The sequence below is a fragment of the Megasphaera indica genome (genome assembly GCF_046614755.1).
Classification (GTDB): domain Bacteria; phylum Bacillota; class Negativicutes; order Veillonellales; family Megasphaeraceae; genus Megasphaera; species Megasphaera intestinihominis.
The window spans coordinates 57,672-113,463 of record NZ_JBKKJR010000002.1; the positions used below are offsets into that span (position 1 = coordinate 57,672).

62 protein-coding genes and 1 riboswitch (2 of these 63 only partly in view) are annotated in these 55,792 nt (G+C 52.4%); of the genes, 24 read left to right on the forward strand and 38 right to left on the reverse strand.

Annotated elements, in window-relative coordinates; genetic code table 11:
• Positions 1-199: the end of a TerC family protein gene (locus ACFCTO_RS01765; RefSeq protein WP_294024056.1), read on the forward strand. The gene continues 482 nt to the left of window position 1, outside the view; only the last 199 of its 681 coding nucleotides appear in the window; its start codon lies off the left edge, out of view; it ends in the stop codon at positions 197-199.
• Positions 200-770: 571 nt separating this feature from the next.
• Positions 771-1,955: a thiamine pyridinylase gene (bcmE, locus tag ACFCTO_RS01770; RefSeq protein WP_499876276.1), complete on the forward strand. Its 1,185-nt coding sequence runs from the start codon at positions 771-773 to the stop codon at positions 1,953-1,955.
• A gap of 64 nt (positions 1,956-2,019) precedes the next feature.
• On the opposite strand, the gene ACFCTO_RS01775 is transcribed toward bcmE, so the two are convergent.
• On the reverse strand, positions 2,020-2,631 hold the full coding sequence (locus ACFCTO_RS01775; RefSeq protein WP_499876277.1) for a LysE/ArgO family amino acid transporter: 612 nt from the start codon (positions 2,629-2,631) through the stop codon (positions 2,020-2,022).
• A 131-nt stretch (positions 2,632-2,762) separates the two neighbouring features.
• On the opposite strand from ACFCTO_RS01775, the gene pdxR reads away from it, so the two are divergent.
• From pdxR to yfcE, 3 genes are all read left to right on the forward strand, one after another.
• The gene (pdxR, locus tag ACFCTO_RS01780; RefSeq protein ID WP_499876278.1) at positions 2,763-4,235 is read left to right on the forward strand and encodes a MocR-like pyridoxine biosynthesis transcription factor PdxR; all 1,473 of its coding nucleotides are present in this window, start codon (positions 2,763-2,765) and stop codon (positions 4,233-4,235) included.
• 135 nt (positions 4,236-4,370) lie between these two features.
• Positions 4,371-5,480 carry an NADH:flavin oxidoreductase gene (locus ACFCTO_RS01785; RefSeq protein WP_499876279.1) on the forward strand — a complete coding sequence of 370 codons (1,110 nt, stop codon included), beginning with the start codon at positions 4,371-4,373 and terminating at the stop codon, positions 5,478-5,480.
• Entirely contained in the window at positions 5,481-6,026 is a 546-nt protein-coding gene (gene yfcE, locus ACFCTO_RS01790; RefSeq protein WP_499876280.1) for a phosphodiesterase, read from the forward strand.
• Here the strand turns inward: yfcE and ACFCTO_RS01795 are convergent.
• From ACFCTO_RS01795 to ACFCTO_RS01810, 4 genes are all read right to left on the reverse strand, one after another.
• On the reverse strand, positions 5,977-6,564 hold the full coding sequence (locus tag ACFCTO_RS01795) for an aminotransferase class IV (RefSeq protein WP_499876281.1): 588 nt from the start codon (positions 6,562-6,564) through the stop codon (positions 5,977-5,979). The two genes, yfcE and ACFCTO_RS01795, sit on opposite strands and share 50 nt — an antisense overlap.
• A 106-nt stretch (positions 6,565-6,670) precedes the next feature.
• Entirely contained in the window at positions 6,671-7,927 is a 1,257-nt protein-coding gene (locus ACFCTO_RS01800; protein WP_499876282.1) for an RNA-guided endonuclease InsQ/TnpB family protein, read from the reverse strand.
• Positions 7,928-8,050: 123 nt separating this feature from the next.
• A complete protein-coding gene (locus ACFCTO_RS01805) occupies positions 8,051-8,191 on the reverse strand; it encodes a chorismate-binding protein (protein ID WP_499876283.1) in 141 nt (46 codons plus the stop codon).
• Positions 8,191-8,550: an anthranilate synthase component II gene (locus ACFCTO_RS01810; RefSeq protein ID WP_499876284.1), complete on the reverse strand. Its 360-nt coding sequence runs from the start codon at positions 8,548-8,550 to the stop codon at positions 8,191-8,193. The genes ACFCTO_RS01805 and ACFCTO_RS01810 overlap by 1 nt, the downstream gene beginning before the upstream one ends.
• A 155-nt stretch (positions 8,551-8,705) precedes the next feature.
• Here ACFCTO_RS01810 and ACFCTO_RS01815 point away from each other — a divergent pair, with 155 nt between their 5' ends.
• Entirely contained in the window at positions 8,706-8,996 is a 291-nt protein-coding gene (locus ACFCTO_RS01815; RefSeq protein ID WP_292301516.1) for a nitrilase-related carbon-nitrogen hydrolase, read from the forward strand.
• 48 nt (positions 8,997-9,044) lie between these two features.
• Here the strand turns inward: ACFCTO_RS01815 and ACFCTO_RS01820 are convergent, their stop codons facing one another.
• Entirely contained in the window at positions 9,045-9,710 is a 666-nt protein-coding gene (locus ACFCTO_RS01820; protein ID WP_020311145.1) for an HD domain-containing protein, read from the reverse strand.
• Positions 9,711-9,971: 261 nt separating this feature from the next.
• On the opposite strand from ACFCTO_RS01820, the gene ACFCTO_RS01825 reads away from it, so the two are divergent.
• From ACFCTO_RS01825 to ACFCTO_RS01840, 4 genes are all read left to right on the forward strand, one after another.
• On the forward strand, positions 9,972-10,025 hold the full coding sequence (locus tag ACFCTO_RS01825) for a hypothetical protein (protein WP_363317077.1): 54 nt from the start codon (positions 9,972-9,974) through the stop codon (positions 10,023-10,025).
• A gap of 361 nt (positions 10,026-10,386) precedes the next feature.
• A complete protein-coding gene (locus ACFCTO_RS01830; protein ID WP_492001299.1) occupies positions 10,387-11,502 on the forward strand; it encodes a tyrosine-type recombinase/integrase in 1,116 nt (371 codons plus the stop codon).
• A gap of 130 nt (positions 11,503-11,632) precedes the next feature.
• Complete coding sequence (locus ACFCTO_RS01835; RefSeq protein WP_499876285.1) at positions 11,633-12,184, forward strand: HD domain-containing protein; 552 nt, start codon at positions 11,633-11,635, stop codon at positions 12,182-12,184.
• Positions 12,175-12,936: an SDR family NAD(P)-dependent oxidoreductase gene (locus ACFCTO_RS01840; RefSeq protein WP_499876286.1), complete on the forward strand. Its 762-nt coding sequence runs from the start codon at positions 12,175-12,177 to the stop codon at positions 12,934-12,936. Before ACFCTO_RS01835 ends, ACFCTO_RS01840 begins: the two co-directional genes overlap by 10 nt.
• A 2-nt stretch (positions 12,937-12,938) precedes the next feature.
• Here the strand turns inward: ACFCTO_RS01840 and ACFCTO_RS01845 are convergent, their stop codons facing one another.
• Both ACFCTO_RS01845 and ACFCTO_RS01850 read right to left on the reverse strand, forming a co-directional pair.
• A complete protein-coding gene (locus ACFCTO_RS01845; protein ID WP_292302289.1) occupies positions 12,939-13,226 on the reverse strand; it encodes a PLP-dependent transferase in 288 nt (95 codons plus the stop codon).
• Positions 13,208-13,597 carry a PLP-dependent transferase gene (locus tag ACFCTO_RS01850; protein ID WP_499876287.1) on the reverse strand — a complete coding sequence of 130 codons (390 nt, stop codon included), beginning with the start codon at positions 13,595-13,597 and terminating at the stop codon, positions 13,208-13,210. Before ACFCTO_RS01850 ends, ACFCTO_RS01845 begins: the two co-directional genes overlap by 19 nt.
• A 184-nt stretch (positions 13,598-13,781) precedes the next feature.
• On the opposite strand from ACFCTO_RS01850, the gene ACFCTO_RS01855 reads away from it, so the two are divergent.
• The 3 genes from ACFCTO_RS01855 (at position 13,782) to ACFCTO_RS01865 (ending at position 16,176) form a co-directional block, all read left to right on the forward strand.
• Complete coding sequence (locus ACFCTO_RS01855) at positions 13,782-15,203, forward strand: radical SAM/SPASM domain-containing protein (RefSeq protein WP_302484917.1); 1,422 nt, start codon at positions 13,782-13,784, stop codon at positions 15,201-15,203.
• A 10-nt stretch (positions 15,204-15,213) separates the two neighbouring features.
• Positions 15,214-15,555 (forward strand): arsenate reductase family protein, encoded by a 342-nt coding sequence (locus ACFCTO_RS01860; RefSeq protein ID WP_292261317.1) that lies wholly within the window; start codon positions 15,214-15,216, stop codon positions 15,553-15,555.
• A gap of 87 nt (positions 15,556-15,642) precedes the next feature.
• Entirely contained in the window at positions 15,643-16,176 is a 534-nt protein-coding gene (locus ACFCTO_RS01865) for a hypothetical protein (RefSeq protein WP_499876288.1), read from the forward strand.
• A gap of 117 nt (positions 16,177-16,293) precedes the next feature.
• On the opposite strand, the gene ACFCTO_RS01870 is transcribed toward ACFCTO_RS01865, so the two are convergent.
• The 6 genes from ACFCTO_RS01870 to ACFCTO_RS01895 form a co-directional block, all read right to left on the reverse strand.
• On the reverse strand, positions 16,294-17,652 hold the full coding sequence (locus ACFCTO_RS01870) for an MFS transporter (protein WP_499876289.1): 1,359 nt from the start codon (positions 17,650-17,652) through the stop codon (positions 16,294-16,296).
• Positions 17,653-19,066: 1,414 nt separating this feature from the next.
• Positions 19,067-19,528, reverse strand: a complete 462-nt coding sequence (locus ACFCTO_RS01875; RefSeq protein WP_292301265.1) for a hypothetical protein — start codon at positions 19,526-19,528, stop codon at positions 19,067-19,069.
• Positions 19,529-19,867: 339 nt separating this feature from the next.
• Positions 19,868-20,356: a cyclase family protein gene (locus ACFCTO_RS01880; RefSeq protein ID WP_499876290.1), complete on the reverse strand. Its 489-nt coding sequence runs from the start codon at positions 20,354-20,356 to the stop codon at positions 19,868-19,870.
• The gene (locus tag ACFCTO_RS01885) at positions 20,341-20,631 is read right to left on the reverse strand and encodes a cyclase family protein (protein WP_499876291.1); all 291 of its coding nucleotides are present in this window, start codon (positions 20,629-20,631) and stop codon (positions 20,341-20,343) included. Before ACFCTO_RS01885 ends, ACFCTO_RS01880 begins: the two co-directional genes overlap by 16 nt.
• 21 nt (positions 20,632-20,652) lie before the next feature.
• Entirely contained in the window at positions 20,653-21,744 is a 1,092-nt protein-coding gene (locus ACFCTO_RS01890; protein ID WP_499876292.1) for a DapH/DapD/GlmU-related protein, read from the reverse strand.
• Between the two features lie 32 nt (positions 21,745-21,776).
• On the reverse strand, positions 21,777-22,211 hold the full coding sequence (locus ACFCTO_RS01895; RefSeq protein WP_481324862.1) for a hypothetical protein: 435 nt from the start codon (positions 22,209-22,211) through the stop codon (positions 21,777-21,779).
• 228 nt (positions 22,212-22,439) lie between these two features.
• Here ACFCTO_RS01895 and ACFCTO_RS01900 point away from each other — a divergent pair, with 228 nt between their 5' ends.
• Together ACFCTO_RS01900 and ACFCTO_RS01905 are read left to right on the forward strand one after the other, a co-directional pair.
• Positions 22,440-23,225 carry a basic amino acid ABC transporter substrate-binding protein gene (locus ACFCTO_RS01900; RefSeq protein ID WP_499876293.1) on the forward strand — a complete coding sequence of 262 codons (786 nt, stop codon included), beginning with the start codon at positions 22,440-22,442 and terminating at the stop codon, positions 23,223-23,225.
• A 27-nt stretch (positions 23,226-23,252) separates the two neighbouring features.
• The gene (locus tag ACFCTO_RS01905; RefSeq protein ID WP_499876294.1) at positions 23,253-23,543 is read left to right on the forward strand and encodes a PIN domain-containing protein; all 291 of its coding nucleotides are present in this window, start codon (positions 23,253-23,255) and stop codon (positions 23,541-23,543) included.
• Positions 23,544-23,545: 2 nt separating this feature from the next.
• Here ACFCTO_RS01905 and ACFCTO_RS01910 read toward each other — a convergent pair whose 3' ends face one another.
• Positions 23,546-24,352 (reverse strand): TIGR00730 family Rossman fold protein, encoded by an 807-nt coding sequence (locus ACFCTO_RS01910; protein ID WP_499876295.1) that lies wholly within the window; start codon positions 24,350-24,352, stop codon positions 23,546-23,548.
• Positions 24,353-24,880: 528 nt separating this feature from the next.
• Here ACFCTO_RS01910 and ACFCTO_RS01915 point away from each other — a divergent pair.
• From ACFCTO_RS01915 to ACFCTO_RS01935, 5 genes are all read left to right on the forward strand, one after another.
• A complete protein-coding gene (locus ACFCTO_RS01915; protein ID WP_302485474.1) occupies positions 24,881-25,288 on the forward strand; it encodes a helix-turn-helix domain-containing protein in 408 nt (135 codons plus the stop codon).
• Positions 25,289-25,427: 139 nt separating this feature from the next.
• Positions 25,428-26,060 carry a LexA family protein gene (locus tag ACFCTO_RS01920; RefSeq protein WP_292302516.1) on the forward strand — a complete coding sequence of 211 codons (633 nt, stop codon included), beginning with the start codon at positions 25,428-25,430 and terminating at the stop codon, positions 26,058-26,060.
• A 553-nt stretch (positions 26,061-26,613) separates the two neighbouring features.
• Positions 26,614-26,997: a helix-turn-helix domain-containing protein gene (locus ACFCTO_RS01925; protein ID WP_292301526.1), complete on the forward strand. Its 384-nt coding sequence runs from the start codon at positions 26,614-26,616 to the stop codon at positions 26,995-26,997.
• Between the two features lie 66 nt (positions 26,998-27,063).
• Complete coding sequence (locus tag ACFCTO_RS01930; protein WP_292301527.1) at positions 27,064-27,438, forward strand: helix-turn-helix domain-containing protein; 375 nt, start codon at positions 27,064-27,066, stop codon at positions 27,436-27,438.
• Positions 27,439-27,468: 30 nt separating this feature from the next.
• A complete protein-coding gene (locus ACFCTO_RS01935) occupies positions 27,469-28,230 on the forward strand; it encodes a sulfite exporter TauE/SafE family protein (protein ID WP_292301529.1) in 762 nt (253 codons plus the stop codon).
• On the opposite strand, the gene ACFCTO_RS01940 is transcribed toward ACFCTO_RS01935, so the two are convergent.
• Complete coding sequence (locus tag ACFCTO_RS01940) at positions 28,227-28,904, reverse strand: TVP38/TMEM64 family protein (RefSeq protein WP_020310963.1); 678 nt, start codon at positions 28,902-28,904, stop codon at positions 28,227-28,229. The genes ACFCTO_RS01935 and ACFCTO_RS01940 overlap by 4 nt on opposite strands.
• A 98-nt stretch (positions 28,905-29,002) precedes the next feature.
• On the opposite strand from ACFCTO_RS01940, the gene ACFCTO_RS01945 reads away from it, so the two are divergent.
• Positions 29,003-30,004, forward strand: coding sequence for a site-specific integrase (locus ACFCTO_RS01945; RefSeq protein WP_020310962.1), 1,002 nt, complete (start codon positions 29,003-29,005; stop codon positions 30,002-30,004).
• Here ACFCTO_RS01945 and ACFCTO_RS01950 read toward each other — a convergent pair.
• Positions 30,001-30,300 (reverse strand): LysM peptidoglycan-binding domain-containing protein, encoded by a 300-nt coding sequence (locus ACFCTO_RS01950; protein WP_020310961.1) that lies wholly within the window; start codon positions 30,298-30,300, stop codon positions 30,001-30,003. The genes ACFCTO_RS01945 and ACFCTO_RS01950 overlap by 4 nt on opposite strands.
• Positions 30,301-30,504: 204 nt before the next feature.
• Here ACFCTO_RS01950 and lexA point away from each other — a divergent pair, with 204 nt between their 5' ends.
• Both lexA and ACFCTO_RS01960 read left to right on the forward strand, forming a co-directional pair.
• The gene (gene lexA / locus ACFCTO_RS01955) at positions 30,505-31,122 is read left to right on the forward strand and encodes a transcriptional repressor LexA (RefSeq protein WP_302485476.1); all 618 of its coding nucleotides are present in this window, start codon (positions 30,505-30,507) and stop codon (positions 31,120-31,122) included.
• Positions 31,123-31,134: 12 nt separating this feature from the next.
• A complete protein-coding gene (locus tag ACFCTO_RS01960; RefSeq protein ID WP_499876296.1) occupies positions 31,135-31,797 on the forward strand; it encodes a Crp/Fnr family transcriptional regulator in 663 nt (220 codons plus the stop codon).
• Between the two features lie 465 nt (positions 31,798-32,262).
• On the opposite strand, the gene ACFCTO_RS01965 is transcribed toward ACFCTO_RS01960, so the two are convergent.
• The 17 genes from ACFCTO_RS01965 to ACFCTO_RS02045 all read right to left on the reverse strand — a co-directional run bounded on the left by ACFCTO_RS01965 (position 32,263) and on the right by ACFCTO_RS02045 (position 49,571).
• On the reverse strand, positions 32,263-33,024 hold the full coding sequence (locus ACFCTO_RS01965; RefSeq protein WP_292300911.1) for a formate/nitrite transporter family protein: 762 nt from the start codon (positions 33,022-33,024) through the stop codon (positions 32,263-32,265).
• A gap of 10 nt (positions 33,025-33,034) precedes the next feature.
• Positions 33,035-34,084 (reverse strand): sulfite reductase subunit C, encoded by a 1,050-nt coding sequence (gene asrC, locus ACFCTO_RS01970; protein ID WP_020310957.1) that lies wholly within the window; start codon positions 34,082-34,084, stop codon positions 33,035-33,037.
• A gap of 14 nt (positions 34,085-34,098) precedes the next feature.
• Complete coding sequence (gene asrB / locus ACFCTO_RS01975; protein WP_294025519.1) at positions 34,099-34,911, reverse strand: anaerobic sulfite reductase subunit AsrB; 813 nt, start codon at positions 34,909-34,911, stop codon at positions 34,099-34,101.
• Entirely contained in the window at positions 34,904-35,923 is a 1,020-nt protein-coding gene (asrA, locus tag ACFCTO_RS01980; RefSeq protein WP_292261167.1) for an anaerobic sulfite reductase subunit AsrA, read from the reverse strand. The genes asrB and asrA overlap by 8 nt, the downstream gene beginning before the upstream one ends.
• A gap of 363 nt (positions 35,924-36,286) precedes the next feature.
• On the reverse strand, positions 36,287-37,981 hold the full coding sequence (locus tag ACFCTO_RS01985) for a sulfate adenylyltransferase subunit 1 (RefSeq protein ID WP_298674926.1): 1,695 nt from the start codon (positions 37,979-37,981) through the stop codon (positions 36,287-36,289).
• Between the two features lies 1 nt (position 37,982).
• Positions 37,983-38,882, reverse strand: a complete 900-nt coding sequence (gene cysD / locus ACFCTO_RS01990) for a sulfate adenylyltransferase subunit CysD (protein WP_499876297.1) — start codon at positions 38,880-38,882, stop codon at positions 37,983-37,985.
• A 107-nt stretch (positions 38,883-38,989) separates the two neighbouring features.
• The gene (locus tag ACFCTO_RS01995) at positions 38,990-39,304 is read right to left on the reverse strand and encodes a 4Fe-4S dicluster domain-containing protein (protein ID WP_020310954.1); all 315 of its coding nucleotides are present in this window, start codon (positions 39,302-39,304) and stop codon (positions 38,990-38,992) included.
• Positions 39,288-40,985 carry an adenylyl-sulfate reductase subunit alpha gene (locus ACFCTO_RS02000; protein ID WP_292301780.1) on the reverse strand — a complete coding sequence of 566 codons (1,698 nt, stop codon included), beginning with the start codon at positions 40,983-40,985 and terminating at the stop codon, positions 39,288-39,290. The genes ACFCTO_RS01995 and ACFCTO_RS02000 overlap by 17 nt, the downstream gene beginning before the upstream one ends.
• A 16-nt stretch (positions 40,986-41,001) precedes the next feature.
• Positions 41,002-42,063 carry a sulfate/molybdate ABC transporter ATP-binding protein gene (locus ACFCTO_RS02005; protein WP_020310952.1) on the reverse strand — a complete coding sequence of 354 codons (1,062 nt, stop codon included), beginning with the start codon at positions 42,061-42,063 and terminating at the stop codon, positions 41,002-41,004.
• Positions 42,064-42,077: 14 nt separating this feature from the next.
• The gene (locus ACFCTO_RS02010) at positions 42,078-42,908 is read right to left on the reverse strand and encodes a sulfate ABC transporter permease (RefSeq protein ID WP_499876298.1); all 831 of its coding nucleotides are present in this window, start codon (positions 42,906-42,908) and stop codon (positions 42,078-42,080) included.
• A 15-nt stretch (positions 42,909-42,923) separates the two neighbouring features.
• The gene (gene cysT / locus ACFCTO_RS02015) at positions 42,924-43,769 is read right to left on the reverse strand and encodes a sulfate ABC transporter permease subunit CysT (RefSeq protein ID WP_020310950.1); all 846 of its coding nucleotides are present in this window, start codon (positions 43,767-43,769) and stop codon (positions 42,924-42,926) included.
• Positions 43,770-43,781: 12 nt separating this feature from the next.
• Positions 43,782-44,828, reverse strand: a complete 1,047-nt coding sequence (locus tag ACFCTO_RS02020) for a sulfate ABC transporter substrate-binding protein (RefSeq protein WP_499876299.1) — start codon at positions 44,826-44,828, stop codon at positions 43,782-43,784.
• 32 nt (positions 44,829-44,860) lie between these two features.
• Positions 44,861-45,793, reverse strand: coding sequence for a cysteine synthase A (cysK, locus tag ACFCTO_RS02025; RefSeq protein ID WP_292261151.1), 933 nt, complete (start codon positions 45,791-45,793; stop codon positions 44,861-44,863).
• Positions 45,794-45,871: 78 nt separating this feature from the next.
• Positions 45,872-45,970, reverse strand: a riboswitch (SAM riboswitch).
• 470 nt (positions 45,971-46,440) lie between these two features.
• The gene (locus ACFCTO_RS02030) at positions 46,441-48,138 is read right to left on the reverse strand and encodes a carbon starvation CstA family protein (RefSeq protein ID WP_444310783.1); all 1,698 of its coding nucleotides are present in this window, start codon (positions 48,136-48,138) and stop codon (positions 46,441-46,443) included.
• 293 nt (positions 48,139-48,431) lie between these two features.
• On the reverse strand, positions 48,432-48,680 hold the full coding sequence (locus ACFCTO_RS02035; RefSeq protein ID WP_292302397.1) for a hypothetical protein: 249 nt from the start codon (positions 48,678-48,680) through the stop codon (positions 48,432-48,434).
• 182 nt (positions 48,681-48,862) lie between these two features.
• Positions 48,863-49,348 carry a GNAT family N-acetyltransferase gene (locus ACFCTO_RS02040; RefSeq protein WP_294025535.1) on the reverse strand — a complete coding sequence of 162 codons (486 nt, stop codon included), beginning with the start codon at positions 49,346-49,348 and terminating at the stop codon, positions 48,863-48,865.
• A gap of 73 nt (positions 49,349-49,421) precedes the next feature.
• Entirely contained in the window at positions 49,422-49,571 is a 150-nt protein-coding gene (locus tag ACFCTO_RS02045) for a response regulator transcription factor (protein WP_499876300.1), read from the reverse strand.
• A 91-nt stretch (positions 49,572-49,662) separates the two neighbouring features.
• Here ACFCTO_RS02045 and ACFCTO_RS02050 point away from each other — a divergent pair, with 91 nt between their 5' ends.
• Entirely contained in the window at positions 49,663-50,823 is a 1,161-nt protein-coding gene (locus tag ACFCTO_RS02050; protein WP_481324872.1) for a hypothetical protein, read from the forward strand.
• Here the strand turns inward: ACFCTO_RS02050 and ACFCTO_RS02055 are convergent.
• The 4 genes from ACFCTO_RS02055 to ACFCTO_RS02070 all read right to left on the reverse strand — a co-directional run.
• Positions 50,814-51,437 (reverse strand): response regulator transcription factor, encoded by a 624-nt coding sequence (locus ACFCTO_RS02055; protein ID WP_294025542.1) that lies wholly within the window; start codon positions 51,435-51,437, stop codon positions 50,814-50,816. The two genes, ACFCTO_RS02050 and ACFCTO_RS02055, sit on opposite strands and share 10 nt — an antisense overlap.
• Positions 51,394-52,833: a histidine kinase gene (locus ACFCTO_RS02060; protein ID WP_499876301.1), complete on the reverse strand. Its 1,440-nt coding sequence runs from the start codon at positions 52,831-52,833 to the stop codon at positions 51,394-51,396. The genes ACFCTO_RS02055 and ACFCTO_RS02060 overlap by 44 nt, the downstream gene beginning before the upstream one ends.
• Positions 52,826-55,105, reverse strand: coding sequence for a hypothetical protein (locus ACFCTO_RS02065; RefSeq protein WP_499876302.1), 2,280 nt, complete (start codon positions 55,103-55,105; stop codon positions 52,826-52,828). Before ACFCTO_RS02065 ends, ACFCTO_RS02060 begins: the two co-directional genes overlap by 8 nt.
• Positions 55,106-55,331: 226 nt before the next feature.
• Positions 55,332-55,792: the 3' portion of an S-layer homology domain-containing protein gene (locus ACFCTO_RS02070; RefSeq protein WP_292262474.1), read on the reverse strand. 76 nt of this gene lie beyond the right edge of the window; 461 of the gene's 537 nt are visible here — the last part of the coding sequence; the start codon falls outside the window, past its right edge; it ends in the stop codon at positions 55,332-55,334.

Consider the following 55,792-nt stretch of genomic DNA (forward strand, 5'->3'; position numbering starts at 1 on the left):
CTTCCCGGTCATCCTCTATGCCGGCGCCGGGTTGCTGGGCTGGACAGCCGGTTCCATGATTGGCCACGATAAAATCTTGGGGACCCTGATGCAGCAAATGGCCGGTGCCTGGGCACCCATGACCCTTCAGGCCGTACTAGCTGGCGGCGTCATCGCCATCGGCCTGTGGATGAGCCGGAAACGAGCTATGCAGTATTGAACCTCTCCTACTTGTAGAAGTAGGAGATTCTTGAGAAGGTTGCTGTTTAAGTTTCCTCCTGGAATCAGGATAGCCTTATTCTCAAAGGGCTGTCCAAAAGCCCCTTACACAGTTCCTCAAAATCGAAGTTCTGCTTACTTTGATAGATACATTTTGCACTTCTTTTCTACCCGTCGCGATTCGCCTATGGCGTCGTGCTGCGGCAAGGGGGAGTGCTCCTCCGAAAACGGCTCAAAGGCCGTTGATTGAAAATACTTTTTTGTTCACGCAGAAGTCTAACTGCTACTGATATTATATCACAGAATCGCCATTCATCTCCAACCTAAGAGGAAGGAGTCTTCTGACGAAACTGCGATAAAAAGGCACTGTCGTATGAAGACAGTGCTTTTTTAGCAGTCAGCGGTTAGCAGTTAGCGAATGGTTTTAAATTTAAAAGATTTCTCTGTAAACTACAAACTCTGTGATACTAACTATAAAGTAAAAGTGACTACGCATGATGACATATGCTACAATGTAAATTAGCTGGCAGGGCTTTGCCTGCTGGCTAATTTATGTTGAAGGGGATAAGCATATGAGACAACGATTATTTCGTATCATTTTAAGCCTGGCCTTTTCCATGATGACTGTGGTGACAGGGATGGCCAGTGAACCGGGACAGGGAACGGAGACAGACAAAAAGGTGCTGACTGTAGGATTGTTCCGCTATGTTCCTGATATTAAGGCCTTTGAAACGGCTTTGACTGCGCAATGGAAGAATATTGACCCCGATGTGACATTGCGTTTCGTCGATTGGGATTGCTATTTTGAAGAACCGAAAAGTGATGTTTTTGTCTTCGATGGCCTTTATGCGCCGCAATATATAGAAAAAGGGCTGCTTTATCCCTTAGGAGAAACCATTCCAGCCCGCTCTGCCTATCCAGACTGGACGTTAGAACAGGGGTACTCTCAGGGGACGTATTACGGCATCCCGCAGATGGTCTGCATGGATACGCTGTTTTACCACAAAGAGGATCATGCCGTATCCCGTGTCCAGACGATGCAACAGCTTTATGAAGCCATCGGTCCACGGAAGACCCAGGCATTACTTCCCGGACGGGACGAAGGTGTCATCGCTGATTTCAGCTTAAATAATGAAATGAAGTACTATAATATTCTTCAGGACCATACAGGAAAGGTCGTTCCGGTACAGGCCATGGGAGACGTTCAAGCGGATGCCATGCAGTATTTGAAAGAATTGTACGCGATGACGGGCACCGCAACGGGCCGTTATGACGATGGCAATGAATTTACGCGGGCTGAATGGTTTGCTCAGGGCCATGGCCGGGCGTTGTATGCCTATCCGGAAGCGATGAGCGCCATCGTCCGCTTCGGACAGGGGGATGATACAGACGTCAAGGCCATTTCCAGCTGTGAACATCCCGATGTAGCGACGGCCTATGTTGATTACGTCAGCATCTCTTCCCAGATTCCAGTGAATAAGGTAGAACCGGCTCAAAAATTAGTGGCCTTATTGACTTCTAAGCCTTTCATGATGGCAGCCCTGAAACCGGCTTCGAAAGAAGGTGTACCGCAGTATCTCTTAGCGGCTCGTCGGGACGTCATGCAGGAATTGGCTGCGTCGGACCCGAATTATCAGAAGTTGTACCGGCATTTATATCGTGCTAAATCGTGGCATGTCATGACGGGAACAAAAGATTTTGCCGCATGGGCAGCTAAAGTCGGGCCCGTTATCGAAAAAGGGTTGAAAAATCAGTAAAGTTTGGTAATCAAGGTATGGCTCATACCGATGCAGAAATCCTCCGTATCATGGAGAATCCGTCTCAGATTTGAAAGAACTGCACGAAGGTATAGCCTAAATGGAGGCCGTACAGCATGAGGACCGTGCCGCAGAGGACGTTGATGGCGCGCAGGATGCGGGGGGGCATGGCGTGGCGGAAGGCGGCGACGCAGCCCGTGAGCGAGAGGAACCACAGGCCCGATGCCAGGAGGACGCCGGTCAGGAAGGTCGTGGCTTCGGCGGCAGGCAGGGTGATGCGGAAGGCGCCGAGGAGCATCGTGCCGTCTAAAATGGCCTGAGGATTCATCCAGGTGACGATACAGGCTTTGGAAACGGTCTGGCCCAGAGAGGCCGGCTGACCTTTAAGGGCCAGCGCATCCGGGACCTGGCGGATCATGCCATAGGCCATGTAGAGGATGAGCAGCGTACCTGCGCCCAGGATGACCGCTTTGAGCCAGGGAAGATGATCCAGCAGGCTGCCGATGCCGTAAAAACAGCTCAGCGACAGACTGATGTCGAAGAACAAGACGATGAGTGCTGTCACGACGGCGCGGCGCAGGGAATGGGATAACGCCGAATGGATGACGAAGAGATTCTGCATGCCAATGGGAGCGACGTAAGCCAGTCCCATGGTCAGTCCTTGGAAAAAGAACATAAAAAAAGCCTCCTTCTTTTCCAACCAAAGAAAGTTGGTTCGTGTGGTATAATCACAGTATAACAGAGCTATGCCGGATTCCAACCCGCCAAAGCGATGTGAATTATACCAACCAAAAAGGAGACGATGTGATGAAGCGGCATATTCCCGTACAAATCGAATGGCATCCCGACCCGGCGCAGGCCGTGCCCGTATACCGGCAAATCCTCGAATGGATGTATGGAAAAATGGAAAGCGGTGAATGGCCGGCCGGGACGCGCCTGCCGTCTCAGCGCGAGATGGCCCGGCATTTCCATGTGAACCGGAGTACTCTGAACCAGGCTCTGAAGCCGCTATTGGAAGCGGGCGTACTCCAGGGCCGGGGCAGCCAGGGGACGGTCGTAGCCAGTACGGCCTGGTCCCTGCGCCTGCCGGTTCAGCCGGATTGGAACCATTACATGACGGCTGGCTATTTCCGGGCCAATCAGGAAGTCGTCCAGGCCATCAATACCCTGGAGTTCGATGACCGTCTGGTCCGTCTCGGTACGGGCGAACTGGATCCCAGGCTGTTCCCGCAGGATGCCTTCCGCCAGACGATGCGGGACGTGGCCGACAATATTACGTCTTTGGGCTATGTCGAGCCGTTAGGAATGCCCACCCTGCGTCAGGCCCTGGCAGACTATGCCCGGAAGCGGGGGCTGATCGTGGCGCCGTCGTCCATCTTGATTACGTCTGGCGCCCTGCAGGGACTCCAGCTCATATCGGCTGGCCTTCTTCGCGGCGGGGCGACGGTTTACGTTGAAGACCCGACGTATGTCAAGTCGCTCCAGGTCTTTCAGTCTGCCCATCTTCGCCTCTGCGGCCTGCCCATGGACGACCAGGGCCTGTCTCTGGAAGCCCTGGAAAAGCACTTGCGCCAGTCTTCAGATAGGGGGAACAGTGTCCTCTATACCATCCCGACGAACCACAATCCGACAGGCCGGACCCTAAGCCGTCGGCGCCGCATCCAGCTTCTGGAATTATGCAACCGCTATGATCTGCCCATCATTGAAGATGGGGCGTATGAAGAACTGACCTTTGACGGAACGCCGCCGCCATCTCTGAAAAGCCTGGACCCTGGCGGCCGGGTCCTCTATCTGGGAAGTGTTTCCAAATCTTTGGCGCCAGGGCTGCGCATCGGCTGGATGATTGCGCCGGAACCGGTCGTACAGCGCCTGGGCGACGTCAAGATGCAGATCGACTATGGCGCCAGCTCCCTGTCTCAACAGGTATTGGCCCGGTTCTTGACCAGCGGCCGTTATGAACAGTATCTGGATGGGCTGCGCTGTGAATTGCAGCGGCGCTGCCAGGCAGCCTGTCAGTCCTTGTCCGAAGTCTTTGCGGACATGGCAGACTGGCAGGTGCCGCAGGGCGGTTTCTATATTTGGCTTACCTTCCGCAGCAGACTTCCCATGGAACTGCTCTTCCGCAAAGCCGTATCGGCTGGCGTCCTCATCAATCCCGGCGATATCTATTCCAGCCGCCACACCCAGTCTCTGCGCCTGTCCTATGCCTATACGACGCCGGAAGAATTCCGCCGGGCTGTCAGTCAGCTGGCTGTGGTTGTCCGTTCGCTGGAAGGATGAAAGATACCGTGAAGCCTTCAGCCTTGCAGTTTCAGCAAAAAATTCGTATACTGGATTAGTGGCTAGTGGCTAGTGGCTAGTGGCTAGTGGCTAGTGGCTAGTGGCTAACTAATTGATAAAAAAGGGGGATTATATATGAAATTATTGGAACATGCCGTCATCGCCGGGATGCCCGTGCGCAATCGCATCCTCCGCAGTGCGACGTGGGAAGCCTTGGCCGATGCCAAGGGATATATGTCGGAAAAACAGTATCGCATCTATGACCAGCTGGCCAAGAACGAAGTGGGCCTGATCTGTACGGGCTATGCCCGCGTCGATGGGGAAGACCGGCCCAATGCCGGCATGATGGGCATTTACGACGATGCCTTTATCCCGCAGTATCAGGAGTTAACCCGGCGCGTCCATGCCTATGGGGCGAAGATCATGATGCAGATCGCCTATGGCGGGACCAAGACGACCTTTGAGCGGGAAGGGCGGACTATCTTTTCGCCGTCAGCCGTGCCGGAACGAAAGACCGGGACTGTCGGCGTCGCCATGAGTCCGGCCGATATCCAGCACCTCATCGGCGAATATGCCCAGGCGGCCAAGCGCGTCCGCGACAGCGGATTCGATGCTGTCGAAATCCACGGCGGCCATTCGTACCTGCTCAATCAGTTCCTCAGTCCCTATTACAACCGGCGCAGCGATGCCTATGGCGGTTCGCCGGCCAATCGCTACCGTATCGTCGGCGATATCATCGCGGCTATCCGTCAGGCAGCAGGCCCGCATTTCCCCATCTGGATCAAGATTACCTGTTCCGATTTCTTTGAAGGCGGCCTGACCTTTGAAGATTCGCTGGATATCTGCCGGCGCCTGCAGCAGTCTGGCATCGACGCCATCGAAGTGAGCGGCAATATCCACGGCAAGGCCCAGCAGGAAATCGGCCTAGAATGGGATGGCCACGTCATCCGCGACGGCGGATATTTCCTCGATTATGCCAAAGACATAGCCGACGCCGTACGCGTCTCTGTCTATGTAACGGGCGGCTTCAAGGACCCGCGGCAGATGGAAACGGCCTTGAAGACATCGAAACTGGCCGGTATCGGCCTGAGCCGGCCCTTATTATCGGAACCGGATTTGGTCCGCCGCTGGAACCAGGGCGATTTGCGGCCGGCCCGCTGTGTCCACTGCTCGAAATGCCGGACGCCGGAAGGCAACTACTGTACGGTCTTTGCCGCCATCGATGCCAAGAAAGGGGCGAAATAAATGAAATTCTTCATTGCTTCAGATATCCACGGCTCTGCTTATTACTGCCGCCGTATGCTCGACGCCTGGAAGCGGGAAGGGGCTGACCGCCTGGTCCTGCTCGGCGATATCCTCTATCACGGACCGCGCAACGACCTGCCCAAGGACTATGCGCCGAAGGAAGTCTTTGCCATGCTCAACGCAGTCAAAGAGGCCATCCTCTGTGTCCGCGGGAACTGTGATGCCGACGTGGATCAGATGGTCCTGGAATTCCCCATCATGGCCACCTATGCCATCCTGACCCAGGGCAGCCGCCTCGTCTATGCGACTCATGGCGACCGCTACAACCTGGAATCCCTGCCGCCCATGCAGCCTGGCGACATCCTGCTCCACGGCCATACGCACGTCCCGGTCTGGCAGCCCTTCGGCCAGGATAACTATTACTTGAATCCCGGCTCGACGTCGCTTCCTAAAGAAAACAGCCCGCACAGCTATCTCCTCTGGGACGGGGACACCGTCACCTGGAAAGACATGGACGGCCAGGTCTTTCACCAGCTCGTCTTATAGAGAGCGGGAAGGGCAGGCTTTTGTCTGCTTCATAACGGCGGAATAAGGCAGCCGTCTGCGTCTCAGGGGATACGAGAAACGCGACGGTGCCAAAGCGGCGGACCGGCATGAGTCCCATGAGGGAGTTCGTCAGGAAACATTCGTCGAAAGTTCGGATATCTTCCGGATACAAGGGCTTTTCGATGACATCATAACATTGACAGAGATAAGACCGGATGATGCCTGGCAATAATCCGGCTTCGACGGGCGGCGTATAGAGCCGCCCGTTTTTGATGAAAAAGAGATTGCTGACAGCGCCTTCTGTCAATTGGCCCTGCATATTGCAGAAAATCGGTTCGTCAATACCTTCGGGCCGGGCCTGCCGTTTGGCTAAGATCGAGTCGCCATAATTAAAGGTCTTATGCCGTACCAGTGGGGACGTTTCATTGCGGCGGATGGACGACAGGGCGATGACATAACCTGGACGGTCGGCCATAGATGCATAAGGATTGGCGCGGGATGTAAAATTTATATTTTTATCGGAAGCGAGTATTTTCAATACCCAATCCTCCTTATCCATACTATCCACATACTCCCTTGAACCTCTCCCGCTTATAGAAGCGGGAGATTCTTGAGAAGGTTGCTGTCTAAGTTTCCTCCTGAAATCAGGATAGCCTTATTCTCAAAGGGCTGTCCAAAAGCCCCTTACACAGTCCCTCGAAATCGAAGTTCTGCTTACTTTTACGAAGTATATTGGCGGCGCCGTTGATGTCGGCATTGGCCGTCCTGCCGTTGGCGAAGCGGTACAGGCCGCGCCGAACTCGTTTCCCGCTGAACATTCCTGTATAGGGTGTATCCGGCTGGTATACGGGAATAGCATCTAAATCCAGGCAGCTGGCCTGAGAGGTATAGGACTCTTCCTGTTCCAGATAGGTTATCCCGTAGCGTTCACACAGATGTTTCAAGGTACTACGCAGATAGCTCAGGCTGATTTGGGTGAAATGTTGATTCGTCACTTTGCCCAGTTTTAGTCCTCGTTTGAAATCTCGATTATAACCACAAACAATGGTCCCTATCTGATGGTCAATGCAGAAATTAACAATGTAACGGGCTGTCTTGCGAAGGATGTCCTGCATCCGGAAATTGCGTTTCTTCGCTAACTGACAGAGCTGGTTCGTCGTCTTCTGGCCCTGCTTGGCAGCAATGCTTTGGAGTCTGGCTTTGCGTTTGTTCCAATACTGGTTGATAGATTTGAGTTTACGACCGTCCATAAGGAACGACGTCCCTGTATTGGTAACGCAGGCGGCCAGATTGTCCAGGCCCAAGTCAATAGCCAGGACACGGTCTGGCGAGGTTTTCACCGGTTCTGGGTCCTGTAAGTAGCAATACTGAATCTTGAAATACCGTCCGCCATACATGGGACAGATGCGGACTTCCTGAATTGTCTTATCCTTCAGCCTGTCGGGAACAGGAATCCGAATCCGATGCCCGTTATGGCGTTTCATATATTCACGGCTCATCGGCACCGTTAGGAAGCCATTTTTAATGTTGATGGCGTTCGTGGACAAGATGAGACTGAAGAGGCCCTCTTTTTCACGATAGTATAGCAGGCGAACAGCCTTTGAACTATAGTCACCGGACTTGACTTTCTGAAAAAGCCCGAAAAAAGAACGAAAACTGCGATCGGCCATCTTCAATATCTGCTGAGCAACACCGGCCTGCAACAAGCCATAGTTTTCATTTCCCTTGCAAATGGGGTAATTTTCTTCGTACCGCAAGAATTGCTGGGTGTCGAAGTAATGCTGCCGAATCGTATAGACTGTTACATTATACAGATTATTGCTGTATTGGCACATTTCCCGGAGCATCGTATACTCTTGTTTTGACAAGCCGCGGATGACATTCGATTGCGTCAAGTACATCTAGGATTCACCTCCTCTGTTATCTACCATTATACCGTAGACGAAGTGAAAAGGCTAAGATGGAAAAGACATAGGGTGGATTTCGCAGGCATCGAACCTGCGAAATCCATCGCTATTCATCCCCTATCTAAGAGGAAGGAGTCTTCTGGCGAAACTGTGATAAAGCTGGCGCCGGCTGAATTCTAATTCATCGATTTCATCGATGATTTCCATAGCCCGCCGCTTCGGTGCACCCGTAATGGAGCCGCCTGGAAAGAGGGCCATCAAGGCATCGATGGCTGTCTGCCCCGGCCATGATGGTGAATCGCCGTGACTTTCCCGTGCATAGGGCGCTTCCCACGGGTGACGGCAGCCCCGGCGGCATAGGCCAGGACCTGCATGCCCAGACAGACGCCCAGGATAGGCAGGGTACGGCAGAAAGCACGGACGATGGACAGGGAATGGACGGCGTCTTCCGGCCGTTTCGGCCCAGGCGAAATAATCAGTCCCTGCGGTTTCAAAGCGGCAATCTCATTCCGCTCAATCTGGTCGCAGCGGCAGACCTGTACGTCGCGTCCCGTTTCCGCCACTAAATCGGCCAAATTATACGTAAAAGAATCGTAATTATCGATGAGCAAATACATAGGCCCTCCTTTATCATACAAAAAAGGATAACGACGGCAGCCTGAAAACTGCACAGTCGTTATCCTTATCGGTCCGTAAACTGTGGACTGAATCAGTATAGCACATTTTTTAAAATTACGATATACTAAGAAAAAAGAAATGAGGGGGATTCGCTATGCGAAATTTAGAAAAGAAACTACGCGCCGCTATCGTGCAGGCTGCGCCTGTATTCTTCGATAAACAGGCGACGCTGCAGAAAGTCGTCCATCAAATCGAGGAGGCCGGCCGGAATGGGGCACAGCTCATCGTCTTTCCCGAATCGCTGGTTCCATGCTATCCTTATGGCCTGACCTTCGGCTTTACCGTCGGCAGCCGTTCCGAAGCCGAACGGGCCGACTGGAAGCGCTATTATGACCAGGCCGTCGTCGTCCGGGCCTTGTCGACATGCGATTCTTCTTTTCGATAAGCTGCTAAATATGTATTTTTTATAGCAATTATATGTAGTTAGAAGCTGTCATGCAATTTTATTGCCATTGGCTACAAGTTTGAAGCGCAGGCCCAGGACTTCGGCTGCCCGCTTGCACATGAGCATGCGCTGGGAAAAGATTTCAAAATAATCAATCATGGAGCAAATCGACTCATCGAGCTCGATGTTCAAGGTAATGACTTTCTTGTGCGTATCGACGTGGAGCTTCGACGACAGGGCGGCATAATTGACGCGGTCGTGCTTGTCGAAGGTTTCCGGCACGGTGTTGCGGACGCGGTCCCGGCGGACATCGCTCTTGTCGGCCAGGATAAGGGCGGCAGACAGGGGGTCAAAAGCGATGCCGCTCCGTTCATCGTGCTGGCCGATGGCCGAGATGATGGCGGCAATATCTTCCGGCGGTGCGCCCCAGTCGCGCAGGAAATGGAACGCCATGAGGGCCCCCGTATGGGCATGGTCTACGCGGTTGATACTGTTTCCCAAATCGTGCATATAACCGGCAATGCGCACGAGTTCCACCATGTGGGCGTCATAGCCGAGCTTCTTCAGAATTTTGCCGGCCGTGACGGCCACTTTAGCCGTATGCTTTTGCGAATGGTCCGTATACCCCAGGGCATCGAGGACCCGGTTTCCCTGTTCTAAATAAACATTCAGCTCTTTGGCATGGGCAATATTTTCATAAGTCAGTTTCTTCATGATATCATTCCTTTTCTGTGTTAGTCTTTTCAGTATAACAAAGGAATGTATAAACAGCGTAAATATTTCATAAAAATTGTGCTTTGCTTCTACCGAATACAACAGTTTGCTAATGTTGATTCTATCATCGGCTTGGAAATTTACATCTTGAAGTTCATATAAAAAAATGATAAACTTATTTTTATGAGATAGTTCGATGTATTCGGTTTTCCTCGCGAAAGCGGGGTGATCGGCATGAGTGTATACGAAGCATTATCATTAATGATAGCTTTTGCTACGCTTATTGTGCTGGTTATTTCAGCTAATAAGAAATAAATTTATGAACTGAAAAAAACCGCATACCTTGCAGTACACGGCCTTCTTCAAACACAAACATAGAGGAGAGCCGATGTGTCGCCATCGGACTATCTCTGTTTTTATTGTACCATATCGGCCAAATAAAGCAAATAGAAACTATGTTCGCTGAAGGGATAATCGTTTCGTCGAACATAGTTTCTTTCTTTGCGAAAAATTCGCCTGATTTTCATAAATGGCCTTATGAGGCGTTTTTTATCATCTTATGAGTAATTACATGGGGAACTTGTTTTATTTCCTTTAAATCGGCAAATTCAGCAGGAACGTTTGTTGCATCTTGTCTTTTCTCATAGTACAATAGTAAACAAAGGAGGTGCCGCATATGTATTTACGAAAACGAGGCAAGAAATGGTATTATACGATTGAAGTCCCGACGGAAGATGGTCAGGGAAGGCAGCGGGTGGAACGCGTCGGCGGTACTTCGTATGCCCAGGCGGCGAAAGCCTATCGCCAGGCCATGAAAGCCCTGGATGAAGACGGGGAGCTGCCGGAAAAGCCGGAAGTCAAAGTCATGGCTTTTTTGCGGGACTGGCTGGAAAAGGATGTGCGCATCAATTTAGGCCCTAATACGTATGATTCTTATTCCGGCATCATTAAATGGCATATTGGTGCCCGTTTTGGCAATTATGCCCTGGAAGCGCTGACGACGGCAGAAATCCAGGACTGGATCAACAGCCTGAAAGAAGACGGCTATTCCCGGTCAACGGTCAAATCTATTTTCACGGTCTTCAACGACGCCATGCGCTGGGCCGTCTCCAACCGCCAGTATATCGAAATCAATCCCATGGCCAATGTCAAGATGCCGAAATTCGATATTCCCCGGAAAAAGCCGGTCATCTTTTCACATCAGCAAATACAGATTATTTTCCATGCCTTCCCGGTAGGGCATAAATATTATGCGCCGTGCATGATTGCCTATTGTACGGGCCTGCGTGTCGGCGAATGCCTGGCCCTGCAATGGTCCCATATCGACATGGAGAACCGCACGCTTTCCGTGGTCAGTACCTTGTATGACAAAAAGGGTGTGCCCGTCTGCAAGGCCACGCCAAAGACGAAGTCGTCGGTCCGGACTATTCCTTTTAATGAAACCTTATACAAGGCTCTGCTCCGCCATAAGGCCCAGCAGGCCAAGAACCATCGTCTTTACGGCGACGACTACGTCGAAAGCGATTTCGTCTGTACCCGTGAAGACGGACGTCCCATGAACAGTAATGACATGCGGTACTTCAATATGTGGTGCAAAAAGGAATTCGGTGGCGGCAGTTTCCATTCCTTCCGCCACACCCATGCGACGATGATGCTGGAAAACAACATCGAGCTCGACTACGTTTCCAAGCGGCTGGGCCATTCTACCATTGCCACGACGGCGAACATTTACGATACGATTACGGATAAACGCAATCGGGAAGCCATGAAGAAGCTCGATTTGATTTTGTGAAATCATGGCGGCAAACGCGGCGGCAAGATGCCGTAAATATAGCATAAAACCTTAATATTCCGATAAGTAACACTTATCGGAATAATATAACAAAACTCAAAAATACAAAGAAGGAAGAACCCCTTATATCATGTCTCCTCAAATCACTACCTACAGCGGAAAGTTTTTCGATATCACCCATCCCGACCCGGCAAGCATCTGCATCGAAGATATTGCCCACGCCTTGTCCCTCATCTGTCGGGGCAACGGCCATGTGACGACTTTTTATTCCGTCGGCCAGCATTGTCTGCAATGCGCCAAAGAAGCGATGGCCCGCCAGCTGCCGTCCCGGCTGGTCCTGGCCGCCTTACTACACGATGCGACGGAGTGTTATATGTCCGACGTGCCCCGGCCGATGAAGCAGCTCATACCGATATACCGGCAGACGGAAGCCAAATTGCTGGCTATCATTTATGAGAAATTCTTAGGCCAGCCCTTGACGGAAGGGGAAACACGCCTCCTCAAAGGGATTGACGATGATTTCCTCTGGTATGACCTGACCTATCTCTTGCACGACCAGCCTCAGGGCGAGCCGCCACAGGTCCATTGTATCCCCGATTACCGGCCGCGTCCCTTTGCCGACGTCGAAGCCGAATACTTGCAGTGCTATCGTTCTTGTCAGGAGGGAGTCTTATGGAAATAGCCATCGTCACCGGCGCTTCGTCCGGGCTGGGCCGGGAATATGCGAAATTGCTGGACCAAGAAGGATTGGATGAAATCTGGCTCGTCGCCCGGCGCCGGCCCCAGTTGGAAACCCTGGCTGGAGAACTGACGACGAAAAGCCGTATCTACGCCCTGGACCTGACGGACAGGGCTTCTTTGCTGACGCTGCAGCAAGCCTTAGCGGCCTGCCAGGTCACGGTCCGTTATTTGATCCACGCCGCCGGCTTTGGCAAGATGGGGCCTGTGGCGGCCGTTCCGGCAGGCGTCCTGGAAAACATGATCGACCTCAACGACCGGGCCGCTGTCAGCCTGGTCCAGGCTGTACTGCCTTATTGTCATGCCGGCAGTCATCTGGTCCAGATTTGTTCCTGCGCAGCCTTCCTGCCCATTCCGGAACTAGCTGTCTACGCGGCGACGAAAGCCTTTCTCCTACGCTACAGCCGGGCACTGGCCGTGGAACTGGCACCGCAGGGTATCCTCGTATCTGCCGTTTGTCCGTATTGGGTGAAAGATACAGGATTCATCGCGACGGCCAGCCAGACCGATGAAGGCCGGCGGTTCCGCCATTTTCCCCTGGCCGGGACGAAGGAAGCCGTTGCCCGCCGCTCCTTCCAGGCCGTGAAAAAAGGCCGAGTCGTCATCACGCCGGATGTCGTCTCGACCTTGCTCCGTTTTCTGTCGGGGTGGATTCCCCAATCGATTCTCTTGTACGGCAGCCGCTGGTTCCGCTGACTTTATAAGCCGATGGCTTTCAGTGCCTGGTCCAGGTCACCGATGATGTCGTCCGGGTCTTCCAGGCCGATGCTGAAACGGATGAAGCCCTTGCGGAATTTTTCTGGGTAGAGATTGATGCGTTCATCGTAGCTGGGCTGCGGGAAAATCAGGCTTTCGTCATGGCCGAGGGATACGGCGAAGGTGACGACTTTCAAAGCTGCGCAGAAGCGTTCGACGGCCTTGTCGTCGGCTGCGATGCCAAAGGAAATGACGCCGCCAAAGCCGTGCTTCATCTGTTTCTTGGCCAATTCATGACCGGGATGTAGACTGCCATATAACTGACTTTCGGATAGACGACGCGGTCGCCCGTCTTGAGCAGGGTCCAGAACAAGGCGTGAAGGGTGGCGACGCCGCTTCCCAGGACGATGGCGTCATCGGCACCATGAAGGGCCGCTACTTTTTCTTCCAGCCAATGCTGATTCGGGTTGCCGTTACGGGCATACATCAGCAAATCCGTCGATGAATAATTGACCTTCGACAGATCATCGGGCAGCTTGTAGCTGTTGGCCATGTGCAATGGCCGGCGGACAGCGCCCGTTTCTGCGTCATAACCGACACCAGTGTGTACAGCCTGTGTCGAAATGTCATACCCCTTGAACTTATTTTCTTTCTTAGCCATAAAAAATCCCCCTTTATGGTGTAAATAAATACTATACAAGTATATTATCAAAAAAGTAAAAGCCTTTTGTTCTCCAATTTATATTGACTTTTTGACTTTTTCTAAAATAAGCGTATAATAGAACTATACAAAGAAATAGAAACAGCGCCGTTTCAATTGTTTAATTTTGTAGGAGATGATTGGTATGAGCAAGTTAACCCATCGTATCGAAAAGAAGGCTGTCGAAATCCTGGTCGACCGCATCATGGCCGAACGGAATCCGGCAGACCGTCAAAAAACATTGAAACGCTTATCTTATGTCATGCAGCATCTGTTTGGCGACCTCTTTGAAAAGGAATCCTTTGACGATGCACGCAGGCTCATCGATGAAGGGGGCAAATGGTTCCGCTTCCTCAATACGGCTCTGGATACCTTGAACCCGCATGTCGTCAAGACGGCCGTCATGGACCTGGGCTTTGAAGCTGGATTTTACGGTCTGCGTACGCGCGACGCCGCCAAGGCGAAATATCACTGCAATATTCCCTGGGCCATCCTCTTCGACCCGACCAGCGCCTGCAACCTGCATTGCATCGGCTGCTGGGCTGCTGAATACGGTCATACGCTGAACTTGTCGTTCGACGTCATGGATAAAATCGTCCGCGAAGGCAAGGCCCTGGGCTGTCATTTCTACCTGCTCACGGGCGGCGAACCACTCATGCGCAAGAAAGATATCCTGCGTCTGTGCCGGAAACACCCGGACTGTGAATTCCACGCTTTTACCAATGGTACGCTCATTGATGATGCTTTTTGCGACGAAGTCACGGACGTAGGCAATCTCAGCTTCTCCCTCAGTATCGAAGGATTCCGTGAAGTCAATGACAGCCGCCGCGGCGAAGGCGATTTCGACAAGGTCATGCACGCCATGGACCTCCTGCGCAAGCACGGCATCGTCTTTGGGACGTCCATCTGTTATACCCGGAAAAACATCGACACCGTCACGTCTGACGAATTCCTGGACCTGCTTATCAAGAAGGGCGTCTGGTTTACGTGGTACTTCCATTATATGCCCGTCGGCAACGACGCCTCGCTGGACCTGCTGCCGACAGAAGAACAGCGGGCCTATATGGTACGCCGGGTCCGCGAAATCCGCAGCGTAAAGGGGGGCAAGCCGATTTTCGCCATCGATTTCCAGAACGATGGCCAGTTCATCGACGGCTGTGTCGCTGGCGGCCGCAATTACTGCCATATCAACCCCAATGGCGACGTCGAACCGTGCGTCTTCATCCATTATTCCAGCGCCAATATCAACAATCAGAGCCTGCTCTCATGCTTGCAGCAGCCGCTCTTCAAAGAATATGCCAAAGGCCAGCCCTTCAACCACAACCATCTGCGCCCGTGTCCGATGCTTGAAAATCCGCAGTATTTAGCCGCCATGGTCAAACGCAGCGGTGCCAAATCGACGGACCTGCAGTCGCCGGAATCGGCAGAACACTTATATAATAAATGCAAGGCTTATGCCGTACAGTGGAAACCGACAGCCGACAAGTTGTGGGCTGAAATCGAAGCTAATAAAGAAAAAGAAGCCGCGGAAAAGAAGGTCCACAGCCCTCAGTCCGCTGCTCATTAGGAGGAATCCCATGAATATCCAGATTTTCGGCACGAAAAAGTGCTTTGATACCAAGAAAGCCATCCGCTATTTCAAAGAACGGAACATCAAGGCCCAGTTCATCGACTTGAAAGAAAAAGGCCTGAGTAAAGGCGAATACACCAAGGTCAAGCAGGCCGTCGGCGGCCTCGATGCCATGCTCAATCCGAAATGCAAGGATCAGGATACGCTGGCCCGCATCCAATATGCCGTCGATGACGAAAAAGATGCCAATGTGCTGGCGAACCAGCAAGTCTTAAAGACGCCCATCGTCCGCAATGGTGCCAAGGCGACCGTCGGCTACGTGCCAGAAGTCTGGAAAACGTGGGAATAGTTTTTAGTTTGACAGAAATTAAACGTTTGGGTATACTCATAGTTACTTAAACGTTTAATTTTTTTTATGGTGAACGAGGTGTAGAAAATGAAATATACTGTAAAAAGAACCGCTGTATTAGCCTGTGCGGCCTTGATGATCGGCAGCGTTTCCCTGGCTGCCAGCACGCCGAAGGTCCAGGCCATGGGCATGCCCAATCCCATCGTAACTTATGATACTTATGAAAGTGTCGTCAAAGACGCCGGCTTTACGCCCTTATATTTGACCCGCGACGCAGGCTTCAGCTGCTACTATCTTTCTTTGATCGGCAAAAACACGGCAGATATCGGCTTCCAGCGCTTAGGACAGCCGGAAACGACGGTCCGCGTCCGCACGATGCCGCAGAAAGCCGATAAATCCATAAAAGACATTTCTGGCATCTATAGCGTAACCTGGAAAGACCAGGTCATCGACGGCGTCACCGTCAGCATAGCAAAAATCAGTGACACGTCCTATGCGGCTCATTGGAAAGTCGGGGACTATCAGTTCTCCGCTCAGGCAGCGGGCATGAGCGCCCCGGAATTCAAGGCCCTCCTGGAAAACAGTCTCGTCGACGACTCGGCTCATTATTTTGTAAAATAAAAAACATAGCTTATAACTTTTAACTTCAAACTCAAAAAAGCGGCTGTCGCATTATGCATTTCTTGCTTAATGCGACAGCCGCTTTTTTGCGAACCACGAACCACGAATTACTAATCACTACTTACTCCGTGCAGCTGAAGGGACGATGCCGATGGCACAGAGAATCGTAAAGACGATGAAGGCCTGCTGGATGTGCTGGGCCAGCCAATCCGAGGCAGCCGAGGCCCCGCCTTGCGACAGGATCAGGGTGATGATAGCCACGCTGAGGACCTGACCGATGAGGCGGACCGTACTGACGACAGACGAGGCAACGCCGTAATATTTTGGCGTCACAGACCCCATGATAGCATTGTTATTCGGTGCCGTGAACAGGGCAAAGCCGATGCCGATGATGACCAGGGCCAGGGCGATGAGCCAGAAAAAAGGGTAAGAGACATCCACCGCTAAGAGACAGAGGCCAAAGGTAATCAAAATCATGCCGGAAGAAGCCAGGACGGCTGGATTGATACGGTCCGACAGGGCCCCGGTGACAGGGGATAAGAGGGCCATCAGTACGGGCTGAATTAGTAAGACCAGCCCCGTATCGCGGGCATTGAGGCCGGTAATGCGCTGCAAGTAAATGGATAAGAGGAAACTGATGCCGAAGGTCGCGCAGTAATTGAGCATGGCCGCCAGGCTGGAACAAGAGAAGACGCGGTTTCCTGCAAAAATACGGACTGGCAGGACCGGGCTTTTCCGGCGCCATTCACCGTATAAGAATGCCAGGAACAAGAGGAAGCCGGCAGCTAAGAGGTATTTGGCGTATGCCAGAGTCATTACTTCCGATAAGCCAACCATAATGGCAATCATGGCCAGGGCATACAACAGACTGCCAGGCAAATCGAGACTGCCTTTCGCGTTGACGATCCATTCTTCCTTCGTCATGCTGCGGGCTGCAATCAGCCAGGCCAGGGCACAGATGAAGGCGATGAAATAAAAAATCGTCTTCCAGCCTAAGTAATAAGAAAAGAAGCCGCCCAGGACAGGCCCAAAGGACAGGCCGCAATATACAGCGGCAATCGTAAAGCCCATGGCCCGGCCGCGGCGCTGTGGCGGCGTGACCAGGGATACGATGGCCATGCTGGTCGCGAAAATACTGGCACTGCCCAGCCCCTGCAGGATGCGCAGCAAGAACAGACCGTACAAGGAGTTCACAAAATAAACGGCCAGCGAAGAAACACAGAACAAGGAGACGCCGAATAAAAAGATATGACGCTTGCCAATCCGGTCGGCAATCTTGCTGATTGGCATGATGGTCACGGTCGAAGAAATCAAGAACAACTCAATGACCCAACTGAGCTGAGCATCAGTCGCACCATAAGCCGTACCGATGCCAGGCAGGGCTGTCGTCAGGGCGCTGCTGGTAAAAGGATTGATGAAAGACACCATCATGACGACGGCTAAAATCGTATTTTCATAAGACAAAAATCGCTGCATCGCGAATAACCCTCCGTAAAAATAAATTGATAGATAAATGTAATTATACTGCCAGAGAAAATCATTCGCAAGAAATAATTTCAAGAAATAATTTTTTGAACTATTTTTACGAGAAAAGGCGGCTTTTGCAAAAAAAGTTGATTAGCTCCACTATTAGAACACACTGTATAGAAAAGGCCCATATCCATAGATAATATAACACATCAGCCTGTACTAAATCATGCGATAATACGACAATATCGCGGACTATATAGAGATTCGCACAATCCAGGCGTCGACTCCGCTTAGTGTATCCAAAAATACCACGGATCCTATATCCGATTCCAACCAGCCTGCATAAGCCTAACAATATATATATCTGCAAACAGATACATATATATATTTAAAACACAGAAAAACTTTTCATCAAAAAATAATAGCATATCAGCAGGGAGAATCACAAATAGCCAAGATAAAATAAATGAATTCAATCAATGACTGCGAAGAACTCGATACAGCGATTTTGCAGTCATTTTGAGCATGGGGTAGAAATAGCCCCTCAATTACTTCCGATAACGTTAAATTATCGTAAGTTATTTTAAATGAGAATTCAGGCACATATTGTAACACTTTCTATCCGCATAACCAAGCCATTTATCCAACAAGTAACACCATCTTCACTTTTTCTCAATAACTGTCAAATTTCCTCGTTTTTCATATCAAAGTCGGCAAAATATCGGCAAAAAAGCCCTCGAAAAAGCAATTTTTGGAGGCATAAAAATTCAAGTACTGATGTCGCTTGGCCTTGTTTTGCTCATTTCCTTAGAATCTCTTTCTTGACCTTTCGATTCATGGTGACTATAATGAGCATGTGTTTTATGAGCTTTTGGCTGCTCATAGCTCACTTTCATTGTCCAATCACTTCATCAGTTACTTCCATCATTAACCAGAATGGCCAGCTGTATTTGCAGTTGGTCATTCTGGTTTTATTTGTTTCCATGTTTTTACAGACTCCAGCCACAGTACATTTCTTCTTTATTATCAATGCAATTTTTTTACACCATGCCTCTATCCTTCAGGCATGAAAATCTGCTATACTTTTTATGTTGCTCCCTCCAATCTGGCAACAGAAAGGAGGTGTTTCTACTTTGGAGATACTCACTAACTTTTTCCTCTCCGTTATGGCAGGTGTAATTAGCTACTACATCTGCAAATGGCTGAACGGCAGATGACGAGCAACCAGCCTAAGAGGCAGCTCTCTATAAAAAGCAAAACCCCCACGGTGTCCAGACCGTGGGGGTTTATTGTTCCTACTTGGAACTCACTAACTTTTTCAGCTACGTTAAGTATAACATGTCTGCAAATCCGATTCAAGCTTTATATAGCATATTCGCTTATTTTTTATGCCACCGAAATTAGGTGAGAAATTTCAAATTTACACAACATAATCAAACAACTTAATTTCTGTAATCTTTCCGTTATGAGTTGCAAATACCAGCCATTTTCCTTCTTCATGATAAGAAATATACCCGCGGTCATTTTTCCAGGGTTCTCCGTAGGCTTGTTCAATAGCGTCAGCATCCATGCCTACTGTTAGTCCAACCGGTGTAGTCAAGCCGTTATTGGCCGTTGAAAAGATACCGGTCACGACATTGGTATTGGCATCAAAAAAGATGTAAAACGATGCCCCGTAGGCATAGCTATAACTGTATCCGCCCTCAGCATTGGGTACTTTATCCGAAATGTGTGTCGGTTCTCCGTAAATAGATTGTACATAGTCCGCCGATGAACCAATAGTGACACCGCCAATCGCAAATTCTGAATCAGGAATGGCAGCAAAGACGGTAGAAATTGATACAATCAATAATGAGAATATGCTAAGAATAAGGCGTTTCATGTTACCACATCCTTTCTATTTTATGATATCCTTTGATATCCTTTCTATTTTATGATATTTTGATCTTTACTTAGCCGTATAGTACATCTATAATATAGAAGAAGCAATTGCTGGTATTGGCTGCGGAGGCGTCACCTCATTAGAGCGTGAATCCGTAGAGGTACTGCCACAGTTGTTCCTATAGAATCAGTTGTCGATGATATTGGCCCAAGATATCCCGTTTCTATTGAAGCGCTCTTTTGGGAAGTACGGTCGACAACTGATTTTTTTCTTATCCAGATAAAATCCAAGAGGCCGTCGTTGTAAGACAGCCTCTTGTTCTATTAAGCGGTACATTCCCTATTTCGGTGTAACGGCTACGACGCGGACAGGCAGTCCGGTCGCGCCTTCGATATTGGGCCAGGCTGCCAGGAGGATGGCACCGGCAGGAGCTACCTTGTCGAGGTTATCCAAAAGCTCGATCTGGACGTGGCCCTGGCTGAGGACGTAGCGTTCGCAGATGAGGTCCCCTGCTTCAGCTGCGACGGCAGAGGCATCGGTATCAAAGGTTTCGTGGCCGTTGGCTGCGGCGTGGCGGACTTCATAGATGTATTTCAAGGCTTCCAAAGACCAGCCTGGCGCATTTTCATTGCCCTCTTCATCGAAACCGCAGAGCTTGTCGTTGTCCGGCCAGTTCTTGGCCCAATCTGTCCGCAGGGCGACAAAGGCGCCTTCCGGGATGTCACCATAAGCGGCTTCATAGACTTTGATGTCGTCGACGGTGACGGCGTAATGGACGTCTTTGGCTACTTTTTCGCTGATGTCAATGACGACTAAGGGATAAGCCATGTGCTGGACGCCGAAGCCATCTGACAATGCTGTCCCTTTGCAAAATGGCCTGGGAAATCAATATGCGTGCCGAATTGGCCGGGGAATTTAAATGTCTGGATCAAACATTCCAGCATGGGATTGCCCCAATCGAAAACGGTTTTCCCGATTTCTACGGAGCCTTCAGGCATGCCTGACCAATACGGGCTGTCGTTGTTCAGCCGATGGCTGAGTTCTACCCATTCGTAATCGGATTTCAGTTGTTGTAAGAGATTCCATAATGCGTGTGTTGCCATAAGGACACTTCCTTTCTTGATTCAAAGATTCCATGTTTCTAATACGGACATCATGGCCCTTTTTTCAGCCGTCGCATCTTCTAAATGGAAAACGGCGAAACGGTTGCCACTTTCGGGAGTATAAATTTTCTTCATGACCGGATATCCCGGTTTGGCCAGTGCTTCTTGTGCCAGTTCATCCCCCTTTTCAAAAATGGCTTTGCCATAATAACGGAAAAAGAGTTTTCCTTTTCCCATAAGTCCACAAATTTCTACATAAGGATTTTCTTGCATTTGGCGATAGACTTCTTTCATTGCGCCGACACCAAAATAATTAACCCCGTCCTTCAGCATGTGGAAACTGATAGGACGCGATTTAGGGCGGCCAGCTTCTATGGTATTCAAAAAGAAAGCACCGCTCTCATCAACACAAGCGTTTAACCAATCATTAATTTTTTTCGCAATGATTTGTTTTTCGGGCATATCGTTTCTCATTGGTTGTTTGGGTGGGATTATGTGGGATAATATTAATTCTTTGTATTCCGATAACTTGCGATGCCATAGGTCTGCATCGGCTTGTGTAATGGGACGGATGACCCGGCAGGGATTCCCGGCTGCGACGACATGGCTGGGAATATCATGGGTTACGACGGAACCGGAACCTATGACAACGTCATCGCCAATAGTGACACCGGGATTGATGACGACATTACCGCCAATCCAGACGTCTGAACCGATAGTGACCGGTTTGGCGTATTCCAGGTTGGTATTGCGGACTTCGGCGTCGATAGGATGACCGGCCGTGTAGATACTGACGTGAGGTGCTAAAAATACATTGTCGCCAAAGGTGACGTAGTTTTCGTCTAGTATGGTCAGTCCCGTATTGGCAAAGAAATGACGGCCAAAGCGGATGCGGTCACCATGGTCGAAGTAGACCGGCGCCAACAGCACCATATCATCTGGCGCCTGGGCAAAACAGCGTTTCAGTTCTTCAAAAGCCTGACGGTCGTTCAAATCGTCAGAAGCATTGAATTTCCGCTGCGCCGCATGGACCCGCTGGAAGCTGTCATCGTGGACATTGAACGGGTCGTACAGCTCCTGGCCAATCATGCGGTCCCACTCTTTCTGATTCAATAGTATCCTACTCCCTTCTCTTATATGCAATGCTATCCTTGAATCCGATACCATAGTTGCATTTCAAAATCGTTGGGAATCCCCGGTTCTGACATGAGCTGGCCGAAGCCTACGACAATGCGCGTCATGGTTTGGCGAAAGGCTTTTTCTAAGGGCATTTGCTTCACTTTATGGAGATACCACGATTCATGGATGGAAAGACACATCCCCGATTTTAGCAGCAACAAGCGGGCATCGTGGGCCGCCTGGATTTTTTCGGGGTCGCCCTGCGTATCCGCCTTGGCCGCTTCCAAGAGCTCCCGTTGTTCGTCTAGCGAAAGGTGACTGCGGAACATATGCTGAGCCAGGCGCCGGAACCATGCATAGTCTTCTCCGGCATCGGCCAACAACCGCGTCATGAGTTGTTCTGAAGCCCTATCTTCTAAAAAAGCCTGCACGCAGGCCAATTCCTGATTTTCCAAAGACAATCGTATCACCTCACCGATTACAAGGTACTTTTTGTAACATATCTAACAGACAATCCTTTATAAAATTATTCTACATGAAAGTAGGAAATCCCTGCTTTCCCCTGCCTTTCTTCTGGATATACTTCAGCATAAGCTTTCTATGTAAATATTGACAATTCCATCTTTTGATGTATAATTATTCATATGTTTTAATATTACATCTTTATCAGATCATCAGGGGGAATGGACATGAACAAAAAATGGATACTGGCCGGCCTGGCCGCACTGACGGCTATGAGTGTCTTAACAGGATGTGGTACACAGTCAAAAGAAACTGCCGCAAAGACGAACAAACCGCTTATCGTTGGGACGGAACCGTCATTCCCTCCTTTTGAAATGGCAGAAAACGATACATATACCGGCTTCGATATTGACTTGGCCAACGCCATCGGTGAAAAACTGGGCCGCAAAGTTGAAATCAAGGCTATGGGCTTCGACGCCCTCATTCCAGCCTTAAAAAGCGGCCAGATTGATATGATCGCCTCGGCCATGTCGGCGACGGAAGAACGGAAAAAACAAGTCGACTTTACAGCTCCCTACTACATCGGTGGTTCTGTCATCGTCGTACAGAAAGACAATACGACCATCCATGGCTGGGATGACATCACAGGCAAGACCGTAGCCGTCCAGGCCGGCTCGAAACCAGCGGACTTCGCCGAAAAACAAGGGGCTGTCCTCAAACAATTCGACGGCAACTATCAGTGCCTGCAGGAACTCCAGAATGGCGGCAGTGACGCCGTCGCTATCGACAAAGCCGTCGCCTTATACTATGTTTCCAAAGGTGGCATGAACAATCTGAAAGTCGTCGGCGAACCGAAGAAACTGGCCGGTTCAGCTATGGCCATCGACAAAGGCCATGAAGACGAACTGAAGGCCATCAACCAGGCCATGGCAGACTTGAAAGCTGACGGGACGTATACCAAGCTCTATCAAAAATGGTTCGGCGTCGATCCGACAGCGGAAGAATTGCAATAGAATTTGCCCCGTCTTTACAGACTCTATATGTTCGGCTGGTATGCTGAAGAAAAAGAACGCCTGCGTCTCCGAGGCAATCTACTCGACGGAGTCCCCTTGGATAACGGCGGTACGCTGCGTATCGAAATCAACTGCATCCATGAAGCCCTTCCCGATTCCCTGCCAGACGATCAGGCCGACAATCGTATCCTCAAGGTCTGCCGTCATCTGCAGCAGTGCCAGCCCATCCTGGTCACCAAGGACCTGGTCCTGCGCCTGAAAGCACACGACGAATGTGAACGGTCGCCGCTGGCCCTCGATGCGATTCAACGCTTATAGACTCATTTCTTCAGATATTGACTGGAAATGGCGGGATTCCACGAGCAGAGTCCCGCCGTTTTTTCAAAGCGCCACTTCTGTCGGACGTCGGGATATTTGTCATGGTCCACTTCGCTGAGGAACATGTCCAGAGGCCGGATGAAGTCGCGGTATTCGCCATATAAGGTCTTATAGACGACGTAAGTCTCGCCCGTTTCGGCGTCGTCAGCTAAATCGAGGATGCGGTACATATGATTCTTGAAATGGCGCCACGTTTCGCCGGATTTGGGCAGGTCGCGGCCGAGGGCAAAGGCCGTCAGAGCCGCAAAGGACGGCAGGAAGGGTACGGCGTCGGCCCAATCCTCGTCGACGAAGCCTTCGTCGCTCATCTGCTGGATCAAGGCCTTCATGGGCTGGTAATAGCCATCGAAGTCGAGGAAGGCAAAGCGCCCTTCCATCTGATGCAGTTTCACCTGGCTCATGACCTGGCTGATTTCTTCCAGCGTTCCGATACCACCGGGAAAGGCCAGGAAGATATCGCCTAAATCCATCATCTGCTGCTTGCGCGACGTCATATCCGGCGTCACGATCAGTTTCGTCAAGCCTTCATGCTGTAATTCCTCATCCATGAAGAACTGCGGTTCCACGCCGATGACTTGGCCTCCGGCCTGCAAGGCACCGTCAGCCAGTTTCCCCATGAGCCCGGTCCGGCTGCCGCCGTAAACGAGGGTGTGCCCGTGGCGGGCAATCCAGGACCCTAACGCATAAGCATAATCAGCATAACAAGACCGGTTCCCGCAGCGGGAGCCGAGATAAACGGTAATATTCATAGATAGATTCCCTTCTTTCCCCAATATTTATACTACATAAGTATAGCGTGAAATTCGCATAAATGCTATATATTCATTAGAGCCGATTCAACAAGTTGACATCTTATAACAAGCAGGATAAACATACCCACCAAGGGATGTTTATCCATTTTACCTATCCGAATGCGATAGGTGGCGGGAAATATCCTTTTATTTTTTGTGGTACCACCTTGAAAAATTTTTTCTTATTCAAAAAATTTTCACAATATGTTGACACCGTCATACTCCTTCCCTTATTCCATTTTTCACATCTTGTGATATAATTATGGGTAGAATAAGGTTCCCGCATGGCCGGAATGCCGTCGCTATTTATTAGCGGCTTGCGCCGGATATACAGGGAACCTTTTTATATTCCCCCTTCGCTTGTAACACATATCACAAAATGTGTGATATGTGCAGTAATACACGTTTTGTGAAGAAAAGCATTTTAAATATATAGTTTATATGCTATAGTAATTATAAATCACACAAGTTAAGGATGTGCTCAGTATGATAGCTCTCAAAAATCTAAGAGAAGAAAAAAGGATGACGCAAGCAGAATTAAGTAAAGATTTAGAAATATCTCCGAGTGCAATCGGAATGTACGAACAAGGAAGAAGAGTCCCAGATGTCTCTACATTAAAAAAGATATCTGCATACTTTAATGTGTCTATTGATTATTTGCTAGGCAATTCTACTTCAAAAGATATTCATACTTCAAATATACCGCCACTCCCCTCCCCAAAAGATGAACAAGATATAGTTCACAATCTTGAAAAAATGATAGCCTTTCTGGGTAGTTCTGCCACAAAAATTACTACTGAGGATGCTGAAGACAGGAAACTATTACGCGCTTCTTTAGAAATAGCAATGAAGATAGCAAAAAAGATGGCAAAAAAGAAAACTTTAAAACAATAGTATTATCAGCGTTATCGTCCAAAAACATCATCGCTAGACTTCTCACCAGTTTTATTAAAGTCACTGTTTACAGTTATTAAATTCTATGGCATGCTAAAAATAGATTTATAAATCTTGAACTAAAGAAGGGTGCGTCTATATGGGTACATTAGGAAGTAGAATAAAAGAGCTAAGATTAGAAAGAAAAATAACAGGAGATGAGCTTGGAAAGATTCTTGGTATCTCAAAATCGACAATTTCTCTTTACGAACACAATAAGAGTACACCAGATGATGCTATCAAAAAAAGAATTTGTTCTTACTTCAATGTTTCTTTTGACTGGCTTATGGGGTTAACCCCGGTAAGAACAACAATTCCCCTTAAACGTACCGGCAAATGGGTTCCTGTTCCTGTTCTAGAACACGTTATTGCTGGAATACCATTAAAAACTATTGCAGAAATACTTGATTATGAAGAAATTACGCCAGAACTTGCGGCAACAGGAGATTTCTTTGCCTTAAAAATACACGACCATTCAATGGAACCGCGTATACTGAACGGAGATATAGTTATTGTTCGCCGACAGGATAACGTAGATAACGATGACATAGCTATTGTTCTTGTGAACGGAAATGAAGCAACAGCCAAGCGCGTAAAAAAGCAGGAAGATGGCATTACACTCATAGCAACAAATACAAGTGTATATGAACCACATTTTTATTCAAATAAAGAAATTCAGTCCTTGCCAGTGAAAATATTAGGGAAGGTCGTTGAGCTTCGCAGAAAATTATAAAAAGTAGTAGTAAACTTCTGGTACAAAAGATCCTTAACGCATTTTGATATGGACCATATTTATCCTATAAGTGGAATTATTTATATCGCCGTAGGATACAAAAAAAGTAATTCCACATGGCAGCACTCATCAGACCTTTTGCGAAAAGACACCAGCTATCTCTAAATATCAAATCGCCTTTTTGAGCCATGTATTCTTATATTCTTGATTCCGGTCAATAAATCTGATACACTTATCATAATAAAAGAGGGTTCACTCCCGTTATGCACGTTTTTCGCGGATGTGCGAAGGGAGGGGCCGTCTTTTTTATTTGAATACTATTTGAATAAAATCATATGTTTTTAGGAATACCTGTTGTTTTACGCTATACATGACTTGCCTTATTCCCTTTTCCCCGTTTCTGGGTATATAACCAAAGAGGATATGTTGTTGACGGAAGCGCTTGTTTCTTTTTTGAGACTCGTAACTCCCAGATAGCAATTTCCTTTTGTGTATTACTACTAATAGTAGTAAAATATAATCATAAAATCAGATAAGAAAGAGGGCTTGAAATATGTTCTCTACGCAGTTAAGAAAACACCGAAAAAATAATGGATACACCCAAAAACAATTGGCAGACGTAGTTGGAGTAACACAGCAGGCTGTTGCCAAGTGGGAAACGAACAAGGCCTCACCAGATCCAGAAATGTTACAAAAAATAAGTTCAATATTAAATGTTACGGTTGATACCTTACTAGATGGAACAACACCCACAAATAAAAGCAAAATGCCGAAGGACTTGAACAAATTCTTACAGCAATCCGAAATCATTTTCGAGGGCAATACTTACAACTTAACAGATGAGGATAGAGGGCTGGTTATAAAATCTCTCGAAGTTGCTTTTGCATCTGTAAAACCGGTTAATAAGCGCAGAAAAAGCGATATTCTTACTAAATAGAAAAATGCCAGTGATTATTTCATAGAAAATTATCACATACTGAAATAATTAAAAGGCGGTGACATTATGAAAATTGGTGACAGAATAAAGAAATTAAGAGAAGAAAACGGATTGATGCAACAGGACGTTTGCAACACATTGGATATTGAACAGAGCACGCTTGCAAACTATGAAAATAATCGTCGTGTCCCCAAAACAGATATTTTAATTAAAATTGCGAATTACTATGGTGTATCGCTAGATTTCCTTGTCGGAATGACAGACAATCGCTTTAATAGCTACAAAGGATGCTTAAAAGATTTAAATAAATTCCTGCAACAATCCGAAATCATATTTGATGGCGATACTTACAAACTTACAGACGAAGACCGTGATTTAATTCTGAAAGCTCTTGAAGTTGCCTTTTTAGCGGTGAAACGAGGAAACAAACACAACCATTAAAATAACTATTGATTAGGGGGATTTTTCGTCATGATTTTCGTTGCCATGATTCTGTTAGGTTCCGTCATCGGCTTTGTCGGTGCTGGCGGCGCCGGCGTCACGATTACGCTGCTGACGGTCGGTTTCGGTGTTCCTGTCCATACGGCCCTGGCCGTTGCCCTGGCGGCCATGACTTTTACCATGATTTCGGGGACGGTCAGTCATTACCGGGAACATGAAGTCGATGTGAAGCCTGGGGCCATCATCGGCGGCAGCGGTATGATCGGCTCGATTGCCGGCGCCAATGTGTCCAACATCATGCCGTCTGAGCTGCTGGCGACGATGACGTCGCTCATGCTCATCGCTTCCGGCCTGATTCTCTATGTCCGCCTCTATCAGGATGCCTGGCTGACCCGGCACTTTCCCGTGCGGACGACAGCCTTAACGGGAAAGAAGCTCTATATCTACGGCATCATTACCGGTCTCATCGTCGGCTTCCTGTCCGGTGCCTTCGGCATCGGTGCCGCGGCCTTCATCCAGCTGGCTCTGATGGTCGTCTTCGGCATTTCCCTGCTCCACGCTATCGGGACCTGCATGATGATCGTCCTGCCTATTTCGGCTGCCGGCGGCTTGAGCTACTTGTTCAATGGCCGCCTGGACCTGTGGATTTTCGTCCAGACCCTGCTGGGCCTGAGTCTCGGCGCCTATATAGGTGCAAAGTTCACGCACTTAGCCCCTAAGCCCCTGCTCAAGGCAGCTATCGTCGCCATGCCGACCCTGGGCGGCATCATCATGGTCCTCTTCGGCCGCTAAGCCTGCTGATGGCGGTGCCAGCAGTAGCAGATCAGGACCGTCAGGATGACCCAGAACATCAGCCGTCCGCTGTGCTGGCCGAGGTGGATGAGGTCATGGCCTAAAAGGACTTCGATGACGACCCGCGGGACCTTGCCGACAGCCGTCGCCAGGAAGTGGTCTTTCTGGCTGAGGTGGCTGACGGCGGCGATAGCCGTAAAGGGGACGTTGGGGATATACGGAATGGACCGGGCCATGGCCAGCGTCGAGAAGCGGCTGTATTTATCGAGCTGATTCCGCAAGTGATGGCGGGAGATGACGTGGAGGGCCTGGCGGCGCAGGACCGTCCGCAAGATGAGGAAGCTCAGTTCCGTCCCCAGGACTTCGCCAATCCAGGAAATGATAAGGCCCGGCACGAGGCCGAAGATGGCTCCGTTGACGGTCAGAAAGGGAATCGACGGCAGACCGGTCATATCGGTGACGGTAATCATGAAGATACTGATGAGGGCCGCATAGATGCCGAAAGATGAAATATAATCGATGAGGACGTCGACATCACCGGCCAGGCTCAGGCGGAACAGTTCCTGATAGAAGTCGGGGATGACCCACTGGACGCTCCAAAAAGCCAGGAATAAGCCCAGGCAGACGGCGCCTTTTATCACTTTATCCCATAAAGGCCCATTGCGAATAGCCATAGATATCCCCTTCTCTCACCCTTGATAATTCTATTGTATACCTAAAAAGGGCAGATTCACAAGTGTTTTTTTGTAAACTGCCCAAAGGAGGTTTGAATATGACAAAAATACCGGATGCGCCGAATTTTTTTATCGGCCGCAGTGAAGCCATTGCCCAGAATGATAAATTATCCAATAAAGCCCGTCAGAGCCTGTATACGGCACGGGCCGCCAATACCGTCGATGCCTACCGGTCGGACTGGAACGATTTCTGCGACTGGTGCAGCTATCACCAGCTGTCGTCATTCCCGGCCGAACCGGAAACCATCGTCAATTACATCAACGACCTGGCCGACAACGCCAAGGCCAATACCATCGCCCGGCGCATCAGTGCCCTGACCGAGAATTTCGACGCCGCCGGTCTCAAAGAGAATCCCTGCCGCTACCCCATCGTCAAAAACGCCCTGCGGGGCATCAAGCGCATGAAAGGAACCATCCAGCACGGCAAGGCACCGATTCTCTTCGACGACATCAAGGAAATGCTGACCTATCTTGAAGGCGACGAAATCCAGCAGGTCCGCGACAAGGCCATCCTGCTGGTCGGCTTCTACGGGGCCCTGCGCCGGTCAGAACTGGCCGGCATCGACGTGGAAGACCTGAAGTTCACCCGCCTGGGCCTGCTCATTACCCTGCGCAAATCGAAGACGGACCAGTTCGACCAGGGCCAGATGATTGCCATCCCCATGGTCAAAGACAAGGACCTCTGTGCCGTCACGGCCTTGCAGAAATGGCTCGATGTCAGCGGCATCACGACAGGTCCGGTCTTCCGGGGATTGACGAAGGGGCATCATGTCCGTAAGACCCGGATTTCCGATAAATCTATCGCCCTCATCGTCAAGCACTATGCCGGGCTCATGGGCATGAATCCCGACGACTACGGCGCCCACAGCCTGCGCCACGGCTTTGCCACGTCGGCGGCCCAGCATCACGTCGAAGAACGGCAGATCATGCGCCAGACCCGGCATAAGTCCCAGGCCATCGTGCGCCGCTACATCGACGAAGCCGACCGCCTCATCGACAGCCCGATTTTAAAGATTACCGAAGATTCTCACCCTCACTAATCCACCAGCTGCCGGGCCAGCACCGTCCGCACCTGTTCGGCCCGGCCTGGGGCTACCGGCAGGCGCAGGACCTGGCCCGGACGGATGTCACTGGTGCCGGTCAGGCCGTTTTCTTTTAAAATCGAATCCATGACTTCACGCACATCCGTATCATCACCGGCTGTAACCGAAGCCAGCTGCCAGACGGTCTGCCCCGGTTCGACGGCGACGGAAATGAATTCCTGCGAAGACTGGTAACTCCAGCCGATCTGCGTACACATAAAGAGGGCCAATATGGCCAAGATGACATATTTCATGGCAATCACTCCTGACTTTGAAACGAACGTTCCTGGAACGAATTTTCTTAGAACAACCGTTCGTCGATGGTTTTATTATATCGTCGAACGGTTGTTCCTGTCAAGATATTTTGAACAAACGTTTGATTTTTTTTATGAATTTCGGTATAATGAAGGTAGCTTATACTGGAATTGCTATAACTTTCCAAGACTGGAGTGATATATATGATTAATAATGAAAAAATGCTGACGACCCGTCAAAAACAAATATTAGAATACATCCGCACGTGTGTCCATAAATTCGGCTATCCCCCGTCGGTACGGGAAATCTGCAAGGAAGTCGGCCTGAGCTCGACGTCGACGGTCCACGGCTATCTCCACCGCCTGGAAGATCTGGGCTATATCCGCCGCGACCCGGCCAAGAACCGGACCATCGAACTCCTCGACGAAGGTTCGTGGCGGTCCAAGAAAATCGTCCCCCTGCCCCTGGTCGGCCAGGTCCGGGCCGGTGCCCCCATCTTTGCTGAAGAATGTGTCGAAGACGTCTACCCCTTCCCGGCGGACTTCATCGGCAATGACGACTGCTTCATGCTCGTCGTCCAAGGGGACAGCATGAAGAACGCCGGCATCCTCGAAGGCGACCAGCTCATCGTCCGCCGCCAGGAAACGGCAGAAAACGGCGAAATCGTCGTCGCCCTCATCGGCGAAGAAGCGACGGTCAAGCGCTACTTCCACGAAGCCGACACGATCCGCCTGCAGCCGGAAAATGATGAATATGAACCGATTTATACCCGGGATTGCCAAATCTTAGGCAAAGTCGTCGGCCTCTATCGTCGGTATTAAGGAGGCCTTCTCATGTCTGATTTCTCGGTGGTCCTGTCCGATGACCTTCCCTTATTTTCCGGCATCAGCCAGGAAAAAAGGAAGGCCATGCTCACCTGCCTGGGTGCACGGGTCCGGACAGTCCGCAAAGGGGAATTCCTCGTCCTGGCCCAGGATGAAGTGAATTACATCGGCATCGTCCTCAGCGGCGAAGTCCATATGATCCATGAAGACCGCTGGGGCGACAAAGCCGTCCTGGCCGTCATCCGCAGCGGCGGCCTCTTTGGCGAAACCTTCGTCTGCGGCACAATCCTGCAATCCATCGTAACCTTCCAAGCCGTCAAGAACACGCAGTTCCTGGTCCTCCCCTTCCAGAAGGTCCTGCACATCTGTACCAATGCCTGTCCCTTCCATCACCAGCTCATTGAGAACATGCTGCATCTCATGGCTGACAAGAATGCCCAGCTGCTGGCCAAACTAGAAGTCGTTTCCAAGAAGAAGCTGCGCAAGAAACTATTGACCTACTTCTCATTCCAGTCTGAACAGGCCGGCAGCCAGACCTTCACCATCCCCATGACCCGGACCCAGCTGGCCGACTATCTCTGTGCCGACCGCACGGCTGTCGCCAGGGAACTGGCTCACATGAAAGACGAAGGCCTCATCGAAATAAACCAGCAGCGGGTGACGCTGTATTGAAAAAAGGCGCTGTCACATGAAGACAGCGCCTTTTTTAGTGGTTAGCAGTTAGTAGCTAGGGGTTAGCAGATGGCTTTAAATTTAAAGGTTTTCTCTGCAAACTACAAGCTCTGTGCTACAAACTATAAGGCAAAGGGACCTCGCATGATGGCAAAAACCATCGTGTGAGGTCTCTTAAACTTAAAAGTTTTTTCGTTCACAGTTCATCGTTCATCGCGATGAGTTGATATTTTTAATTCCATACGACCTACGATCAACGTAAAAAGAGGCTGTCTTAATGCGACAGCCTCTTTTTTTCTGTAGGGGCTCACACGTGGCGAGCCCGCTCCGGGATATGTCCTATCATCCCTGACGGGCGCCCCACGTGGTCGCCCCTACAATTCACGGACTACTCTAAAGAAAGAGCAACCTCTCAGTCAGCTTCGCTGACAGCTCTCCTTATAGGAGAGCCACGAGCACGAGCCACTAATCTTTTTTGGCTGCGATGCCGTAGGGAATGGACAGGAAGAGGACGGCACCGACGATGTTGCCCAAGGTGACCATGAACAGGTTGTAGAGGTAACCGCCGACGCTGACGGCCGTACCGGCGGGATTCAGCAGGCCCAGGGTCAGGACGGTCATGTTGGCTACGCTGTGTTCAAAGCCACAGGTAAAGAAGGCGTAGAGGCACCAGAAGACCATGATCAGTTTGCCGCTGTCCGATTTGCAGCGGAAGCCGCACCAGACGGCCAGGCAGACCAGGACGTTACAGAGGATACCTCTGAGGAAGAGGACCAGCGGCGGCAGGCTCATCTTCATGGCAGCGGCATTGGCCAAAGCCTGGCCGACGCCGCCAGCCGTGCCGGCAGCACCATAGAAGAGCAGGGACAGGACGATGGCGCCGAACCAGTTGCCCAGGTAACAGACGACCCACAGGCGGATGACGTCCGTCAAAGTGACCGTCTTCGACCGCCAGCCATTGTAGAGGACGAAGGCGTTACCCGTGAACAGTTCCGCCCCGGCGATGATGACCAGGCTCAGGGCGATGCCGAAGGACAGGCCCATGGCGATCTTAGTCATGGGAATGGCGCCCAAGGTACCGCTGACCGTAAAGGACAGGAGGATGCCAAAGCCGATATAGGCACCGGCTAAGGCCGACAACAGGAAGTATCCCAGGGGATTCTTCTTCAAGAGGCCTACTTTCGCAGCTGCCCCGGCCGCGGTCGCAGCGTATTCGTCGTTGTACATAGGCTCCTCCTTATTTCAGCGGCAACGGTTTCTGGAATACATCCAGATCGGCCGGATTTACGTCTTTGCCGACGTAGAACGGTTCCGATTTCAAGCCGACATAGCGGATACCGGACCAGTTGAGAGGACGGTAGATTTCCGCTTTTTTCGGCAGATGGACGTCCTGGAGGATGAACTTGATGAATTCTTCCGGACCCGTACGGTCTACCATGTAGCCGATATGTTCCTTGCCACCCGGAGCGGTCGGGTCGATATATTTCTTGGCAAAAGCATAGACGTTGGAGATGATCTTCACGACGCTGTCTTCATCAGCCCATTTGATGAAATCGACGCCCATGCGCGGGTTCTTTTTGCCTGTACGGCCCAAAAGGGTGATACGGAAATACTGTTCCTTGCTGCGCGTCCAGGCACGGTTCGGGCAGGCCCAGACACAGACGCCGCAGCCAATGCATTTTTCGACATTGCGGACAGGACGGAAATTCTTCATCTGCAAGGCTTCGACAGAGAGCTGTTTACACTTGCGGACGCACATGCCGCAGCTGACGCAGCGGCTGGCATCGAACTGAGGTTCCGTCATGCCCATGACGCCGAAGTCATGCATGCGGATTTTGTCGCAGTCGTTGGGACAGCCTGTAAGGGCAACTTTGACGTGCAGGTCGTTCGGGAAAATAGCCTTTTCGATCCGTTTCGCCAGGGCCGTCGTATCGTAGTTGCCAAAGGGGCAGACGCGGTTGCCGACGCAGGCCATGACATTTCGGGTACCGGACGCTTCAAAGCCAGCGCCTCGTTCGCTCTGATTGATGTCGAGTTCATCGATGATCGGCTGGAGAGCCTTCTTTACTTCTTCAACTTTTTCAAAGGGAATCCCCATGATTTCAAAGCCCTGACGGATGGTCAGATGGATTTCGCCATTGCCGTACGTTTCGGCAATATGCTGGACCTGACCCAGGACCTTGGCATTCAGGGAACCGCCGGGTACACGTACACGAGCTGAAGCCATATTACGATTTTTTGTTACCCGGAAAGCGTATTTCTTTAACTTACCGCAATTCATATCCATAATGTATCAGCCTCCTAGTCGATCAATGTACGAAGTTCGGTGTATTTGAATACCGGCCCGTCCTGGCAGACGTAGACTTTGCCAATGCGGCAGTGGCCACATTTGCCGAGACCGCAGCACATTTTGCGCGATTCAGAGAGCCAGATTTTTTCTTCATCGAAACCGAGTTTAATCAATTCCTGGATGGAGAACTTGATCATCATCGGCGGACCGACGACGACGGCGATGGCGTTGTCGAAGTCCTTGAGGGGCAGTTCCGGGATATACTGGGTGACCAAGCCGACATGGCCGTCGTAATCCCCTTCTTCCGGAGCCTTGTCGACGGTGCAGATGAAGTTCATGCCGTCTTCAATCCAGCGCTTGAGGTCTGCTTTGAAGAGGATATCTGCCGGCGATTTGAAACCGGAGATGACAGTCAGGCTCTTGCATTCGTCCATGTGGTCGGCGAAGTAGTCGATGACGCCGTGGACCGGGGACAAGCCGGAGCCGCCTGTGACCAGGACGATTTCCTTGCCTTTGAACATATTGACGTCGAAACCGTTGCCATAAGGCCCGCGCATGAAGAAGTGGCCGCCGACATAGTTTTCAAAGATTTCATCGGTCAGGCTGCCGACTTTACGGATGGTGAAATCCAGGGAATGGTCGGTAATGCCGCTGACGGAAATGGGCGCTTCACCGTATTTCGGGATAGAGATTTCAAAGAACTGGCCCGGTTTGACCGGATGTTCTTTGCCGCGGTCATAGGACATACGGAAGGTATATTCCACATCAGCATGTTTAATGACTTCTAAGATTTCCGAACGGAACGGTAAATATTCGTTATTCATTCTCTGTGACCTCCTTCATGCCTTCCGGCAGTTTGACATTGATGCAATGGCTGAGCGAAATGTATTCCGGACAGATGGCATCGCAGCGGCCGCAGCCTACGCACATCTGGAAACCGGAACGCTGTTTGAATTCCAGCGTCTTATGGAGCACTTTGAAGCGCATCCGTTCGCCCGCCTTCTTGCGGAAGCAAAGGCCACCGGCAACCAGGGTATAGTCGTCGAACATACAGGACGTCTGTACGCGGCGGCGTTCACCGGCTTTATGGTCTTCCGTGAAGAACACATCCTGCATGGACCAGCAGGTACAGGTCGGACAGGCCAGGGTGCAGCGGCCGCATTTGATGCAGCGCTTGTCGTATTCATCCCATACGTGGGATTTGGCGATAGCCGACGAGAGGTTTTCCGGAATGTGTACCTGGAGCTTGTTTTCCGTCACATGATCCGGGACGACGTCGACTTCCGGTGCCTTGGCTTCGCTGACAGCTTTCCCAAGGACGTCATCTTTGACATCGAGGAAATACTGGCCGTCTTTGACGTTCAAGGCGACATCGTAGTTATCGCTGGTATTGGTGCCCATGGAAACGCAGAAGCAGTTGTCGAATTCCTGGCTGCAGCCCATGAGGACGAATTTGACGCGGTCGCGGACGCGTTTGTAATAATAGTCTTCCGGACCGTTCTGGAGGTACATGTAGTCGAAGCGCTTGATGGCGTGCAAGTCGCAACTGCGCAGCAAAATGATGGCACCCTTTTCCGGGGCTTCGGCTTCGGTGACGGTATTTTCATTGAAATAGAACAACGTCTGGCAAACGGGCAATAAAACGTCTTTTGCCGAGTAGTCGGACCGTTTGTCCCAAACGATTTCTTCCGGTTTGGTGATCTTGCCATAGCGTACGATATCCTGCATCGAAGAACGTCCCGTGCCGGCAAACAGTTTCGGAGCGTAAATGTCATACGTATCCGACCATTTGGCAAAGACCGTGCCCAATGCATCTGCATTTAATTGATAGCCCATGCTGTTACCCTCTTTCCAAAAAATATAAATGAGAAATATGATTAATAAACAAATACTTTTTTTCACATACACCGTGACGACATCATAAGCCGCCTCGTTGATTTTATGATAACAGCGGGAGAAGAAAAAAACCGTTGCCGTAGCAACAGTTTTTTCATTTTTTTCTAAATACTATGCTTTTTTATCATCTAAAATCGTTATCGTTGAGGAATTTAAATACATCATACTTTTTCCCATAATCTTTTCTTTTCAGGTCCTATGACTCATCATAACACTGTAACTTATTACAGGTAGTCCATGCTGTCTTTGCATACAGAAAAAGAGGCTGTCGCCTGAAGACAGCCTCTTTTTGAGTGTTAATAATCATTCAAAATCGTTGTGGAATTTAATCTTGCGATACGTTTCAAAAGTCATCCACTTGTCGAAGAGTTCGGCATCGGAGTTTTCCCCGGCCTTGGCGTAGTCCGCCTTGAAGGCAGCGAATTCCTGCGGCGAATGGACGTTGATGGCAAAGCCGCGGCCGTTGACTAAAGGCTGTTCTGTATAGGCATAGCCATCGAGGGCCAGGATGTTGGCGACTTTGGCATCGCGGATTTCGACGGCAACCTTGTCGCGGAGGATGAGGATGTCGAAGTTATCCGGATAGGCATAGGTTTCGCCTTTCGTCGGGATCGTATCGCCGATGTGGTACTGGTGGAAGGCCGGTTTGGCCTTGGTGATATTGAGGCTCTGCATGCCGTAGAAGAAGTCTTCAAAGACGTCGCCGCGAGCCTTCAGGGAGCCGTTGACGAAGGTGTGGTCGGCGTTGGTATCGTTAACGTCGATGACGACGCCGCAGGCCGAGGTCATATTGGTGACGCGGTCGATGAGGATGAGTTCGCCCAGGACCTTGTGATGGCTGAAGGTATCGACGACAATCGGTTCCTGCAAGAAGAGCGTGCAGACGGCGATTTCGTTCTTCGTAAGGCTCGAAGCGCGTTTCTTTTCGCCTGTATTGACGTCGATGGTGTAGTCGATATCAGTGAGGACGCCGACGATTTCCTTGGTCCCCAATTTGACTACGTATTCTTTGCCGACGGCCAGGTCCTGGTCATCCATCCAGAGCATGGTCGCTGTAATGCGCTGACTCAGGGCGACGTCCGTCCCCTTGGTAAAGACGCAGCCCCGGGATACGTCGACTTCGCGGTCGAGCTGGACGTTGACCGGCTGGCCTTTGACGGCCGAATCAACGGTATCGAAGCCGATGAGGATGGATTTGACCTTAGCTTCTTCCTTGCTGGGCAGGGTCGTAATCGTATCGCCGACGGCCAAGGCGCCGCTTTCGATCTGGCCCTGGAAACCGCGGAAGGTGTGGTTCGGGCGGCAGACGCGCTGGATGGGCAGGTAAAAGCCTTCTTCTTTGTCTTCTTCGACGTTGACCGTTTCCAGATAGTCGAGGATGGTCGGCCCCTGGTACCAGGGCATATTGGCCGACGCCTTGGTGACGTTGTCCCCTTCCGTCGCCGAGACGGGGATGAGGATGACGTTGGCCAGTTCCAATTCGTCGCGGAGCTTGGCGATCTGGGCCTTGATTTCTTCAAAACGTTCCTGGCTGTAGCCGGCCAGGTCCATCTTGTTGATGGCGAAGATGAAGTAGCGGATCCCCATGAGAGCGCAGATGCGGGCATGGCGGCGGGTCTGGACCAGGACGCCCTTGGTGGCGTCGATGAGGATGATGGCCAAGTCGGCAAAGGAAGCGCCGACGGCCATGTTGCGCGTATATTCTTCATGGCCCGGCGTGTCGGCGACGATGAAGCTGCGGTTGTCCGTGCTGAAATAGCGATAGGCTACGTCGATGGTAATGCCCTGTTCCCGTTCTGCCATGAGGCCGTCCAGGAGCAGCGAGTAGTCGATGGCCCCGCCGCGGCTGCCGACCTTGCTTTCCAGTTCCAGGGCCTTCTTCTGGTCGGCGTAGAGCAATTTGGCGTCATAGAGCAAATGACCGATGAGTGTCGATTTGCCGTCATCGACGCTGCCGCAGGTAATAAATTTTAACAAGCCGTTTCCGTTTCTATCCATTTTAGAAATACCCCTCTCTCTTTCTGCGTTCCATGCTGCCAGCTGCTTCATTATCGATGACGCGGCTCGTCCGTTCCGACGATACGGCGCTCAGCGTTTCATCGATGATGGCATCCAGCGTATCGGCATCGGATTCGATGCCCCCTGTCAAAGGATAGCAGCCCAAGGTCCGGAAGCGGATCTTCTTGTGCATGATTTCTTCTCCCGGCTTGAGGCGCATGCGGTCGTCGTCGACCATGATGATGTTGCCGTCACGATAGACGCAGGGCCGTTCCTTGGCAAAGTACAAAGAGACGATGTCGATGTTTTCCCGTTTGATGTACTGCCAGATATCTTTTTCCGTCCAGTTGGAAATAGGGAATACGCGCATGCTTTCGCCTTTATGGATGTGCGTATTATAGAGCTTCCACATTTCCGGGCGCTGGTTCTTCGGGTCCCAGGCCTGGGCTTCATTGCGGAAGGAAAAGATACGTTCTTTGGCGCGGGATTTTTCTTCGTCCCGGCGGCCGCCGCCAAAAGCAGCGGTGAAGCCGTATTTGTGCAGGGCCTGCTTGAGGGCCTGGGTCTTCATGATGTCCGTATAGGCTGCGCCGTAATCGAAAGGATTGACGCCCTGTTTGACGCCTTCCTGGTTGATGTATTCAATGAGCTGCAGGCTGTACTTCTTCATGGTTTCATCGCGGAAGCGGATCATTTCCTTGAACTTCCACGTCGTATTGACATGGAGGAACGGGAAAGGCGGCTTTTCCGGATAAAAGGCCTTCCGGGCCAGGTAAAGCATGACAGAACTGTCCTTGCCGATGGAATAGAGCATGACCGGCTTTTCACATTCCGCAGCGACTTCGCGGATGATGTAAATCGCTTCGGCCTCTAACTTGTCGAGATGCGATAATGCACACATAATATGAATCCCCCTATTGATAAAATGCAGTTTCCAGTTCGTAGTTTGTAGCTTGCCGTAATGGGTGCTCTTTTACTACAAACTCGCTACTACAAACGGCAAACTAATTAATATGAATTCGCCTGTTTGCGGTCGACGGTGATGGTCTTTTCACTGCCGTCGGCCTTATGGATATGCCAATGCAGGTAGTGGCCGTCAGCAGTGACGTTCATCGTGCTGCCGCGGCCGCCCATATCGGCGCCGAGGTAGAAGTCGATGGCCTGGACCGGGCAGACTTTGACGCAGGATACACAGCCCCAGCAGTCCTTGGGATAATGCATCCAGGCCTTGCCCTGGCCGTTGCGGTCGATGAGGCTGCCCGGGCAGACGTCGATGCACTGGCCGCAGCCGATACAGCGTTCCTGCTTAATGCGTATGCTCATAAGTTTCCCCTCCTGGTACTAAATCGCGGTAGATCATGTGGACCTGGCCGTCTTCGTCCATGCGGGAGTTGACGTATTTCAGCCAATCCGCACGCAGTTCCGGATAATCGAGGTTTTCCGCAAAGGAATGCCACCGCGTTTCCTTACGGGCCCGCAGGTGGGCGATGAGGACCTTGCAGACCGTCAGCCGTTCGCGCAGTTCGTAGACGAAGAGCAGTTCATGGTAATCGCTGGCGCCGACGTGGGCGGCCAGTTCCATGAGCTGGTCGATCTTTTCATCGGCCAGGGCCAGCTGCTTTTCGTTGTACTGGTAATGGCTGCCGATGCCGCCGGCGTAGGTATCCATGACTTTCTGCATGGCTTCTTCCAGCTGTTCCACAGTGAAGAAGCTGTCCGTCTCACCGAGGGCGGCGTTGTATTCGGCTACCTTTTCGGCGAGGATGGCCTTTTCCTGGGCTTCATCGAGGCCGGATACATCGCTCAGGCCCTGGCGGACCATATCCTTGGCGGCGATTTCCCCTTCGACCAAGGCACCGGTGACGTATTTCTGCGGACAGCCGCCGGCGACGTCGCCAGCCGCATAGAGGTGGCGGATCGTCGTCTGGCGGTTCGTGTCGACCCAGTAGCCGCTGGCCGTATGGCCGCCGACGACGTACGGTTCGGTCCCTTCGATTTCGACGTTCTGCTGACTCGGCAATTTCCCCGACTCGATCCATTTCAAAGTCTGGCTCGGCGCCATGTTGAGGTAGGCCTTGAGGAGCGATTCGTCCTGGGCCGGCGTGATGCCTTCCGTGCGGAGATAACAGGGACCGTTGCCGTCCAGCGTTTCCCGGACCGTGCCGTACAGGCGCTGGGACGTAGTCAGGCCGTATTTCTGTTCATATACGTCACCGCGGGCGTTGACCTGCTTGGCCCCGACGCCCTGGGCGATAGTCCCTGTCGGCGCGATGGTATCCTTACAGCGCAGAGCGATGAAGCGCATTTCAAAGGTCGTCATCTCAGCCCCGGCCCGGATGCCCATGGCATAGCCGGCACCGGTGTTGAAGGGACAGTACCACATCTTGTGCCGGGAAAAACCGGGATTGTTGGGCCGGTAGAGGCCGGCTGCGCCGCCTGTGGCACAGAGGACGGCTTTGGCCCGGATTTCATAGGCCGTGCCCGTGCGCATATCGAAGCCCAGGGCGCCGGCAATGGTATTGTCGCGGACGATGTAGTCGGTAATATTCAGATGATTGATGACCTGGACGCCATCGAGCTTCTTGACGGCGTCGGCCAGGATGGTCTTGATATTTTCGCCATTGATCTTGATGTTGCGCGTGCCGCGGGCGACGTATTCTCCTTTTTCGTCCTTCAAGATGACCAGTCCCAGGTCTTCCAGCTTCCTGGTGACTTCGTTGAGGCCTTCGGACATGGTGAGGAGCAAGTCTTCCCGGACGATGCCGGCTGCGTCTTTCTTGGCGTAGTCGACGTAGAACTGCGGCGTATGGCCCTTGGTGATATAGGCGTTGAGGGCATTGACGCCGGCTGCCAGACAGCCGCTGCGGCGGATATCGGCCTTTTCGGCGATGATCACGGATGCATCAGACAGGCTGCGGAGGGTCAGGGCGGCATAACAGCCGGCCGTCCCGCCGCCGATGATGAGGACATCCGTATGGATGATCTTCTCGCTGGTAATCTGCATAACATAGACTCCTTCGTTAAATATAGAAAACGTCGGCCGAGGTCATGGCGCTGTTTTCTTTTAAATACGTCTTGTCGCCGTCGAGGACGTACAAGCGGTAAATGAGGACCTGGACGGTCTCGCCGACAGACAGCGGCGGGTCGTCGAAGGAATATTCGCCGTGGATGGCCAGGCCCTTGATGCGGACGGTCACGTCGAGGTGGCTGCCGCGGAAGACGACGGCTTCGACCGTCCCTTCTTCAGCAGCGCTGATATACTGCTTCATCGTGCCGTGTTTGTAAATCTTGAGGAACTCCGGCCGGACGATGGCTTGTTTGCCTGCGCCGACTTGCAGGAATCCCGTGAGGATGTTGCAGTTGTCGATGACAACTGGAGTTCCGATAAATTGAGCCACAAAGGGCGTCCTGGGCTGGCGGTAAATATCCAGCGGTGTCCCGACCTGTTCGATATGGCCGTGGTTGGTGATGATGATTTCATCGGCCACTTCGACGGCTTCGTCCTGGTCGTGGGTGACGAAGATGCTGGTAATGCCGACGCGGTGGATCGTATCCTTGAGCCAGTTGCGCAGTTCCTGACGGACCTTGGCGTCGATGGCGGCAAAAGGTTCATCCAGGAGCAGGACCTGGGGATTCGGCGCCAGGGCCCGGGCAAAGGCCACGCGCTGGCGCTGGCCGCCGGAGAGCTGGTTGGGATAGCGCTTTTCCATGCCCGACAGGCCGACGAGGTCGATCATCTCCAATACGCGCTGGCGTATCTCCTCTTTCGGCCGCTTCTGGATTTCCAGGCCGAAGGCGACGTTGTCGTAGACGGTCATATAGCGGAACAAAGCGTAGTTCTGGAAGACGAAGCCGATGCCCCGCTTGGCAGCGGGAATGTCGTTGACCCGGCGGCCGTCGATGAAGATGTCGCCGCTGTTGGGATTCTCCAGGCCGGCCAGCATGCGCAGGATCGTTGTCTTGCCGCTGCCGCTGGGACCGAGGAGAGCGACGAGCTTGCCCTTGTCGATGCCAAAGGAAACGTCGCGCGACGCGTGGAAGGATCCGTAATTCTTTTCGATGTGTTTCATTTCGACGTACATGAGCTTCACCTCCTTTATGACGTTTTATCGGCCTTGGCTTCGAGGAAAGTCCGGAGCAGCAGGACGATGATGGCTAATAAGACGAGCAGTGACGATACGGCAAAGGCCGCCGTAATGGCATCGGCCGACCCCGATTGGTAGAGGGCGTCGATTTCCAGGGGCAGCGTAAAAGTCTCGCCGCGCAGTTTCGACAAGGCGCTGACGGCACCGAATTCGCCCAGCGCCCGGGCCGTGCAGAGGACGATGCCGTAGAGCAGGGCCCATTTGATCTGCGGCAGGGTGATGCGGAAGAAAATCGTCCAGCCGCTGGCTCCCATGAGGGCCGCCGCTTCCTCTTCATCGCGCCCTTTGGTGCTGAAGACGGGGATAATTTCCCGGAAGACGAAGGGAAAGGTAACGAAAATCGTCGCCAAGATGACGCCGGGAACGGCAAAGACGATCTGGATATCCGTCCCCCAGTAGTCGTTGAGGACTTCGATCCACTGACCGATCCAGCCCATGCGGCCGAAAGTCATGATGAAGGCCAGGCCGGCGATGACCGGTGAGATGGAAAAGGGTATATCGATGAGGGTCGTCAGGAAATGCTTGCCCCGGAAGTCGAATTTGGAAATAGCCCAGGCCGCACCGAGGCCGACGATAGTATTGACGATGACGGCGGCGACCGTGGCGATCAGGGTCAGGCGCAGGGCCGACAGGACGTATGGCGTCGTCAGGGCCTGTACGTAGAAGTCCCAGCCTTCGGCCAGCGAGTTGGTGAGGACCGACACGAGGGGGACGATGAGCATGACCACGACGAAGACGACGCTGATCGTGAGCAAGGCGATTTCTGTCTTACTGTGTTTCATAATGGCTCCCCTCCTCTACTGGACGCGCCGGGCCTGATGGACCTGGATCATATTGATAGAAAACAGTGTGACAAAGGCGATGACCAGCATGGCCAGGGCAATGGCCGTGGCGCTGGCGTAATCGACGTAATTGAGCTTCTGCATGATGACGTAAGAAACGACCTGCGTATGATGCTTGGCACTGTTGCCGGAAATGTAGATGACGCTGCCGTATTCGCCGAGGCCCCGGGCAAAAGCCAGGCCGAAGCCCGTCAACAGGGCCGGCCGCAGTTCCGGGAAGATGATGCGCCGGAAAATGGTGAACTGCGACGCGCCGAGCATGCTGCCCGCTTCTTCATACGTCGGGTCGAGCTTCTCCAGGACCGGCTGGATCGAGCGGACGACGAACGGGATGCCGACGAAGACCATGGCGATGGTCAGGCCGATCTTGGTATAGGCGATCTGGATGCCATAGCTGGCAAAGAAACTGCCGAAGAAGCCCGTATCGGAATAGAGCTTGGAAAGGGTGATGCCGGCGACAGCCGTCGGCAAGGCAAAGGGCAGTTCGATGACGCCGTTCAGGAGACGTTTCCCGAAGAAATCGTAGCGGACCAGGACCCAGGCCAGGATGAAGCCAAAGACGCAGTTGACCAAAGCCGCCAGGACAGAACAGGAAATGCTGGTGATGAAGGCGTTGCGGATGCCGCTGTTGGTGATGAGCTTGGCATAGTCATTGGCCGTCAGCTGCAGGGAGTGCGCCAGGACCGACGCCAGCGGGATGAGGATGAGCAGGGACAACATGGTAAGGGTCATGCCCATGGACAGGCCGAAGCCGGGAATAATCTGATTGCGCCCGCCGGAACGGGCAAAAAAGTGTTTCATCCGGCTCCCCTCCTATGCATCGCCGTTGACGTCGGCCATGATCTTATCGAACAAGGCGTCGTCGTTGAAAAATTTAACATACGCAGCCTCCCAGCCGCCGAAGTCGCTGATCTTGGTCAGCTTGACCTTGAGATCGAAGCGGTCGGCATAACGCCGGAGGATATCCGGATTAGACGGCCGGAAACCGTTCTTGGCGGCCAGTTCCTGGGCCTCATCGGAATAGAGGTAGGCCAGGTATTCATGAGCCGCCTCTTCATGACCCTTGCGCCGGGCCAGGCGGTCGACGACAGCCACGCTGGGCTGGGCCAGGATACTGATGCTGGGCACGACGAGGTCGAACTTATCGGGATATTCGCGCATCGAATAAAGCGCTTCGTTTTCCCAAGCGATAAGGACGTCACCTTGTCCGTTTTCGACAAAGGTCGTCGTCGAGCCGCGGGCGCCGGAATCCATGACCGTCACATTGCGGTACAAGTCGGTCATGAAGGCCCGGGTCTTGATTTCATTTCCCCCGAAATGGTCAAGGCCCCAGCTCCAGGCGGCCAGGAAGTTCCAGCAGGCGCCGCCGCTGCTCTTCGGGTCCGGCGTAATGACGCTCACGCCGGGCTTTACCAGGTCGTCCCAGTCACGTATCCCTTTCGGGTTCCCCTTGCGGACCAGGAAGACGATGGTCGACGTGTACGGCGCCGAATCGTTGGCGAAATCCCCCTGCCAGCCTTCATGGATGAGGCCGGCCCTTTCGATGAGCGACACATCGTGGGCCAGGGCCAGGGTCACGACATCGGCCTTGCTGCCTTCGATGACCGACCGGGCCTGACTGCCCGATCCGCCATGGGACTGGATGATGCGGATATCCTTGCCTGTCGTCTCACGATAGTGCTGCTGGAATAATTCATTGTATTCTTTATATAACTCACGGGTTGGATCATACGAGACATTGGTCAGCGTCATCGTGCCGCCGCCCTCGGTTGTATCACTGCGTCCGCAGCCAGCCAAGGCCCCAGCGACGGCGAGTGCCGCCGAAAAAGCCAGTATAGCTATGATGCGCTTCTTGTTCATTTTCTTTCCCCCTCTATACCGGCTTAGATTCCTTACCCCTCAAATAAAGCCGTCGATAAATAGCGTTCGCCGCCGTCCGGCAGGAGGACGACGATGGTCTTGCCTTCGTTTTCCGGCCGGCTGGCCAGTTCCAGGGCTGCCTGAAGCGACGCACCGGACGAAATGCCGACCAAAAGGCCGTCGGTCTTGGCGACTTCTCTGGCCCGGCCGTAGGCGTCCTCATTGGATACGTCGATCACATCATCTACGAGAGACATATCCAAAACTTTCGGGATGAACCCGGCGCCAATCCCCTGAATGGCGTGCGGGCCCGGCCGGCCTCCGTGCAGGACAGCGGAATCTTTCGGCTCAACGGCGACGATCTGGACGTCCGGCTTATGGCCTTTCAGGCCCTGGGCCGTACCGGTAATGGTGCCGCCTGTGCCGACGGACGAAATGAAGATATCTACCTTGCCGTCCGTGTCGCGCCAGATTTCTTCCGCCGTCGTCTGGCGGTGGATGGCTGGATTGGCCGGATTGTCGAACTGCTGGGGAATGAAGGCATTGCCGTAAGAATCCCTCAATTCTTCAGCTTTGCCGATGCTGCCGCGCATCCCCTCGATGCCCGGTGTCAGCACGATTTCCGCCCCCAGGGCTGACACGATCTTACGCCGTTCCAGGCTCATCGTATCGGGCATGGTCAAGATCAGGTGCAGGCCCTTCACGGCGGCGACCAGGGCCAGGCCGATGCCTGTATTGCCGCTCGTCGGTTCGATGATGACCGTATCTTTGTTGATCTTCCCCTGCCGTATCCCTTCGTCGATCATGGCTGCCGCTACGCGGTCCTTGACGCTGCCCAAGGGGTTCATGTACTCCAGCTTGGCCAGGACGCGGGCCTTGAGGCCGTGCCGAGCCTGCCAATGAGTCAGTTCCAAGAGCGGCGTGTTGCCGATCAGCTCTGTCAAATACGTTGCCACATGCTCCATGTACTCAGCTCCTTTTTGGCAAAAAGAAAAGCGCCGCCTGCTGATGCAGATGGCGCTATAAATAGACGTATGCCCATGACTTCATCTGCCAGGTTATTTCCTGCTGGAATTGGCACCTTACCTACGTAGGTTGCCGCAGCGTCATCGGGCCAGTCCCTCAGCTGCTCTGGATGAATAGGTTTCGTATTGTATTGTCCTTATGAATGGTTGTACAATACGATCATATCATACAACACATGATGGTCAAATTTTTTAAGTACCCCATGATAACATACCTCTTTGATGACTAAAATGAATAGCTTCCTATCGGAAACGTTACCAAGAGTGTACACTTTACAGAGTATATTGTCAAGGGATTTTAAGCAGAAACTTTCATATTTTACAATGTAAACGTTATACCCATGGCTTTTGATAGGAATTTAACTTTATAAATTATATTTTTTTATAAGTAAAAAGGGCTTGTTGCATATACAGCAGGCCCTTTTTAGGGATTAGCCGTTAGGGGGTAGCCGTTAGTGTCTAACAGCTAACCCCTAGCTGCTAACTGCTAACTGCTGACCGCTAACTGCTGACTGCTAGCTGCTAACCGCTAACTGCTGACTGCTAGCTGCTAACCGCTAACTGCTGACTGCTAGCTGCTGACACCCTCAATGCGTCGCCGTGGGCTGGGCGTCGTGGTGTGCCGTTTTGTTGTCGGCGTGGACGAGTTCTTTCCCGCAGTGGTAGACGATGGAGATGGCCAGGACCATGAGAGCGATGGCCAGGACGAACTGCAATCCTTCGATGAGGAGCGACCAGTTACCCGAGGCAATCTTGATGATCAGGGCATAAGCCGATTCGACGAGGGCTGTCATGGTAACGCAGAACATGACGACCATGGGGACGTAGAGCATGAAGCTCTTGCGGCCTGTCGTCTTGAGGAAGACCGTCAGGCAGATGAGGACCATGGCCGACAGCAGCTGGTTGGCCGAGCCGAAGAGAGGCCAGATGTTCATGTAGCCGCCTAAGCAGAGCAGGAAGCCGAAAAACAAGGTGATGACCGTAGCAAAATACTTATTGACGCAGATTTTCTGGATCGTGTTCATTTCCTGTCCTTCATCGACGCTGAACAGTTCCTGGAAGGACATACGACCGATACGGCCGACGGCATCGAGGGTCGTCAGGGCCAGGGCAGAAACGCACATGGTCATGATGCAGGCAGCTGCCGTCTGGGACAGGCCGAACATGGTGAAGAAACCAGCGACGGCGCCGGAGAAGATCTGGAACGGCGTGCCCGAAGCGACATGGCCGTTGGAAGCGGCAGCGCAGGCGATGACCAGGGAAACGACACCTAAGACCGATTCGACGCACATGGAACCGTAGCCGACGAAGACCGAATCCTGTTCCTTATCCAGGGTCTTCGACGACGTACCAGACGAAACGAGGCTGTGGAAGCCGGAAACGGCACCGCAGGCGATGGTGATGAACAGGATCGGGAACAAATCCTTGCCGCCGACCGAGAAGGACGTGAAGGCCGGCATATTCAGCGTCGGCTGGGCGATGAAGATACCGATGACGCCGCCGGCGATCATCATGAGCAGCAGGAAGGCGCTGATGTAGTCACGCGGCTGTTTCAGGAGCCACATGGGCATGATGGAAGCAAAGAAAATATAAGCGAAGATGATGTACAGCCAGGTCATGCGGTCCAGGTAAATCGGCAGGTCGATGCCGACATAGAGCATGGCGATCAAGAGGACGATGGCGATGACGAAGCGTACTTTTTCACTGGGATTGAACTTCTTGATGAACAGGCCAAAGGCAATGGCGACGAAGATGAACAGCATGGAAATGGATGCAGCTGCCGCATTGGGCAGGACCAGGGAACCATCCTTGGCAAAGCCGTTGAACGTCGTAGCGACGATATCGCCGAAAGCGGCGATGACCAGCAGGCTGAAGACCCAGCAGAAGAGCAGGAACAGGCGGCGGCCCGTCGTACCGATGTACTTTTCGATGAGGACGCCCATGGATTTGCCGTCATTCTTCATGGATGCGTAGAGGGCTGCGAAGTCCTGGACGGCACCGAAGAAGACGCCGCCGATCATGAGCCATAAGAAAGCCGGCAGCCAGCCGTAGGCAGCGGCGATGATCGGGCCCGTGACAGGGCCGGCACCGGTGATGGACGAGAACTGATTGGCAAAGACCGTGAACTTAGAAGACGGCGTATAATCCTGGCCATCTTCCAGGCGATGGGCCGGCGTCAGGGCGTTGGGGTCGATGCCCCACGTCTTAGCCAGCCACTTGCCATAGAACCGATAGGCTACCGCCAGGATGACGATAGCACAAGTGACTAAAACAACACCATTCATAGAAATTCCTCCTATACTCCAAAAAAAACAAATGGATTTATGCGGAGGAGCTGAAGATGTTAAGGTAAATAAAAATGAATGCCATAAAATACATCTTCGCTTCTGCGCATGTGTACGGTATAACACGATTAAAAGGGCCTGTCAAATATACTATTAAGTCATCATCGGCGTTTTACTTATATTTTTTAAGAATAAAAAAGAGATTAAACGTTATGATTTCGTTTAATCTCTTTAACATATTACATGTCAATGTGACAATTATTTATATTTTATGGATTTCAGTTTTTTCATCCTCAGTGCCCGGATACACCGGCCTGGCTCGTCCGGCTGGCCTGACTGTGCTGGGCCGCACGCGGACGGCGGACCCGCTTCTTACGGGCAGCGGCTTTTTTGGCATTGGCCTGGAAATTGGCGACGATAGTCCGGGCCAGCCAGCCCATGAGACAGCCTGTCAGCAAAATCTTGACAGCCAGCAAGTCCCACGTCGTCGATAATAATAAGGCCAATACGACAAAAATAGACGTAACGATCGTTTTATTCATGAACAAACACATCTCCCCTGTCGACATACATAAAAATCATCAGACTAACTTTAATTATACACGTTTTTCATGGATTAAACAAGGGCTTGTCGCACATGCGACAGCCCTTGTAAGCCGTTAGCAGTTAGCCGTTAGCGGATGGTTTAAAATTTAAAACCATCACTTCATTTTAAAACCTCATTTTAAAAAGTCAGGCGCATCTGGTACCAGGTGACGCCGCCGTGGACGGAGGCGCTGATGCCTTCGTTCTGGAAGCCGAATTTCGCATAGTACGGGAGGAGCTTGTCTTTGCAGGTCAGGACCAGGCCCTGTCGTCCCTGCTGCCTGGCGTCGGCAATGGCCGCTTCCAGGAGCTTCCCGGCATAGCCATGGCGGCGGCACGAAGGCAGGGTATTGACGCCGAAAATCATCTGCCAGGCCCCCTTTTCGTCATGCATGGCCGCCTGAGCGTACATGGCGTCAGTCAAATCCCGTTCATCCGTCACCATGCCGTCGACGAAGGACACGAGGTCCCCCTTTTCATCGAAGAGCAGCCAGAAATGGGCCGCATAATGGGCCAGGCGGTCCCGGAATTCATCGGCCGTCGCCGCTTCTGCCGGCGGGAAGCAGGCTTTCTCTACAGCCGCCACAGCGGCTAAATCGGCCATCGTAGCCGTCCTGATTTTCATAAACGATCTCCTCTTTCCTATCTATTTTCCCTCCATTATACAGGCCATCGCCGCCTGCCGCAACGGACAGCCTTCAGGCCTTGCCCTTGAATTTATGGATCAGGCCGGTCCTATTGGTCACGCCGAAGCGCTGATAGAGCTGGGACAGGCGCTTCTTGACAGTGATTTCGGCGATATTGAGGGCCTTGGCGATTTCCTGGTTGGTCTTCCCTTGGGACACCATGTTGAAAGTGCCTTTTTGTAAACCAGTATGGTATACAGCAGACTTTCAGGCATGATATACTTATAAAAAAGTATTGTGAAAGGATATACTCATGAACACGAAGTCCTTCCCGCCATGGAAAACAGCCGCCTGCCTCGCCTGGGCCGTGCTCATCCCCCTCGGCCTGTCTGCCAGTTCGCCGGCCGTCCCGGAAAGGCCGGTCGATGACACAGCGCCTTTGGAGGATCAGGAAATCCCGGTCACGGAAAAAAACACGTATCCCTACGTCGACATCCACGGTGACTACCGCTGGCTCTGGGGCCGCGGCCAGTTCCGCGCCGACAGCCGTACGGCCCCGGATAAGGTCCGCCGCCACGATGAACGGATTTACCTGACGACGCGCCGCCTGCGCCTCTTCCCCTTCATCCACTTCAACGAAAAGACGTCGCTGCGCACGCAGCTCGAAGACCTGCGCAACGACAAGGACGCGAACGCCGACCATCACTTATACCTCGGACGACTCTACGTGCAGCACGAACAGGCCCGGCTGAAAGTCGAAGCGGGCCGTTTCAATTACTACCTCCTCGATGGCAACGTCATCGACAAGAAAGTCGACGGCCTGCGCCTGCGCCTGGGAGAGCAGACTACCGGGCCGGGCAGCCTGACCTTCTTTGCCGGCCGCACGACGGGCTCGGATGACCGACACCGCCTGCGGGGCTGGAGCCTGCTCTACAGCAGCCAGCACGGCCGCCTGAAGAGCGACGCAGCCTATCTCGACTTCCGCCGTCTCCAGGACCTGCCCTCTTCGAGGCCTTCCCTGATTGGCCAGAGCCGGGCCGGCACGGGCTTCGACGAACAGCGCATCGCCGAGTGGCGCCTGATGTATGAGCTGACGCCCAAGCTCACAGCCAGCCTGGACCTGCTCCACGCCTGGGGCCGCCACGACGCCGACGACTATGATACGACCGATTCCGGTTTCGTCGCCGCCCTGACCTATGGCCACCTCGACGAGCGGCAAAAAGGCTCGTATGAAGCCTGGATACGCTATTACGACCAGCCGTCGGCGTCCATCCTCTACCATACCATGGACGGCGACACGACCTTCTTCCGCCGTATGGGCTTTTGCGGCTGGGGCACCCGCCTCGATTACATCGTCCAGCCCGGCCTGGCCTGGGCCGTCGAAGGCTTTTCCCTGAAGAACCGCCACCATACGGCCTGGACCGGAGACTTCCGGGAAACGGTCATCGGCACGAGCCTGACGGCTTACTTCTGACGGGACGGGGCATAGCCCTTATCGGCGGCTTCAACGGCCAGGCCAATCAGGCTTTTGTGGCCCGTCTTGCTGAGCATATTGCTGATGTGGAAGCTGACCGTCCGCTTGCTGATCTGCAATTCATCAGCGATTTCCTGATACGACAGGTTCTGACAGACCAGGCGGAGGATATCCAGCTCCCGGTCCGTCAGGCTGATATGGCAGGCCCCAAAGGTCACTTTTTCCCGTACATCCGGGAACAGGTGCTCCCCGGACAGGGTCCGCTCCAGGCAGTCGATGAAATCACGGGCGGCACTCTCTTTGTAGATGAAGCTGTCTGCCCCAGCGTCGCGGGCCATTTCAATAAAGCTTACATCCTGGAACCCGGTCATGATGATAACCTTCTGGCCGGGGTATTTCTTTTTCAGGCGCCGCGTCAAAGCGATGCCGCTGTTCTTCCCTTCCATGCAGATATCCAGGAGGACGGCGTCGGGTCGGAACCGGTTGCAAGCCGGTTCGACGAGTTCCGAAAAAGACAGGGTACTGACGACTTCAATATGCCGCTGGCCTTCAAATATTTTCTTCAATCCTTCAAGCAAGATTTTTTGGTCGTCTACGATGATCAGTCGGATCATGGTTCTCCCCCATTTCTACAGTAATGATAAAGTGCGGTGTCTTGGTCAGCGTCAGACGGCCGCCTAATGCCCGTACCCGCTGCTCCATAGCCTGCAGGCCCATACCGGTCTGGATGGGGCCCGGACAGCCCTGGCCGTCGTCGGCAATGACTAAAGCAGGCTGCCGGCCGGTACCGAAGGTCACGGCAATCGACCGGGCCTGGCCGTGGAGCAAGGCGTTGGTCATGGCCTCGCGGATGATGCGCACGAATGCCCCGGCTCGGCGGGTATCGGCAGGCAACATCCCTTCTACCGTCACGGCGATGCCCAAGTTGCGGTACGTCGTCACCAAGGCATCTAACCGTTCTTGCGGATTGGCCACGGCATCACGCCGCAAATCGGACAGGACATCTTCGACGAGCGGCAGGATTTCGCCGTAATCGCTGACATTCGGGTTATTCAGGAGCTGCTGCAAGATAGTGATGCGCTGACCCAGGAGGTCGTGTATCTTATAGTGGAGGCTCTCCGTCGTCTGCCGGGTCTGAAGGGCTACGAGGCCGTCGAGGACGTCTTTCATTTCTTCATTGCGCTGTTCCAGGACAGCGTTCTTCTGGGCCAGTTCCTGGTTCAAGCGATGAAGAGCCGTCACATTGGCTGCCGTAATCTGCCAGCCCGACTGGCGGCGGAAGCGGATAGGGCGCCGCTGCAAGAGCCAGGCCTGGCCAGAATCCCAACGAAAGAGCAGATCCCGACCCTGGCGTTCCATAGAAAGGCCGGGGCGATTGCCACAAAAGGGCAGGAGATGCCAGAAGATGTTGGCATTGCGGACGACTGTGCCGACGAGCTGTTCCATGACGGCATACATGGTAAAGTTGACCAGCACAGGCTCGCCCTTTTCCCAGCTGATGAGGATTCCTTCATCAAGGCAGTCTACGGCCGTCTGGATGGAGCGGGCCGTCAGACGTTGCTGATACTGGTTGTAAGTCCGTGGAAAGAGTCGGATCAGGCGCCAGGCCAGACAAACCAGGGCCAGGACCAAAGAGCCTGGCAGCCAGTCATCGAAAACGGGCAGCAACAGGATAGACGCTGCCAGAACCCAGAGGCTGCCTGCCTGACGGTCATGGATCCAGTACACAGCACCTGCCGTCCCGGCCAGGGCGGTGCTGTAGCGCCAGAAATCCGTCGCTTCGTCGTAGACGATACCATTCAGGCTGTCCGTGTAGACTTCATACAAAATAGTCGCCACCGCCATAAGCAGGAGCAAGCTGCTCCCTTCCAAGCATTTGCGGCCGAGCTGGCGAAACTGGGCCTGCGGCATGAGGTAATAATAGAGGACGCTGTTAGCTAGGAAAAGACAGAGAATCACACCGATGAACAGGACGACGACATACGTCGGCAAGGTATAGAGATTAACCATGGTCCCCCTCCTTTCCCACACAGACGGTCAGCCGCCGGCCATAGCCTGTATCGTCACAGTCCACGGCGACGTCATAAGCGGCCAGGCCTTGCCACACAGGCAGCCAGTCTGGACCTTCGGCTTGTTCCAAGACCAGGGAAAAGATCCAGTCCTTCTCCGATTCTCGGAACTGACAGAGCCAATACGATTCATGTTGAGCCAGGGCCGCCTCCCCCACCTCTTCAAAGACATCATATAAGGTCAGGGCTGCCGACGCCGGCAGTCTCCCTGACAGGTCGAAACCGACCCGTCCCTGGAGGCCGGCCTGGTCCAGGTACCGCTGCGATTCCTGCAGTGCCAGGAACAATTCCCGGGCATCGAGTGTCCCGTCTTCTCGTCCCCGCAACAAGAGAACACAGCGCTTTTTCAGATAACAAGCCAAGATATGGAGCCAGCAGACGACGACATCCGTATCGGGACCGGGGCGGGCCGTCTTGAGATAGGCCAGGTGGGCTTCGATGGCCGGCCGTTTCCGGGTAATGACCGCTTCCAGTTCCCTATAGATGCGCTGGCGGACCTGGCGGTCTACGGCTTGGCGGCGGATGACATTGGCCCGACAGCGCAGTTCATACGACCGGGTCAGGGCCCGGTTGACACGGCGTAGGGCGGCCTGTTTTTCCCGCAAAGGGCGGATATCCCGATACCAGCGGACCCAGCCGCCGCGGATGGGCATGGACTGGGCTTCCCAATCGGTCTGTACTTTGCGTTCTACGTCATGCGAGGCATAGCAGACGCGTCCCGTATCGTCACAGAGCTGCATGGCCAGGCTCGACTGGCGGAAAAATTCGACATAGCCTTCATTGGCCGGGACGAACCGCCCTCTAGTGACGATTTCCAGCCAGACCAAGGTACAGATGACCGTCGTCAGGACCAATTCGGAACGGAAGACATTCGGCAGGCCCCAGGCGTAGCCGACAACATAGCTGCCATATACGAGGGTACAGGACAGGGGCAGGACCAGCCGCCAAGACGGGCCTACGCGCTGGTGCAGGGATGTATAACAGAGGGCACCGTTGACGGCTAAGAACTCGGCTCCATAAGAGAAAGCCAAGAGAAAATATAAGGGACCATAGCCGTGGTTGCTGTCAGCTGCGATGACACCAGCCGGAAAGGTAAAAGCCCATTGGTGGAAATCATTTGTCATGACAGCAACTGCCAGGAGCATATTCCCCACAAAGACGGGCTTCAGCCATGACGGACAAGAACGGGTCAGGCCGATGTGAGAGGCGACATAGCCAATCCAGACCAATAGGGAAATGAGGAGCCCATAAAAGAGATAATAACTATACCAGCTCCAGCGGAGCCAATCAGCCCAAAAGACGGGAAGGCTCAATTTGAAACAGCGGAGCAATATCCAGGCACAGAGAGTGATGATGACGCCGAGATAGGCCTGGCGGACAGGCGGCTGCAGGACTTGGCGCCGCAAGCGGCATCCCCAGAGGATGACCAGGAACAACGCTGCCATGTACCAAGTCAGGTGGTTGATACCTGTCAAGCTGGTAAGCCGGTAAACCTTGGAAAGGCGGTAATCGATTTGTCGGGAAATCTTGTCAGCTTCTTGGAAAAGCGTTTCGTTGTCTGAAATGTATTGGCTTGGAGATGGTGGGATTGGGGTGTAACCTTGAGATATTAACATTTCCGATAACTTATAGTTATTCAAAGCCAACGGGCGTTTAGCTAGTAAACCTTTCTGGAACGATAAAGTCCCTTCAACAGGGACGACGATATGAATAGGCGCTCCCCGACGCTGCCACTGCCGGGCTTGGTAATCAAAGAGGACCCATACCTGGGCCGGCAAGTACTGCGGTCCTTCTGCCATCTGCAAACGCCCTTGTTCCTGGATGCGCTGCAACAGGTCCATCCCAGCCTGGCCAGACAGATTCCCGTCCAGGCCATAGCTCATGGCTTGCATGAAAAAGAGCGACTCCGGTTCATCGGCCGTCAGCGCCAGCGATACCGGTGACGTTTCCAGGCTCTGCCAGCCTGTGATAGGAAAAGGACAAGTGTCGGCTACGGCCAGGACGACCGTCGCCGTATAGTGGGGATACCAATAATAAGGAACCTGGCTATTCTGCTGTAAGACCGCGGCCTGGACGTCGTAGGCCTCGATGGCCAGGACATCCTCTTCAGACAACCGGCGCAACAGCTGGGACGAAGGCTGGCCCTGCACCTCTTCCCCTGCCAGTTCCGTCAAGGTCCGGCCATAAGCCTGGCCATGGTCGTGATCATACAAAAGGACCGCCCCAGGGACTACGGTAAATGCCAAGAGCCAAAAGAGACAGCAAAGACACACCAGCCTGCCCAGTTTCTCCACCTCCGTCACCTGCCTCTCCGTACACATAACCGTTGCTTTTTATTAATTATAACATAAGACAGCGCCTTTTTGAGTATTAAGTTTGCAGTTTGTAGTTTTTAGTGAATGGTTTTAAATTTAAAGCCATCTTCTACAAACTCCGTCCTTATTTCTTGACGCGGACACGCTGTACCGTCGGCGTGCCGTCTTTATCTTGATGAATCGTATCGATGCGGATATAGGACAGTTCATTGCTGAATTCGCGAGCCAAGCGGTTCATTTCCGGATCCGTATGGCCAAGTCCTTTTTCCATCAGGCGATAGACGATGGCTGCAAATTCATAGCGCGTCATCATCTGGTTACCCTTGAACAAGCCATCGGGATAACCTTCGAGGATGCCGTTGCCAGCCAGTTTGCTGACGTATTCGTAAGCCCAGTGGTTATCGGCTACATCGGGGAAGAGCAGGCTCTTATCGGGGTCGATAGCCAGATGATGCATCCCTTTGAGCTGAGCGATTTCAGCAGCCAGGGCCTGCCGCAGGTCGCGGATTTCTTTCGCCATGGCGACACGGGAGTTGGAAACATGGTTGCCGCGGCCGATTTTCAGGCTGACGCCGGCATTGATCA

Coding starts and splice junctions, on each gene's coding strand:
- bcmE (WP_499876276.1), top strand. CDS start 771: ATGAGACAACGATTATTTCGTATCATTTTAAGCCTGGCCTTTTCCATG.
- ACFCTO_RS01775 (WP_499876277.1), bottom strand. CDS start 2,631: ATGTTCTTTTTCCAAGGACTGACCATGGGACTGGCTTACGTCGCTCCC.
- pdxR (WP_499876278.1), top strand. CDS start 2,763: ATGAAGCGGCATATTCCCGTACAAATCGAATGGCATCCCGACCCGGCG.
- ACFCTO_RS01785 (WP_499876279.1), top strand. CDS start 4,371: ATGAAATTATTGGAACATGCCGTCATCGCCGGGATGCCCGTGCGCAAT.
- yfcE (WP_499876280.1), top strand. CDS start 5,481: ATGAAATTCTTCATTGCTTCAGATATCCACGGCTCTGCTTATTACTGC.
- ACFCTO_RS01800 (WP_499876282.1), bottom strand. CDS start 7,927: ATGTACTTGACGCAATCGAATGTCATCCGCGGCTTGTCAAAACAAGAG.
- ACFCTO_RS01805 (WP_499876283.1), bottom strand. CDS start 8,191: ATGGCCCTCTTTCCAGGCGGCTCCATTACGGGTGCACCGAAGCGGCGG.
- ACFCTO_RS01810 (WP_499876284.1), bottom strand. CDS start 8,550: ATGTATTTGCTCATCGATAATTACGATTCTTTTACGTATAATTTGGCC.
- ACFCTO_RS01815 (WP_292301516.1), top strand. CDS start 8,706: ATGCGAAATTTAGAAAAGAAACTACGCGCCGCTATCGTGCAGGCTGCG.
- ACFCTO_RS01820 (WP_020311145.1), bottom strand. CDS start 9,710: ATGAAGAAACTGACTTATGAAAATATTGCCCATGCCAAAGAGCTGAAT.
- ACFCTO_RS01830 (WP_492001299.1), top strand. CDS start 10,387: ATGTATTTACGAAAACGAGGCAAGAAATGGTATTATACGATTGAAGTC.
- ACFCTO_RS01835 (WP_499876285.1), top strand. CDS start 11,633: ATGTCTCCTCAAATCACTACCTACAGCGGAAAGTTTTTCGATATCACC.
- ACFCTO_RS01840 (WP_499876286.1), top strand. CDS start 12,175: ATGGAAATAGCCATCGTCACCGGCGCTTCGTCCGGGCTGGGCCGGGAA.
- ACFCTO_RS01850 (WP_499876287.1), bottom strand. CDS start 13,597: ATGGCTAAGAAAGAAAATAAGTTCAAGGGGTATGACATTTCGACACAG.
- ACFCTO_RS01855 (WP_302484917.1), top strand. CDS start 13,782: ATGAGCAAGTTAACCCATCGTATCGAAAAGAAGGCTGTCGAAATCCTG.
- ACFCTO_RS01860 (WP_292261317.1), top strand. CDS start 15,214: ATGAATATCCAGATTTTCGGCACGAAAAAGTGCTTTGATACCAAGAAA.
- ACFCTO_RS01865 (WP_499876288.1), top strand. CDS start 15,643: ATGAAATATACTGTAAAAAGAACCGCTGTATTAGCCTGTGCGGCCTTG.
- ACFCTO_RS01870 (WP_499876289.1), bottom strand. CDS start 17,652: ATGCAGCGATTTTTGTCTTATGAAAATACGATTTTAGCCGTCGTCATG.
- ACFCTO_RS01875 (WP_292301265.1), bottom strand. CDS start 19,528: ATGAAACGCCTTATTCTTAGCATATTCTCATTATTGATTGTATCAATT.
- ACFCTO_RS01880 (WP_499876290.1), bottom strand. CDS start 20,356: ATGGCTTATCCCTTAGTCGTCATTGACATCAGCGAAAAAGTAGCCAAA.
- ACFCTO_RS01885 (WP_499876291.1), bottom strand. CDS start 20,631: ATGGCAACACACGCATTATGGAATCTCTTACAACAACTGAAATCCGAT.
- ACFCTO_RS01900 (WP_499876293.1), top strand. CDS start 22,440: ATGAACAAAAAATGGATACTGGCCGGCCTGGCCGCACTGACGGCTATG.
- ACFCTO_RS01905 (WP_499876294.1), top strand. CDS start 23,253: ATGTTCGGCTGGTATGCTGAAGAAAAAGAACGCCTGCGTCTCCGAGGC.
- ACFCTO_RS01910 (WP_499876295.1), bottom strand. CDS start 24,352: ATGAATATTACCGTTTATCTCGGCTCCCGCTGCGGGAACCGGTCTTGT.
- ACFCTO_RS01915 (WP_302485474.1), top strand. CDS start 24,881: ATGATAGCTCTCAAAAATCTAAGAGAAGAAAAAAGGATGACGCAAGCA.
- ACFCTO_RS01920 (WP_292302516.1), top strand. CDS start 25,428: ATGGGTACATTAGGAAGTAGAATAAAAGAGCTAAGATTAGAAAGAAAA.
- ACFCTO_RS01925 (WP_292301526.1), top strand. CDS start 26,614: ATGTTCTCTACGCAGTTAAGAAAACACCGAAAAAATAATGGATACACC.
- ACFCTO_RS01930 (WP_292301527.1), top strand. CDS start 27,064: ATGAAAATTGGTGACAGAATAAAGAAATTAAGAGAAGAAAACGGATTG.
- ACFCTO_RS01935 (WP_292301529.1), top strand. CDS start 27,469: ATGATTTTCGTTGCCATGATTCTGTTAGGTTCCGTCATCGGCTTTGTC.
- ACFCTO_RS01940 (WP_020310963.1), bottom strand. CDS start 28,904: ATGGCTATTCGCAATGGGCCTTTATGGGATAAAGTGATAAAAGGCGCC.
- ACFCTO_RS01945 (WP_020310962.1), top strand. CDS start 29,003: ATGACAAAAATACCGGATGCGCCGAATTTTTTTATCGGCCGCAGTGAA.
- ACFCTO_RS01950 (WP_020310961.1), bottom strand. CDS start 30,300: ATGAAATATGTCATCTTGGCCATATTGGCCCTCTTTATGTGTACGCAG.
- lexA (WP_302485476.1), top strand. CDS start 30,505: ATGATTAATAATGAAAAAATGCTGACGACCCGTCAAAAACAAATATTA.
- ACFCTO_RS01960 (WP_499876296.1), top strand. CDS start 31,135: ATGTCTGATTTCTCGGTGGTCCTGTCCGATGACCTTCCCTTATTTTCC.
- ACFCTO_RS01965 (WP_292300911.1), bottom strand. CDS start 33,024: ATGTACAACGACGAATACGCTGCGACCGCGGCCGGGGCAGCTGCGAAA.
- asrC (WP_020310957.1), bottom strand. CDS start 34,084: ATGGATATGAATTGCGGTAAGTTAAAGAAATACGCTTTCCGGGTAACA.
- asrB (WP_294025519.1), bottom strand. CDS start 34,911: ATGAATAACGAATATTTACCGTTCCGTTCGGAAATCTTAGAAGTCATT.
- asrA (WP_292261167.1), bottom strand. CDS start 35,923: ATGGGCTATCAATTAAATGCAGATGCATTGGGCACGGTCTTTGCCAAA.
- ACFCTO_RS01985 (WP_298674926.1), bottom strand. CDS start 37,981: ATGGATAGAAACGGAAACGGCTTGTTAAAATTTATTACCTGCGGCAGC.
- cysD (WP_499876297.1), bottom strand. CDS start 38,882: ATGTGTGCATTATCGCATCTCGACAAGTTAGAGGCCGAAGCGATTTAC.
- ACFCTO_RS01995 (WP_020310954.1), bottom strand. CDS start 39,304: ATGAGCATACGCATTAAGCAGGAACGCTGTATCGGCTGCGGCCAGTGC.
- ACFCTO_RS02000 (WP_292301780.1), bottom strand. CDS start 40,985: ATGCAGATTACCAGCGAGAAGATCATCCATACGGATGTCCTCATCATC.
- ACFCTO_RS02005 (WP_020310952.1), bottom strand. CDS start 42,063: ATGTACGTCGAAATGAAACACATCGAAAAGAATTACGGATCCTTCCAC.
- ACFCTO_RS02010 (WP_499876298.1), bottom strand. CDS start 42,908: ATGAAACACAGTAAGACAGAAATCGCCTTGCTCACGATCAGCGTCGTC.
- cysT (WP_020310950.1), bottom strand. CDS start 43,769: ATGAAACACTTTTTTGCCCGTTCCGGCGGGCGCAATCAGATTATTCCC.
- ACFCTO_RS02020 (WP_499876299.1), bottom strand. CDS start 44,828: ATGAACAAGAAGCGCATCATAGCTATACTGGCTTTTTCGGCGGCACTC.
- cysK (WP_292261151.1), bottom strand. CDS start 45,793: ATGGAGCATGTGGCAACGTATTTGACAGAGCTGATCGGCAACACGCCG.
- ACFCTO_RS02030 (WP_444310783.1), bottom strand. CDS start 48,138: ATGAATGGTGTTGTTTTAGTCACTTGTGCTATCGTCATCCTGGCGGTA.
- ACFCTO_RS02035 (WP_292302397.1), bottom strand. CDS start 48,680: ATGAATAAAACGATCGTTACGTCTATTTTTGTCGTATTGGCCTTATTA.
- ACFCTO_RS02040 (WP_294025535.1), bottom strand. CDS start 49,348: ATGAAAATCAGGACGGCTACGATGGCCGATTTAGCCGCTGTGGCGGCT.
- ACFCTO_RS02045 (WP_499876300.1), bottom strand. CDS start 49,571: ATGGTGTCCCAAGGGAAGACCAACCAGGAAATCGCCAAGGCCCTCAAT.
- ACFCTO_RS02050 (WP_481324872.1), top strand. CDS start 49,663: ATGAACACGAAGTCCTTCCCGCCATGGAAAACAGCCGCCTGCCTCGCC.
- ACFCTO_RS02055 (WP_294025542.1), bottom strand. CDS start 51,437: ATGATCCGACTGATCATCGTAGACGACCAAAAAATCTTGCTTGAAGGA.
- ACFCTO_RS02060 (WP_499876301.1), bottom strand. CDS start 52,833: ATGGTTAATCTCTATACCTTGCCGACGTATGTCGTCGTCCTGTTCATC.